The following is a 57671-nucleotide window of genomic DNA, read 5'->3' on the forward strand; positions in this document are numbered from 1 at the left end:
GGTAACACTGAATGGAGGCCCGAACCCACGCACGTTGAAAAGTGCGGGGATGAGGTGTGGGTAGCGGAGAAATTCCAATCGAACCTGGAGATAGCTGGTTCTCCCCGAAATAGCTTTAGGGCTAGCCTTAAGTGTAAGAGTCTTGGAGGTAGAGCACTGATTGGACTAGGGGTCCTCATCGGATTACCGAATTCAGTCAAACTCCGAATGCCAATGACTTATCCTTAGGAGTCAGACTGCGAGTGATAAGATCCGTAGTCAAAAGGGAAACAGCCCAGACCGCCAGCTAAGGTCCCAAAGTGTGTATTAAGTGGAAAAGGATGTGGAGTTGCTTAGACAACTAGGATGTTGGCTTAGAAGCAGCCACCATTTAAAGAGTGCGTAATAGCTCACTAGTCGAGTGACTCTGCGCCGAAAATGTACCGGGGCTAAATACACCACCGAAGCTGCGGATTGATACCGAATGGTATCAGTGGTAGGGGAGCGTTCTAAGGACAGTGAAGTCAGACCGTAAGGACTGGTGGAGTGCTTAGAAGTGAGAATGCCGGTATGAGTAGCGAAAGACGGGTGAGAATCCCGTCCACCGAATGCCTAAGGTTTCCTGAGGAAGGCTCGTCCGCTCAGGGTTAGTCAGGACCTAAGCCGAGGCCGACAGGCGTAGGCGATGGACAACAGGTTGATATTCCTGTACCACCTCTTTATCGTTTGAGCAATGGAGGGACGCAGAAGGATAGAAGAAGCGTGCGATTGGTTGTGCACGTCCAAGCAGTTAGGCTGATAAGTAGGCAAATCCGCTTATCGCGTATGCTGAGCTGTGATGGGGAAGCTCCTTATGGAGCGAAGTCTTTGATTCCCCGCTGCCAAGAAAAGCTTCTAGCGAGATAAAAGGTGCCTGTACCGCAAACCGACACAGGTAGGCGAGGAGAGAATCCTAAGGTGTGCGAGAGAACTCTGGTTAAGGAACTCGGCAAAATGACCCCGTAACTTCGGGAGAAGGGGTGCTTTCTTAACGGAAAGCCGCAGTGAATAGGCCCAAGCGACTGTTTAGCAAAAACACAGCTCTCTGCGAAGCCGTAAGGCGAAGTATAGGGGGTGACACCTGCCCGGTGCTGGAAGGTTAAGGAGAGGGGTTAGCGTAAGCGAAGCTCTGAACTGAAGCCCCAGTAAACGGCGGCCGTAACTATAACGGTCCTAAGGTAGCGAAATTCCTTGTCGGGTAAGTTCCGACCCGCACGAAAGGTGTAACGATTTGGGCACTGTCTCAACCAGAGACTCGGTGAAATTATAGTACCTGTGAAGATGCAGGTTACCCGCGACAGGACGGAAAGACCCCGTGGAGCTTTACTGTAGCCTGATATTGAATTTTGGTACAGTTTGTACAGGATAGGCGGGAGCCATTGAAACCGGAGCGCTAGCTTCGGTGGAGGCGCTGGTGGGATACCGCCCTGACTGTATTGAAATTCTAACCTACGGGTCTTATCGACCCGGGAGACAGTGTCAGGTGGGCAGTTTGACTGGGGCGGTCGCCTCCTAAAGTGTAACGGAGGCGCCCAAAGGTTCCCTCAGAATGGTTGGAAATCATTCGTAGAGTGCAAAGGCATAAGGGAGCTTGACTGCGAGACCTACAAGTCGAGCAGGGACGAAAGTCGGGCTTAGTGATCCGGTGGTTCCGCATGGAAGGGCCATCGCTCAACGGATAAAAGCTACCCCGGGGATAACAGGCTTATCTCCCCCAAGAGTCCACATCGACGGGGAGGTTTGGCACCTCGATGTCGGCTCATCGCATCCTGGGGCTGTAGTCGGTCCCAAGGGTTGGGCTGTTCGCCCATTAAAGCGGTACGCGAGCTGGGTTCAGAACGTCGTGAGACAGTTCGGTCCCTATCCGTCGTGGGCGTAGGAAATTTGAGAGGAGCTGTCCTTAGTACGAGAGGACCGGGATGGACGCACCGCTGGTGTACCAGTTGTTCTGCCAAGGGCATAGCTGGGTAGCTATGTGCGGAAGGGATAAGTGCTGAAAGCATCTAAGCATGAAGCCCCCCTCAAGATGAGATTTCCCATAGCGTAAGCTAGTAAGATCCCTGAAAGATGATCAGGTTGATAGGTTCGAGGTGGAAGCATGGTGACATGTGGAGCTGACGAATACTAATAGATCGAGGACTTAACCATATAATATGTAGCAATGTTATCTAGTTTTGAGAGAACATAAAAAACTTGTTGACTTTTAAAGTAAATAAGTTATAATAATGATTGTCTCAAAAGAATAATGTCTGGTAATGATGGCAGAGAGGTCACACCCGTTCCCATACCGAACACGGAAGTTAAGCTCTCTAGCGCCGATGGTAGTTGGGACATTGTCCCTGTGAGAGTAGGACGTTGCCAGGCAATATTATTCCGCAGTAGCTCAGCGGTAGAGCTATCGGCTGTTAACCGATCGGTCGTAGGTTCGATTCCTACCTGCGGAGCCATTGGAGAGCTGTCCGAGTTGGCCGAAGGAGCACGATTGGAAATCGTGTATACGTCACAAGCGTATCAAGGGTTCGAATCCCTTGCTCTCCGCCATAGGATTTATAATATTTGGCCCGTTGGTCAAGTGGTTAAGACACCGCCCTTTCACGGCGGTAACACGGGTTCGAATCCCGTACGGGTCACCACTTTGGAGGATTAGCTCAGCTGGGAGAGCACCTGCCTTACAAGCAGGGGGTCGGCGGTTCGATCCCGTCATCCTCCACCATATAAATTTTATATAAATAGTATTATCGCGGGGTGGAGCAGCACGGTAGCTCGTCGGGCTCATAACCCGAAGGTCGCAGGTTCAAATCCTGTCCCCGCAACCAAATGGTCCCGTGGTGTAGTGGTTAACATGCCTGCCTGTCACGCAGGAGATCGCCGGTTCGACCCCGGTCGGGACCGCCATTTTAATAAGGCTCGGTAGCTCAGTCGGTAGAGCAGAGGACTGAAAATCCTCGTGTCGGCGGTTCGATTCCGTCCCGAGCCACCATTTATTTTAATAAAATACGCCGGCTTAGCTCAATTGGTAGAGCAACTGACTTGTAATCAGTAGGTTGGGGGTTCAAGTCCTCTAGCCGGCACCATGTAAGTTTCGGAGGGGTAGCGAAGTGGCTAAACGCGGCGGACTGTAAATCCGCTCCTTCGGGTTCGGCAGTTCGAATCTGCCCCCTCCACCATTTACATAGGGGCATAGTTTAAAGGTAGAACTGAGGTCTCCAAAACCTCCAGTGTGGGTTCGATTCCTACTGCCCCTGCCAAATATATTTACACAACATGGCGGTTGTGGCGAAGTGGTTAACGCACCGGATTGTGGCTCCGGCATTCGTGGGTTCGATTCCCATCAGTCGCCCCATTTTTATTTTAAAAATTGCAAATAATCTAATGGATACTTACATATAATTAAGTAAGAATTCGATGGGCTATAGCCAAGCGGTAAGGCAACGGACTTTGACTCCGTCATGCGCTGGTTCGAATCCAGCTAGCCCAGCCATTTTTGCGGAAGTAGTTCAGTGGTAGAATACAACCTTGCCAAGGTTGGGGTCGCGGGTTCGAATCCCGTCTTCCGCTCCAATAAAATTTAATATGGCGGCATAGCCAAGTGGTAAGGCAGAGGTCTGCAAAACCTTTATCACCGGTTCAAATCCGGTTGCCGCCTTTTCTTTTGTGCCGATGTGGCGGAATTGGCAGACGCGCACGACTCAAAATCGTGTTCCTTCGGGAGTGTCGGTTCGACCCCGACCATCGGTATCATGAACGGCGTAAAAAAGCTCTATACAATTAGTATAGAGCTTTTTTGTTTTCTTTTCATTACATGACAAAATAAGCAGAAAAAATATTGTATATACAATATTTCTTTCGAGTACTCTAGAGAGAATTTCTCCACCCCGGTGACATGAAGTTAAATCCGATAACACCAGTAGATATTAGTACATTATCAACGGTTAAGTTTGTAATCTCTAAAAACTTCTTTTTGTTAAATTATACTAGGTGCTTCTAAAATTCGTAATAAACGTAGGAATTCATGTATAATATAACTTGTCGAAAGAACAAAATGATAGTGATTTATATTATGTCTGTAATATGAATCAAAAATGAACTTTTTATATTTCTTTTAAAAATGTGTTGAACACACATTATATTTCATATTAATATTTTTATGTAGATTTAAAACGGGAAAGAGAGTGGAAAGTATGGGCCGTAAATGGAACAATATTAAAGACAAAAAAGCATCAAAAGATGCAAATACAAGCCGTATATACGCAAAATTTGGGCGTGAAATTTATGTGGCAGCAAAACAAGGCGAGCCAGATCCAGAATCAAACCAAGCGCTAAGAGTTGTATTAGAGCGTGCGAAAACATACAATGTTCCAAGAACAATTATTGATCGTGCAGTTGAAAAAGCAAAAGGCGGTTCAGAAGAAAATTATGACGAGCTTCGTTATGAAGGATTCGGACCAAATGGAGCTATGGTTATTGTAGATACACTTACAAATAACGTAAACCGTACTGCAGCAGATGTACGAGCTGCATTTAGCAAAAACAGTGGTAATATGGGTGTGAACGGTTCTGTAGCTTACATGTTTGATGCGACAGCTGTTATCGGCCTTGAAGGTAAAACATCAGATGAAGTTCTTGAAATTTTAATGGAAGCAGATGTAGATGCACGTGACATTCTAGAAGAAGAAGATTCTGTTATCGTGTATGCTGAACCAGATCAATTCCATGCAGTACAATCTGCACTTAAAGGTGCTGGCGTTGAGGAGTTTACAGTTGCAGAATTAACAATGCTTGCACAAAGTGATGTAACACTTCCTGAAGATGCTCAAGCACAATTTGAGAAAATGGTTGATGCATTAGAAGATTTGGAAGATGTTCAACAAGTTTATCACAACGTAGACTTAGGAGAGTAATACGATAGATGACCCTTTTCGCTTAGCGGATAGGGTCTTTTTTTATGAAGTTAATTAAGGTGATGAAGTATTAAAGGTATTTTGTTGTAGGTAGTGAATATGATTATAGGGATATATAAAATATTCATTATCTCTAGGAGGCTTAATATGGAACATAAGACACCAAAGCATATAGTTGCTGTAGCAGGTTATTTAACAAATGAAAAAAATGAAGTGTTATTAACAAAAGTGCACTGGCGAGCTGATACGTGGGAGTTGCCAGGAGGACAGGTAGAAGAAGGCGAAGCGCTCGATCAAGCTGTCTGTAGAGAAATAAAAGAGGAAACAGGGTTAACGGTGAAGCCTATCGGAATTACAGGGGTTTATTATAATACCTCTATGCATATTCTAGCTGTTGTTTTTAAAGTAGCATATATAAGTGGTGAAATAAAAACTCAACCTGAAGAGATACAAGAGGCTAAATTTGTTGATTTAAATGAAGAGAACATAGATGAGTATATAACGCGTCCTCATATGAAATCCAGAACGCTTGATGCAATGAGAGCAACACATTTTATTCCGTATGAAACGTGGGAAGTACAGCCGTATAATTTAATAGGAAGATTGTAAAGAAAAGAGTAGCCGATTTGAGATACATTCGAATCACTACTCTTTTTTGTATACTGTTTAAGAAAAAGGTCAAAATAATAATAGCACTAGTATTGATTTTCAGAACGTTTGTTCTGTATAATAAATCTATATGTTATATACATTTAGATTACTAGATAGTCAAAAGTATATATATTTGTAGATGATATAATTAAAGTGTAAAGTGAAAATATAATAGTCTTAAGGGTTTCTCTTTTATTGGTTATTCGTGCTTTAACATAACCTATATTCAATATTTCAGATGAATAGTAGATAAAAAAATACTGTGATACAATACTTTTTTATCCCACTATTTGCTGGGCAGTAAGCCTGATTGATGAGGGCTCATTAAAGTTTCACTTTATACCTTACAATGATGTAAGGTACGTGTAAGAGAAATCGATGGGATATTTTTTTACAACAATGTATTCTTAAAGTAAGAGTTATATGCTGTGTGGAAAAGAGGTGTTCAAGATGAAAGAACGAGTATTATCTAGGGTGAACTATCATCAAAAAGTTGCATTAAATCCAATGACTAAACTTTTTTATAAAGCCATTATATTATTATTATTGTTAAGTTGTACGTTATTATTCATTGGAAATGTAATGATTGAGAAAAGTGATATTAGTAAATTACATGTACCGGCTAAGTTAGAGGTGCCAGAATCATTAACACATGCATTTATTGCGACAGAAGATAAAAGATTTTATCATCATAACGGTTTAGATTATATAGCAATTATTAGAGCCTCAGTTGAGAATATAAAGGCTGGTGGTGTCGTGCAAGGAGGAAGCACGATTACACAACAGCTATCTAAAAATGCTTTTTTAACAAATGAACGTACATTTTCTCGTAAGTGGAAAGAGATTTTTTATACGAAAAAAATTGAACGCACATTTACGAAGGATGAAATTTTAAAATTATATGTAAGTAATATTTATTATGGAGAAGGAGCGTGGGGAATTGAAAAAGCAGCAAACCTTTACTTCGGTAAAAAGGTGAACCAATTAACGTTGGCTGAAAGTGCAATGATGGCTGCTGTAGTAAAAGCACCTGCTTATTACTCACCTGCCCAAAACTATGATAAAGCAGTAGAGAGACGAAATGTCGTTTTGAGACTAATGGAGAAAGAAGGCTATATAAGCCATGATGAGTATGTTCAAGCAGTTAGTGAGAAATTAGTAATTCGTCATGATATAAAAATAGAGCAGTCGATGTTAAATAGCGCGCGCAAAAAAGCAGTAAGTTAAGAGAAGTTCCTACAGAGGAGCTTCTTTTTTTGAATAAATTGTGACAAATTGTGACACAATATCGTCACAATTATTGTGTTTTTGTAATTTATGTGAGCGTGTTCATTGCGTGACGTATATAAGTGTTGATATTATGTGTATTGTGTACAATGCTGTATACAGAATATGAATTTAAAGAGGAATGTATATGAAATCAAATAAACTCATGGCTCTTGGTATAGTTTTTTCTATCGCAGTATTGATTGTAATTGGAACAATTGCGTATAGCATCATAAATGACAAAAAAGATAAAGGGAATGAGATGTTTGCTTATTCTACGCAACAATCTTTAGGGAAAGATGATGCTCCAGTTAAGGTAGTTGAATTTGGAGACTTTAAATGTCCTGCTTGTCGTACTTGGGATGTAACAGTATTACCTCGATTAAAAGAAGAGTATATTGATAAAGGCAAAGTGCAGTTATATTTTATTAACTTCCCATTTATCGGAAAAGACTCGGATTTAGGTGCAGCAGCTGGTGAAGCAATTTATAAACAAGATAAAGATTCATTCTGGATCTTCTATGATGAGATTTATCAAAATCAAAAGAAAGATACGGAAGAATGGATTACAGAAGATTTGCTTCTTAGCATTGTGAAAGAGAAACTTCCAAAAGTTGATGTAGAGCAATTTAAGAAAGATTTACACAGTAAAGACATTAAAGAAAAAGTACGTAAAGATTCAGATCGTGCTCAAAAATTAAAAGTTCAAGGTGCTCCTTCTGTATATGTAAACGGAAATCTTGCAAACCCTGATTTCGATAGTATGAAGAAGGCAATTGATAAAGAATTGAAAAAGTGATGAGGTCTCTCATCACTTTTTCGACTTTTTTCGATAAAATTCTTGCCTCTACTTTTTTTACATGCTATACTACTTTACATAAGTTATTCTAATATCTTATATGTAATTCATATTTGCGGGTGTAGTTTAGTGGTAAAACAAGAGCCTTCCAAGCTCTGGTCGAGAGTTCGATTCTCTTCACCCGCTCCAAATTTTATTAAATGTTTTTCTATAAATTGTGATCAACGCAGTGTTTCGTTTCCGAGATAAACGAGGCATTGCGTTTTTTAATGTTTGAAAAACCTAATTACATGCGAAAATAGAAGTAAATAATAGTATTCCAAAAGTGAATTACTAACCAATAGAGTCGTTACATAAGGGATGGATTCATCTGAGGAGGCGATTAAGAGTGGATTTTGAACAATTAAAGCAAGATGTAATTGCGTATAGTAAAACAATTGGCATAGATAAAATAGGCTTTGCGAGTGCTTCTCCTTTTGAGGAATTAAAGCAGCGCTTAATCCAGCAACAACAATTAAATTATCAATCTGGATTTGAAGAGCCTGATATAGAGAAGAGAACGAATCCGCAACTGTTATTACCGGGTGCTAAATCAATTATTGCGATTGCTTTAGCATATCCTTCAAAATTAAAAAATGCACCATTAAGTAAGCGTGGAGAACGCCGTGGGATTTTTTGTCGTGCTTCTTGGGGACAAGATTATCATCTTGTTTTACGAGATCGTTTGCAAAAATTAGAAGCATATTTAATTGAAAAACTTCCGGATATAGAAGTGAAGTCCATGGTTGATACAGGTGAATTAAGTGATCGAGCTGTATCAGAGCGTGCAGGCATTGGATGGAGCGGTAAAAACTGCTCTATTATTACACCTGAATTTGGTTCGTACGTATACTTAGGGGAAATGATTACAAATGTTCCATTCCCGCCAGATAAGCCGATAGAAGATCAATGCGGGGGCTGTACGAAATGTATCGATATTTGTCCTACCGGTGCTTTAATACAGGGGGGACAGTTAGATTCGAAGAAGTGCATTGCGTTTTTAACACAGACGAAAGGATTCCTACCTGAAGAATATCGCGATAAAATAGGAAATCGTATATATGGATGTGATACGTGTCAGACTGTTTGCCCGAAAAACAAAGGAATGGATTTTCATAATCATCCTGAGATGGAGCCGGATCCTGAGCTAGTTAAACCATTATTAACGCCACTTTTAACAATTAGTAATCGTGATTTTAAAGAGAAATATGGGATTATGTCAGGGTCATGGAGAGGGAAAAAGCCACTGCAAAGAAATGCGATTTTAGCATTAGCACATTTTAAAGAAACATCGGCAATTCCTGATTTAATTGGTGTTATGAAAGATGACCCAAGACCAGTACTACGCGGAACGGCAGCATGGGCACTTGGGAAAATTGGCGGAGATGGAGTAGGCGAAGCGATTGAGAAAGCGATGGAACGTGAGAAAGATGAAGAAGTGCTTCATGAAATGAATCGCGGGCTTGAATTGTTAGCACAGAAAAAAGAGTAGATAATATTTCCCTTTTTCATATTGTAATATGGGAGGGAGACAGAATGGTTGTAAAAACGAAGATTGAAAACCAAGTACAACAATTTTTAGCATATATAACGGAGAAAAGAACGAATGTGGATGGTATTGCTGAGGATTTACTACAAATGGCACTGAGAAAGAAACAATTGTTTCAAAGACGTAGTGCACATATAGTGAAAGCAACTGCGGATGTTTCTTTCATTAGACAATTAAATAGTAATGACCATCAAGAAATTGATTATCAAATACATTTTAAATATTTAATTAAGCATAAAGAATTATTTTATATTGAAGAGGAACAATTAAAACGAAGAGTTTGTTTAAATAATAGTCGGATTATAGGCGATTATGCTATTGAAGTGTCAGAAGAAATTAGAATGGGTGAGACATTAGAAAGGGAAATTACGAAAGAGAAGTACGGTTCTTATCAGTATAATCGTTTAGAGGCAGTGAAATATGCAGAGCGTTGGTGGGATGACCGAAATCCTATGTATCGTAATTTCCCTGATAATTGTACGAATTTCATTTCTCAATGTCTTCATACTGGAGAAGTACCTATGAGCGGATATCCTAATATTCGTAAAGGATGGTGGCAAAGGGAGAATCAGTGGAGCTGGAGCTGGGCTGTTGCACATTCTTTTTATTGGTATTTGTCAGGTGCTACAACAGGACTTCGAGCAGAGGCGGTAGAGAGGCCAGAAGAACTTATTCTTGGAGATGTCATTGCTTATGATTTCGAGGATGACGGAAGATGGAATCATACGACGATTGTAGTAGCAAAAGATGCAGATGGTATGCCGCTTGTAAATGCACATTCAGCGAATAGCCGTCGACGTTATTGGAACTATGAAGACTCTAGTAAATATACACCACAAATGAAATATAAATTCTTTCATATTATTAATGGGTAGAGATTTTTCGCTCAAGTGGTATAATACGTAGTAGACAAAAAACAGAGGTGAATATCGCGTGGGAGTACATGTTGTTTTATATCAGCCAGAAATTCCAGCAAATACAGGGAATATTGCTCGTACTTGTGCAGCAACTGGAACAGAATTACATTTGATTAGACCGCTTGGATTTTCAACGGATGATAAAATGTTAAAGCGTGCAGGATTAGATTATTGGCAGCACGTAAAAATTACGTACTATGATTCAATTGAAGAATTTTATGAAAAAAATAAAGACGGTGAATTCTTCTATTTAACAAAGTATGGCGAGAAAGCTCATACAGCGTTTGACTATAGCAAGCGCGAGAAGGATTACTATTTTGTATTTGGAAGAGAAACAAACGGCTTACCAGCTAATGTAATCGAAGAAAACTTTGATCATTGTTTACGTATTCCAATGACAGATAAAGTACGTTCATTAAATTTATCTAATACAGCAGCAATTTTAATTTATGAAGCGTTCCGTCAACAAAATTACCCTGGATTAGATTTAGAAATCGTTTATTAAAAGTCGCCATATGGCGACTTTTTTTTATAAAATAAAAATAATATATAATCATACATTTAAAAGAGAGGACATAATCATATAGAATGGGATATATGATTAAAAATAGATAAGACGGGTTGAGATAAATATGAAGGAAGAATATAGTAATCAAAATACCTTTTTAAGTATGATAGATATGGATTTAATTAGACAAGGATTATTACATGCTATTCAAGATTTAGTATTCATATTGAAAGTTATTGATAATGAAACGTTTCAATATATGTATGTGAATAAAATAGGAATGGATTATGCTAGGTTAAGCGAAGAGTGCTATGGAAAAACCTTTGCAGAAGTATTACCAAAAGATATAGCGGGGATATTGCAAAGGCAATATGCAAAAGTAGTGAGAGAAGCGAAAGCACACACCTTTTGTGATATAGTCAATTTACCAAAAGGTGAGATACACTATGAATCTTCACTTAATCCTGTCTGCGACGAAGAAGGAATATGTCAATTTGTTATTTGTATTACAAGAGATATTACAGCTCAAATTGAGGAGAAGACAGAGATAGAGGAAAAACAAATGTTATTTAAGTCGTTACTGGAATATAATAATGACTCAATTATATCTATAGATTCTATAGGGAGAGTTACATATGCAAATCCGGCAACGTATGAAATATTTGGATACCGGTATGAGGAATTAAATAATAAATTTATTTTTGAATTCATTAATAAAGAATATGAAAAAGATTTTCAAATTATATTTAAGGGATCGATGCAAGGAAAAGCAAAACAAATTGTTTCAAAGAAATATGTTCATAAAGAAGGGTACGAGCTATATATTTCTTTGAGAACTATCCCGATTATTGTGAACGGTGAAATTGTTGGGATTTATATTGTTACGAGAGATGTTACAAGGCAAGTATTAAACGAAATGCGAACAGAATATTTAGCTTACTATGACCAGTTAACGGGATTAATGAATAGAATTTCATGTACAAATAAGTTAAATACTTTTTTAAATGAGAGTGTAAATTTTGCACTTGTATTTATAGATTTAGATGAGTTTCATCGTATTAATGATACATTTGGTCATAAAGAGGGAGATAAAGTATTACAAAGAGTTACAGAATGTTTAAGTAATCTAAAAATAGAAGATATGCACTTATTTAGAGAACACGATGATCAATTTGTTATGTTGATAGAAAATATAACGAAAGAATATGTAGAGGAAGTTGCAAAAAGCATATTAAAAAACATTAGTGAATATTTTGTAATCGAAGAAGAAGATGTATATTTAAGCGCGTCAATTGGAATTGTAATGGCTCCAACAGATGGAGAAGATGAAAAAATACTATTTCAGAGAGTCGATGCTGCTTTAGAAAAAGCAAAAGAAAAAGGAAAAGGACATTATCATTTTTATTGTAGTGGATTAGACTGTGAGCGTGAACAAAGGTTTATAATAGAAAATCAGTTACATCGTGCTATAGAAAAAAATGAATTTTTCTTATATTATCAGCCACAAATTAATATTGAAACGAAAAAAATAGCTAGTATGGAAGCTTTAATAAGGTGGGAGAATAAGGAATTAGGATTTGTTTCTCCAAACCAATTTATCCCGTTGGCAGAAAGAACAGGATTTATTATTAAGCTGGATGAATGGGTAGTAAATCAAGTGTGTCAGCAATTGCGCGAATGGTTAAATAAAGGGTATGATGTGGTCCCAATTGCAGTTAATATTTCAGCTAGACACTTTCGTTCTATTACATTAATAGAGATGATTACACGGGCTTTAAATAAGTACAATGTACCAACTCATTTATTAGCGATAGAGGTTACAGAAGGAGCTCTTATACATAAAGATATATCGAAGAGAGTGTTACTACAATTAAAAGAGCAAAATTTAAAGATTCATTTAGATGATTTTGGAACAGGCTATTCATCTTTAAGTTATTTAAAAACATATCCAATTGATACTTTAAAAATTGATCGTTCTTTTATGGAAGGTATATATATAGATGAACGTGATACGAATATTACAGCTGCAATTATTCATTTAGCTCATACTTTAGAATTGAATGTAATTGCAGAAGGAGTAGAAAAAAAGGAGCAAATACAGTTTTTGAAAGAAAAGAATGTGAAGCTTGTACAAGGTTATTATTATAGCCGACCACTATCCAAATATGATATGGAAAATATGTATTATAAATAAAAAAAATGATGTGCTAAAAGCACATCATTTTTTATGTGTACCTGGTTTGTCATTGTAACCGGATGTAAAAATAGCTGTAAGAAATGTGAGTGATACACCTAAAATTAATAATAATTTCATACTAATATCCTCCTTACTTTTTTCGGTTCATGAGTTTTATTTATTATCCAAAATGTATGTAAGGTTCTTAGAAGAAAAGAATTTATTTATAATGAATAGCAGTGTGAAAACGTTAATACCTATATTATACAGAATTTTCTTTGAATTTTGGAGAGAATTTTAGTGTGCTATTATATATTTCGTTTTGATTTAAAGAATGTTTAAGGACATCCTAGCATACCTTTTATAATAATCCGATTGAACAAGGAGATGGGGGAGGAGCTATAATGGATATTCTAAAAAAGATTGAACAGCATCGAGCAGCAGAAGAGCGTTTACAATGGGAAGGTACGTTTGCGGAGTATTTGGAGCTTGTGAAAGAAAGACCATGGGTGGCTCAAACAGCACACTCTCGCATTTACAATATGATAAAAGATGCTGGAATTGAAGAAGTTGATGGTAGAAGAAAGTATAACTTCTTTAGTAATCAGCTCTTTGGATTAGAGGATGCTCTAGAACGTCTTGTAGAGGAATATTTTCATCCATCTGCAAAACGATTAGATGTTAGAAAAAGAATTTTATTATTAATGGGTCCTGTTAGTGGAGGGAAATCAACGTTAGTTACAATGTTGAAACGAGGATTAGAAACATATTCAAGAACAGATCGCGGAGCAATTTTTGCAATTAAAGGATGCCCAATGCACGAGGATCCACTGCATTTAATTCCACATCATTTACGAGATGATTTCTTTGATGAGTATGGGGTTAGAATTGAAGGGAATTTATCACCACTAAATGTCATGCGTTTAGAGCAAGAATACGGATCAAGAATTGAGGATGTAGTTGTAGAGCGTATTTTCTTCTCTGAAGATCGTCGTACAGGGATTGGTACATTTAGCCCGTCTGATCCAAAATCACAAGATATTGCAGATTTAACAGGTAGTCTGGACTTTTCTACGATTGCAGAATATGGTTCAGAATCAGATCCGCGTGCGTATCGATTTGATGGAGAATTAAATAAGGCAAACCGAGGAATGATGGAGTTCCAAGAGATGTTAAAATGCGATGAGAAGTTTTTATGGCACTTATTATCGCTTACGCAAGAAGGGAATTTCAAAGCGGGAAGATTTGCGCTTATTTCAGCAGATGAATTAATTGTAGCGCATACGAATGAAACAGAGTATCGCTCATTTATAGCAAATAAGAAAAATGAAGCATTGCACTCAAGAATTATTGTAATGCCAGTTCCTTATAATTTACGAGTAAGTGAAGAAGAACATATTTATGAAAAAATGATTCGTGAAAGTGATGTATCGAATGTTCACATTGCACCACACACACTTCGCGTTGCAGCAATGTTCACCATTTTAACTCGTTTAAAAGATCCGAAGCGTCCGGATATTGATTTAATTAAAAAGATGCGTTTGTATGATGGAGAAACGGTAGAAGGTTATAATGCGATTGATGTAGAAGAATTACAACGCGAATATCAAGATGAAGGTATGAAGGGTATTGATCCTCGTTATGTCATTAACCGAATTTCGTCTACAATCATTCGAAAAGAGGTACCATCTATTAACGCGTTAGATGTACTTAGATCTTTAAAAGATGGGCTAGATCAGCATCCATCCATTAGTAATGAAGACCGTGAACGTTACATGAACTTCATCTCATTAGCGAGAAAAGAATACGATGAAATCGCGAAGAAAGAAGTACAAAAAGCGTTTGTTTATTCATATGAAGAATCAGCTAAGACGCTTATGGATAATTACTTAGATAACGTCGAGGCGTACTGCAATAAATCGAAATTACGTGATCCGTTAACAGGAGAAGAAATGAGTCCAGATGAAAAATTAATGCGCTCAATTGAAGAGCAAATTGGAATTTCAGAAAATGCTAAGAAAGCGTTCCGTGAAGAGATTTTAATTCGCATTTCTGCTTATGCCCGTAAAGGAAAACGCTTTGATTATAATTCACATGAACGTCTTCGTGAAGCGATTCAGAAAAAACTATTTGCTGATTTAAAAGATATAGTGAAAATTACAACGTCAACGAAAACGCCGGACGAAAATCAGCTTAAGAAAATCAATGATGTTGTTGCGCGTTTAATTGATGAGCATGGCTATAATTCTTCTTCAGCAAATGAATTACTACGCTATGTAGGTAGCTTGTTAAACAGATAGTTTGATAACAAAACGCTGTCTCTTGTATTTTGCGGGACAGCGTTTTATTATCCGTTCATATGTGTATAAAGTGTCATACCTTGTCCAAATGTAATAAATTAAGATGCAATTTTATGAATTTATTGTCAATTATTTTTACAATATGCATATGATAGAGTAACCAACCATTCATACGAAAAAAGCCAACACAATACAATATGTTGCAAAGTAAAAATATGTGCAACAATGCATTGTGTTTCTTTCTTATCAGTGGCTGAATATTTCTTTCTATTATGTGAGTGGCAAAATTTTGTTTAGGATGCTCGGGGTATTGTATGAAAAACGTTATAAATGTTTATGGGATGATTTTCTGTGGGCAGTTACCTTTCAAACATTCTAGCTTGCACATTACAGAACAAAATTTATAGATTGCTGTTCATACAGGAAGACAATTACAGTAAGGAGGGAAAGGAATGGGCGAAGAAAATCAACCAAATTATACGATTTCACAGGAAAACTGGTCCCTCCATCGCAAAGGATATGACGACCAACAGCGCCATCAAGAAAAAGTACAAGAGGCAATTAAGAATAATTTACCCGATCTTGTAACAGAAGAAAGTATAGTTATGTCTAATGGCAAGGATGTTGTAAAAATACCAATTCGTTCTCTAGATGAATATAAGATTAGATACAATTATGATAAAAATAAACATGTTGGGCAAGGAAACGGTGACAGCAAAGTTGGTGATGTCGTTGCGAGAGATGGATCAGGTGGTCAAAAACAAAAAGGGCCAGGAAAAGGGCAAGGAGCAGGAGATGCAGCTGGGGAAGATTACTATGAAGCTGAAGTCTCTATTTTAGAATTAGAGCAAGCGTTTTTCAGAGAGTTAGAACTGCCTAATTTAAAGAGAAAAGAAATGGATGAAAACCGGATTGAACATGTTGAATTTAATGACATTAGAAAAACAGGATTATGGGGAAATATCGATAAGAAAAGAACAATGATATCCGCATATAAACGAAATGCAATGAGTGGTAAAGCATCTTTTCATCCAATTCACCAAGAAGACTTAAAGTTCCGCACTTGGAATGAAGTATTAAAGCCAGATTCAAAAGCTGTTGTATTAGCGATGATGGATACGAGTGGATCGATGGGAATATGGGAGAAATATATGGCACGTAGCTTCTTTTTCTGGATGACAAGATTTTTACGCACAAAGTATGAAACAGTAGATATTGAATTTATTGCCCATCATACGGAGGCAAAAGTAGTTCCAGAGGAAGAGTTTTTCTCAAAAGGAGAAAGTGGCGGAACGATTTGTTCTTCTGTATACAAAAAAGCACTCGAACTTATCGATAATAAATATTCACCAGACCGCTATAATATTTATCCATTCCATTTTTCAGATGGTGATAATTTAACATCAGATAATGCTAGATGTGTAAAACTTGTTGAAGAGCTAATGAAGAAGTGTAATATGTTTGGGTATGGGGAAGTGAATCAGTACAACCGCCATAGTACACTCATGTCAGCCTATAAAAATATTAAAGATGAAAACTTTAGATACTATATTTTAAAGCAAAAAGCAGACGTATTTCATGCGATGAAAAGCTTTTTTAGAGAAGAATCAGGTGAAAAAATGGCATAACCTCTTTTAAAGAGGTTCTTTTTTTGTAAACTTTTTATTTTCCTAGTTGACAATGATAATGAAAATCATTATCATTTATTCGAGAAATGATTACATTTCGAATTATATATTTCGGAGGAGATGTAAAGTTGAAACAAAATAAAAGAAAACGTATAAATGCAATGATTATAGCGGCAGCGTTATCACTTCCGTTTGCTGTTTATTCAACACCTGCTTTAGCGGCAGTAGCAATTGAGGCGAATAAAACTGGACAAGGTTTAGAAGATGGTACATATGATGCTGTTATTAAAGCGTATAAAGATAAAACGAATGAAGAGTCTATGGCAGCTGTTTATATAAAGGATCCGAAATTAACAATTGAGAATGGAAAGAAAATTGTAACAGCAACATTAAGTGATAGTGATTTCTTTCAATACTTGAAAACAGAGGATATTCATACTCCAGGTGTGTTTCATGATGTGAAAGTAATATCAGAAGATAAAAAGAAAAATGGAACGAAAGTGATTCAGTTTGAAGTAGGGGAATTAGGAAAAAGGTATAATATGCGAATGCATATTTATATTCCAACAATGGCCTATGATAATAAGTACCAAGTACAGTTTGAAGTAAATACATTGAATTTAGAGAACAATGTTCCAGAAAAACAAAAGGAAAATAAAGAGGATAAAGTGGATCAACAAGATGGAATTGGAAATGTAATAGTAGATAAGCAACTACAAAGGCATATTAATAAATATAATTTGAATAGAGAAAATCTAGATACTCCAATAACTAAGGAAGATTTATTAAAAGTTAAATCTTTAATAGTCGTTGAAGCTAAAAATAAAGGAATACAAGACGTAAGCGGTCTAGAATATATGACGAACTTAGAAAACTTAAAGTTGGAAGAAGTTAAGTTAAAAAATATAAAATTTATCTCGGGATTGAGACAATTAAAATCATTAAGTATAACCTATGGTGAACTTGAAGATATTGGACCTTTGGCTGAGTTAGAGCATATTGAGTTTTTAACTTTGAGAAACAATAAAATCTCAGATTTAAGCCCATTAAGCCAAATGAAGAAGATTAAAATGCTAGATTTAAATAGTAATTATATAAAAGATATTAAACCATTATTTACAGTGAAATCTTTAAAGACTTTGACTGTGGCAAATAATCAAATTAGTAATGATAACCTTGCTGGAATTGAGCAATTGAAAAATGTAAAAAACTTATCTTTAAGTAACAATGGACTTACAAATATTGAACATATTACATCAATGAAAAAATTAGTAGAGTTAGATCTTGCTAAAAATGAATTAGAAAACATCGAACCTTTATCAAGATTATCTACTGTACAATCACTTAATTTAGAAGAAAACTATATTTCAGATATAACGCCACTTAGTCACTTAACAGACTTATATGATTTAAAGCTAGGTTCAAATGAAATTCGTGATGTTAGACCTGTTCAAGAGCTAGGAAAAAGAATATATATCGATATTCAAAGACAAAAAATCTTTTTAGATAATGTAGAAAAAGATAAGGAAGTTAAAATACCTATCTATAATTTACAAGGAGAGCCACTTGATACTATTCAATTGAAGAGTGAAGATGGGATAGTTAATAATGGTTCTGTTAAATGGGGGACTACTGGTGAAAAAACATATGAATTTATGTTGGATATAAAGCCAGAAGAGAATCGTATTAAGTTTAATGGAACAGTAATTCAAAATGTTGTTGAAAGATTAGACGAAATCAAGGAAACAATAAAAGAGGATAATGAACAAAAGGAAAATGTAATTCTCGATAAAACTTTACAACAACATATTAATAAAGAGAATTTAGGTAGAGAGAATTTAAACGCTCCTATTACAAAAGAAGATTTATTACAGATTAAAAAATTAGAGATACTTAAAGAAAATGGAAATGAGATAAAAAATATAACAGGTTTAGAGTACATGACGAACTTAGAAAAACTCACTTTAGAAGGAGTAGGCCTGAAAAATATTGAGTTCATCTCAAACTTGAAACAATTGAATAATGTGAATGTATCTCATAATCAAATTGAAGATATAACACCACTATCTTCATTGGAAAATTTACAGTGGTTAAATCTTACAGATAATCGTATTAAAGATGTAACGGTTCTTGGATCAATGCTAGACTTACTTAGTTTAAAATTAGCTGAAAATGAGATTCGTGATGTAAGGCCATTAATACAATTAGGTCAGTGGATAACAATTGATGTTAGAAGGCAAAAGGTCATTTTGGATGATGCAGAAATAAATAAAGAAGTGAAAATTTCTGTATATGATTTAGAGGGAGAGCCAATTGAAAAAATTACACTAAAGAGTGAAGGTGGAACGCTTACTGATGAGGGAATCATTTGGCGTACTTTAGGAGAAAAAATATATGAATTTGATTTAGATGCAGATCATTATGAGACTGGCATATTATATAGTGGCATTGTAATGCAGAATATAGTAGAAAAATTAATACCAAAAGAAGAAGTGAAAGAACCGGTAAAAGAAGTTGAAGAAACAAAAGAAGAAGTGAAAGAACCGGTAAAAGAAGTTGAAGAAACAAAAGAAGAAGTGAAAGAACCGGTAAAAGAAGTTGAAGAAATAAAAGAAGAAGTGAAGGAACCGGTAAAAGAAGTTGAAGGATCGAAAGAAGAAGTGAAAGAACCGGTAAAAGAAGTTGAAGGAACAAAAGAAGAAGTGAAAGAACCGGTAAAAGAAGTTGAAGGAACAAAAGAAGAAATGAAAGAACCGGTAAAAGAAGTTGAAGAAACAAAAGAAGAAGTGAAAGAACCAGTAAAAGAAGTTGAAGAATCGAAAGAAGAAGAAAAAGAGCCGGTAAAAGAAGTTGAAGAAACAAAAGAAGAAGTGAAAGAGCCGGTAAAAGAAGTTGAAGGAACAAAAGAAGAAGTGAAAGAGCCGGTAAAAGAAGTTGAAGGAACAAAAGAAGAAGTGAAAGAGCCGGTAAAAGAAGTTGAAGGAACAAAAGAAGAAGTGAAAGAACCGGTAAAAGAAGTTGAAGAAACAAAAGAAGAAGTGAAAGAACCAGTAAAAGAAGTTGAAGAATCGAAAGAAGAAGAAAAAGAGCCGGTAAAAGAAGTTGAAGAAACAAAAGAAGAAGTGAAAGAGCCGGTAAAAGAAGTTGAAGAAACAAAAGAAGAAGTGAAAGAGCCGGTAAAAGAAGTTGAAGGAACAAAAGAAGAAGTGAAAGAGCCGGTAAAAGAAGTTGAAGGAACAAAAGAAGAAGTGAAAGAGCCGGTAAAAGAAGTTGAAGGAACAAAAGAAGAAGAAAAAGAGCCAACAAAAGAAGTTGAAGAAGCGAAAGAACCAAAGAAAGAAGTAAAAGAATCAGCAACAGGATTGGATCAAGAGCCAAAAGGGAATAATCAAGTTGTTGAAAACGAGGGAAGAAAAGCAGACACTTTAAATAAACAACATACTAATAAGCCAGAGGAAGGTAAGAAATTTTTACCATCAACAGGCGGTGAAGCTAGCACATCGACTTTACTTTCTGGCATAACACTTGTTCTTTCCGCACTAAGTATGTTCGTATTTAGAAAGAGATTATTTAAGAAATAAATAACGTTTAATCTTATTATTATATATAATTAATTTTTGCTTTTTTGAGAAGACATTATCATGGTGGTTTTATTAGAAACATGCATATGATGATGTCTTTTTTTACTAGAGAAGGATATTACTAGTGATTGTCTAAGTGTATTAGAAAAGGAGGGGAAGTTATGCATATTAATTCTATTTCAAAGATCGAAGAAGCTGCAGAATTTATTTCGATGATGAATAAAGATATTACGCAGCATGTTGGTTATTGCGGGGAAAATCATGAAGAAATATTGGACGCTATTCTTCATGGTTTTTCTGATATAGGGCGGGAGAAGTCTTTTGTCGTTTCTTATAATGATAATAATGAAATTGTAGGTGTATTAGGATTTGATATAGATGAGATAAGCGAAAGTGCGGAGATTTGGGGGCCTTTTATTATAGCTTCGAATTGGGGAGAGATTGCTTTAAGTATGTGGAAGAAACTTATCGAGAAAATTCCACTTCATATTCAAAAGTTTCATGGATTTTATCACGTGAAAAATAGTAATGGTATCGACTTTATGAAATATTTACAAGCTAAAAAACAAGAGAAACATAGCGTTTTAATTTTAAAGAAAACTAATGTGGAGCAATGTACAATAAATCAAGTAGAGGAAGCATCTCAACAAGTATTTGAGCAGTTTATTGTTTTACATAATAATATTTTTCCTAATACATATTATGAAGGAAATGAAATCATTGAACGTTTAAGTGATACGAATAAATTATTTGTAAGTATGAAGAATGGTAAGTTAGAAGGTTATGTATATGTTGAAGTAAATCCGGAGTTTCATGAAGCTAATATTGAATTTATTGCAACCGCTGAAAATAGTAGAAGAAAAGGTGTCGGAGAGCGGATATTACAAGGGGCAATTCAGTATATTTTCTCCTTCCAAGGGATGAGAGAGATAGTACTATGTTTGAATACGAATAATGATCGTGCGATGAAATTGTACAAGAAAGTAGGTTTTGAGGAAAAAGCATGTTTACAACACTATATAATAGAGTGAAAAACCCATTCATATGAAAATGATATTTCATATGAATGGGTTTTATTACGGATTTAGAAGTGATTTGAGGCGCCAATCGTTACATAACCTTTTTTATTTTTTTCGGCACTTCTTTCGTTTGCAAATTAACATCTTCTTTTCGTAGCTCTTTAAAGAGTGAAGTAACCATAAGAACGACTACAATAGAAAATGGTAGCGCAGCAATTATAGCTGCGATTTGTAGTGCATTTAATCCTCCAGCTTGTAATAAAATAGCGGCAATTATCGCGATTGTTAATCCCCATATAAGTTTTAAACTATTTTTCGGTGATAAACTTCCGTTACTCGTTTGCATGGAAACAACAAATGTTGCTGAATCGGCAGAAGTAACGAAAAATGTGGCTACTAAAATTAACCCGATAATCGTTAAAAATGTAGAGAATGGTAGATGTGAAATAACAGCAAATAATCCAATCTCTGTACCATTTTTTGCAATTTCATCAGCTATTCCAAGCGATTGGAACATTTCCATATGGATTGCGGTACCACCAAATACTGCAAACCAAAATGTACAGATAAGAGTCGGGACTAATACAACTCCAAAAATAAATTCTCTTATTGTGCGCCCTTTAGAAATACGAGCGATGAATGTACCGACGAATGGAGACCAAGAAATCCACCATCCCCAATAGAAAATAGTCCAGTTTTCAATCCAAGAAGAAGATTTTTCATTAAATGCTCCTAAATTTAATCCCATACTAGGCAAAGCTCCAATATAAGAACCGAGTGTAGATGTGAAATATTTCATAATAAATACGGTTGGCCCTAAAAATAAAAAGGAGACGAGTAAAATACCTGCAAGAGAGAAATTTAAGTTACTCAAATATTTAATCCCACGATCTAAGCCAGTTTGTGCACTCGTTAAATATAAAACGGCGAAGATGGCGATAAGTACGAGCTGTGTAAGTAAAGTGTTATGAATAGAAGGGAATAAATAGCTTAATCCTCCAGCAATTTGTTGAGCACCAATCCCAACAGATGGCACAATGCCAAATACTGTGGCTAAAACAGCTAAAATATCAACTGTTTTTCCGATACGAGAATTTTTCGATCGATTAAATAATGGAGTAACTGTAGCCCCGATAGTGCTACCTTTTTGTTTGCGGAATGTGAAATATGCAATTGTTAAAGCAACCATTGCGTATAGTGACCACGGAAAGAGTCCCCAGTGGAAAAATGAATATTGCATAGCGAGTTTGGCACTTTCCTCTGTCCCCGCTTTTCCTGTTAATGGATCTGTAAAATGTGAAATCGGTTCAGCGATTCCATAAAAGAGGAGTCCAATTCCCATTCCTGCCCCAAACAACATGGATAGCCAAGATGGATAATTATATTTTGGCTTTTCTCCATCTTTACCAAGACGAATAGAACCGTACTTAGAAAATGCTAAATAAACAGCCAAAATAATCATTGTAGTCATAAGTAGAGAGTAAAACCACCCAAATTTATTGAGGATAAATGAGTTTAAAGAAGATGTAACACTTTGTAAATCGTAGCCTTGTATCCAACTTGCTGGGGTAATTCCCCATATAATGAATAATGTTGTTAGCAAGAAGGAGATATAAAATACACTGTTTTCTTTTTTTATCATAGAATCCCACCCTTATTTAATAAAGTTAACAATTATAATAATCATAACAATTAAGTTTTTAATTGTCAAAAAATTACCTTTTTATAATGTGAAAGGATGCAATTTGTTTTAGGGAGGTAAAGAGCAATGTGTTCACGATATGTACAAATTATAGGAAGAAATAATATGAAATATTGCATTTTATATTGTTACATCCAGATTTTATGTTAAATTCTTGAATGGAATATTAAAATAGGGGGCAAGGATATGAACAAGAAATCAAAGATCAATAAAGTGATGCTTAGCATTAGTACAATGGCTTTATCGTTAGGCGCACTTCAAACTCATGCAGCAGCGGAAGAAAAAGTACCGTATAACGTGTTGAAAACGAAACCGGTTGGAATTGAAAAGTCGGTAGATGAAGTTGGACATATTTCAAAAGTTGATGAAACTTTATCATTTCAAGAACGTTTAAAAGTAGGAGATTTTTCACAGCGACCAGCATCTATTACGAAGAAAACTGCAGTAAAGCAAGTTAAAGAAAGCTATTCAATGGCTGATTTAAACAAAATGAATGATCAAGAATTAGTTGAAACGTTAGGCAGTATTAAGTGGCACCAAATTACAGACTTATTCCAGTTTAATGAAGATGCAAAGGCTTTTTATAAAGATAAAGGAAAAATGCAAGTCATTATAGATGAATTAGCTCATAGAGGTAGTACATTTACGAAAGATGATTCAAAAGGAATTCAAACGTTTACTGAAGTGCTGCGTTCAGCTTTTTATCTTGCATTTTATAATAGTGAATTAAGCGACTTAAATGAAAGAAGCTTCCAGGATAAATGTTTACCTGCTTTAAAAGCAATCGCAAAAAATCCAAACTTTAAGCTTGGTACAGTTGAACAAGATACAGTCGTATCTGCATACGGTAAATTAATTAGTAATGCTTCAAGCGATGTTGAAACGGTTCAATATGCATCGAATATTTTAAAGCAATACAATGATAATTATACTACTTATGTAAATGATCGAATGAAGGGACAAGCAATATACGATATTATGCAAGGTATTGACTATGATATACAGTCGTACTTAACTGAGGCTCGTAAAGAAGCGAATGAAACGATGTGGTATGGAAAAGTAGATGGGTTTATTAATGAAATAAATCGTATTGCTCTTCTAAATGAAGTAACGCCAGAAAATAAATGGCTCGTTAATAATGGCATTTATTTTGCTAGCCGTTTAGGGAAGTTTCATAGCAATCCAAATAAAGGATTAGAGGTTGTTACACAAGCAATGCATATGTACCCGAGCTTAAGTGAACCGTATTTTGTTGCGGTAGAACAAATTACAACAAATTATAATGGTAAAGATTATAGCGGGAATACAGTAGATTTAGAGAAAATACGTAAAGAAGGAAAAGAGCAATACTTACCAAAAACGTATACATTCGACGATGGATCAATTGTGTTCAAAACAGGAGATAAAGTATCAGAAGAAAAAATTAAGAGACTATATTGGGCTGCGAAGGAAGTAAAGGCACAGTACCACCGTGTAATTGGAAATGACAAAGCGTTAGAGCCAGGAAATGCGGATGATGTATTAACGATCGTAATTTATAATAGTCCAGATGAATATCAATTAAATAGACAATTGTATGGATATGAAACAAACAACGGTGGAATTTATATTGAAGAGACAGGTACATTCTTTACATATGAGCGTACACCAGAGCAAAGTATTTATAGTTTAGAAGAGTTATTCCGTCATGAATTTACTCATTACCTGCAAGGGAGATATGAAGTTCCTGGTTTATTTGGAAGAGGAGATATGTATCAAAATGAAAGGCTAACTTGGTTCCAAGAAGGAAATGCAGAGTTTTTCGCAGGATCTACTCGTACGAATAACGTTGTACCAAGAAAGAGTATAATTAGCGGATTATCATCTGATCCTGCAAGCCGTTATACAGCAGAGCGTACACTATTTGCTAAATACGGTTCTTGGGACTTCTATAATTACTCGTTCGCATTGCAGTCTTACTTATATACGCATCAGTTTGAAACATTTGATAAAATTCAAGATTTGATTCGTGCGAATGACGTGAAAAATTATGATGCATATCGTGAAAATCTAAGTAAAGATCCTAAGTTAAATAAAGAGTATCAAGAGTATATGCAGCAGTTAATTGATAATCAAGATAAATATAATGTACCGGAAGTAGCAGATGATTATTTAGCTGAACATGCACCAAAATCGTTAACTGAAGTGAAAAAAGAAATTAGTGATACGTTGCCTATGAAAGATACAAAAATGACAAAACATAATTCTCAATTCTTTAATACATTTACATTAGAAGGTACGTATACAGGTAGTGTCACAAAAGGTGAATCAGAAGATTGGAAAGCAATGAGTAAAAGAGTAAATGAATCTTTAGAACAATTGGCGCAAAAAGAATGGAGTGGCTACAAAACTGTTACAGCATACTTCGTCAATTATCGTGTGAATAGCTCAAATGAATTTGAATATGATGTAGTCTTCCATGGAATCGCAAAAGATGATGGAGAAAATAAAGCTCCAACGGTTAATATAAATGGCCCTTATAGCGGTCTTGTAAAAGAGGGAATTCAATTTAAAAGTGATGGCTCAAACGATGAAGATGGAAAAATTGTTTCTTATTTATGGGAATTTGGAGATGGAAGCACAAGTACAGAAGTGAATCCAGTACATGTATATGAAAGAGAAGGTTCTTATAAAGTATCGTTAAGAGTAAAAGATGATAAAGGCAAAGAGAGCAGAAGCGAAACAACTGTTACGATTAAAGATGGAAGTTTAACAGAATCAGAACCAAATAATCGTCTAGAAGAAGCAAATCGTATCGGGCTAAATAGTACGATAAAAGGTAGTCTTATTGGCGGGGACCACACTGATGTTTATACATTTAATGTAGCATCAGCGAGAGATATCGACATTTCTGTTTTAAATGAGTATGGAATTGGAATGACATGGGTACTTCACCATGAATCAGATATGCAAAATTATGCAGCTTACGGTCAAGCCAATGGGAATCATATAGAAGCGAAATTTAATGCAAAACCAGGCAAGTATTACTTGTATGTATATAAATATGATAATGGTGATGGAACGTACAAATTATCAGTAAAATAAGTGCTTTTCCAATGTATGTTTAACTTTACTTTTTGTGGAAAATAGTATATTATATAGATATATAATATATCGGTTATTTTCTAGGAGGAGCCTGTCACAATAGGTTTCTCCTGTTCTTTTTTAGAGGCCTGTCTTACAGGCTTTTCTTTAAAAGGTAAATAACTGAAAATTAAGAACTATAATCTTTGAAAGAGGTGGGGCATACATATAACAAAAAAGGGATTGTTTAAGAAAGGGGGATAAGAAATGGTCTTGTTTGGTTATCCACTTGAAACAATTTATTTATATGGATTTATTATTGCTACTATACTCACTGTTATTTATATCTTCTTTGGAGATATATTTGAATCGATATTTAGTTTTGGGGGCGGAGCTGTATCCGTTGTTACTTTATTACTTAGTTTCTTCGCCATGTTATGTGGGCTTAGTTATATAGGAGAATATTTGTTTTCCTTTAATAGTATTACTATTTTTGGGGCTGCATTTGCTATATCTTTTATCGGTGTTTTCATCATGAAAATACTAATTTTAAAACCGATTGCAGAAGCAGAGCAAAATACCGTACAACGTATGGATGAATTTATCGGTTGCAAAGGAGAAGTCATTACGACAATTCCTACAGAAGGATTTGGTGAAGTATTAATTTCATCCCAATTTGGAAGTAATGCAATCCCAGCTAAAACAGTTGGAAAAAAAGATATTTCGCAAGGAACAGAGGTTATTATCGAGGGAGTCCAAGATGGTGTTTTACTTGTACAAAACATCGCTTATTCTTTAAAGAAACCAAAATTATAAGGGGGAATTTACATGACGATTCCATTAATTATCGGTGGAGTTTTACTGGCAATTTTAATTCTACTCATTTTAGTATTCATTACGAAGTATCGTACGGTTGGTCCAGATGAAGCGTTAATTGTTACAGGGAACTGGCTTGGTGGAGGAAAGAATGTTGTTACCACTGATGATGGAAAGAAGATTAAGATTATCCGCGGGGGCGGTACTTTCGTAGTTCCAATTATGCAAAGAGCAGAACCTTTAAGCCTATTAAACTACAAATTAGAAGTTGGTACACGTGATACGTATACGAAGCAAGGTGTTCCAGTTACAGTAAATGGTGTTTCTATTATTAAAGTAGGTTCTACAATTGAAGAAGTATCTACTGCAGCTGAGCAATATTTAGGAAAAGAAACGGAAGAGTTAAAAGTAGAAGCAAAAGAGGTTTTAGAAGGTCACTTACGTGCAATCTTATCTTCTATGACAGTAGAGGATGCGTATAGTAATAGAGAGCAATTTGCTCAAAAGGTACATGAAGTAGCTTCTACAGATTTAAAGAAGATGGGACTTCGCATTGTTTCTTTCACAATTAAAGAAATAATGGATAAAAACGGATACTTAGATGCGCTTGGTCAGCCGCAAATTGCGACCGTTAAGCGTGATGCAACAATTGCGAACGCAGAGCGTGAAAAAGAAGCACGTATTGAAAAAGCACGTGCTGAAAAAGAGGCAAAAGAAGCAGAATATCAACGTGATGCACAAATCGCTGAAGCTGAAAAACATAAAGAATTAAAAGTACAGTCCTATAAGAGGGAACAAGAGCAAGCCCGTGCAGATGCGGATCTTTCTTACGAATTACAACAAGCGAAAGCACAACAAGGTGTTACAGAAGAGCAAATGCGCGTTAAAATCATTGAGCGTGAAAAGCAAATCGAGTTAGAAGAAAAAGAGATTGCGCGTCGTGAAAAGCAATATGATGCAGAAGTTAAGAAAAAAGCAGATGCAGATCGCTATGCTGTTGAGCAATCAGCGGAAGCAGAAAAAGTAAAACAAATTAAAAAGGCAGATGCGGATCAATATAAGATTGAAGCTGAAGCGAGAGCTCGTGCGGAAGAAGTACGTGTAGAAGGTTTAGCGAAGGCGGAAATCGAAAAAGCGCAAGGTCAAGCGAAAGCGGAAGTACAAAAAGCACAAGGTACGGCGGAAGCAGATGTTATTAGATTAAAAGGTTTAGCAGAAGCAGAAGCGAAGCAAAAAATTGCAGAGGCATTTGAGTTATATGGCCAAGCGGCAATTATGGATATGGTTCTTAAAATGCTTCCAAGTTATGCGAAGGAAGTTGCAAGTCCGCTTAGTAACATTGATAAAATTACAGTTGTTGATACAGGCGGCGGTGGTAAAAATAGCGGCGCCGGAAAAGTTGCGGGTTATGCAACTGATTTAATGGCAACGATGCAAGAAACGTTAAAAGCTTCTTCTGGAATTGACTTAAAAGAGCTATTAGAAGGATTTGCTGGAAAAGGAGCGGTACAACAATTATCAAGTGATAAACCTGTTGTATCTGTAGTAGAAGATGAGAAAAAAGAAGTAGAAAAAGATAAAGAATAGTAAGGTGGAAAGAACCTCTAGTAAGTGAAATACTGGAGGTTCTTCTGTGAATTATAATATTTCGAATAATATACATTTTTATATATTGTTTTAATTATTTAATTTATATAGAATGAAAAAGGTATGTATTAACTCTTTAATAGAAAAAGAGACAAAGAGTTAATACAATTAATCGTGTAATTTATATAAATAAATTAAATGTGAGATAATTACATTTAAAACGGTATGGAGGGGTAGAAATATGTTTCAAGGGAAATTAAGGAGTAGTAGTCTAAAAACAAAGTTACTTGTGTCATTTGTTATCATTTTAATTCTTCCAAGTATTGTAATTGGTTGGACGTCTTATCAACAGGCGAAGACGAATTTTAATGAAACGATTTTAAACTCGGCGAAAGATAATATAAAAATTTTGGATAATGTAATTAATAAAGAATTGGATAGTAAAAAAGTAGATGCAACTTATTTTACGAAATTATTCACACAATCAAGTTACCAAGCAGATCAAATTCAAAACATACAAAATAAACTAGAAGAATACAATAAACTGCATCCAGAAATGGAAGCAATCTATACAGGATCTAGTAATGGACAGTTCATTCAATCACCAGCTATTCAGATGCCAGATGGATATAATCCTACAGAAAGAGATTGGTATAAAGAGGCCGTGAAGAAAAGTGGAGAGGTAATTGTAACTGCTCCATATAAGTCAAAAACGACAGGGAATATTGTTATTACACTAGCAAAACAAAACGAGGATAAAAGTGGAGTTCTTGGGATTGACTTAATCATTAATAATATTGTTACTACTTCCAAGATGGTTAATATCGGTAAGGAAGGATATGTAGCGATATTTGATCAAGATAAAAATGTAGTAGCGCACCCGAAAATGAAGCCAGGAGAGAAATTAGAAGAGAAACTTAGTAAAGAATTGTATAAACAGGAAGCTGGAGATTTTTATTATTCATTAGATGGTGAAGATCGCAATATCACTTTTAAAACGAATAAGAAAACTGGATGGAAAATAGCAGGAATTATGCCTTCAAAAGAAATTATCGAAGCAGCTAACCCTATTTTCTATAAAACAATAACTGTTATTGGTATTTCATTAGTAATTGGTGGGATTTTAATTTACTTCATAATTGCTTCTATTATTAGTCCGTTAAAACAACTTGTTATATCATCGAAAAAGATTAGTGAAGGCGATTTAACAGAGTCAATTACAGTTCATTCTAAAGATGAAATTGGGCAGCTAGGAGAAAGTTTTAACGAGATGGCTGCATCGTTACAAAGTGTCATTTCCAATATAAACACTTCAGCAAGTCATGTAGCGGCATCTTCAGAAGAATTAACAGCTAGTATGAAGCAGACAAGCGAAGCAACGGAACAAATTACACAGGCGATAGAGCAAGTATCAAGTGGTGCAGAAATACAAACGAAAGAAGTTGAAGAAGGAGCAACATTGTTAGAAGAAGTTACAGAAGGAATTCAGCGTGTTGCAGATAGTTCTTCATTAGTATCTACAGCCTCTATGTATACGAAGAAAAAAGCTGAAAATGGTGGGAAGTTAGTTGAACAAACTGTGAATCAAATGCAATTAATTCATGAGTCTGTTTCGCAGTCAGACAAAATCATTGGTTTGTTAGACGATAAGTCGAAACAAATTGGAGCAATCCTTGAAGTGATTCAACATATTGCTGAACAGACAAATTTATTAGCGTTAAATGCGGCAATTGAGGCTGCGAGAGCTGGAGAGCAAGGAAGAGGATTTGCAATTGTAGCAGATGAAGTACGAAAGCTAGCAGAACAATCAGGACAGTCTTCTACGGAAATTGGGAAACTAGTGAAAGAGATTCAATTTGATATAAAAGAAACAGTAAGCTCTATGAATCAAGTTGGAGTAGAAGTACAATCAGGACTTGTAGTTGCAAATGAAACGAAGCAAAGCTTTGCTGAAATATTGAAATCTACGGATGATACAGTTGTACAAATTGATAACATGGTAGATGTAGCAAAACAAATGACGGTAGATGCAAAACAAGTAAGTGCATCTATTAATGAAATTGCAGCTACAATTGAAGAAAATGCAGCAAGCGTTCAAAATATTGCTGGTTCCTCTGAGGAACAATTAGCTTCAGTAGATGAAATAAATGCAGCAGCAGTTCATTTATCACAAATGGCAGAAGAATTACAAGAGATGATTAGTAAGTTTAAAGTGTAATAACGAATGTTAAGAAACGAGGTAGTAATTTTACTTCGTTTCTTTTTTTATGAAGAGAAAAAGAAAGAAATATAGAGTAACCGTGTTATGATTAAGTATAATTAAAGAGACTGTATATTCTTTAAATTCTATCTTTAATCATGTTAGGGGAATGGTTTTGAAATTAAAAAAATTAAAACTCCAACCGAGAATTACATTAACTATTAGTACACTTATTTTAGTTGTACTTATGCTAACGAGTTATTTATTTTATTACATATTATCTGAAACGGTAGAAGAGCAAATTGGCAAAAGGGCTTTGCATGTTGCGAAAACAGTTGCTGCTATACCTGAAATAAAGGAAGCTTTTCAAAAAGAAAACCCAGCTTCTATTATTCAGCCGATTGCAGAAAGAATTCGAATGGATACAGAGGCTGACTTCATTGTAGTTGGAAATAAAGAGGGGATTCGATATGCACATCCTGAGCGAGATAAAATAGGAGAAGCGATGATTGGTGGAGATAACAAAGGCGTTTTATTAGAAGGAAAATCATATGTTTCGAAAGCAACTGGATCATTAGGCCCTTCATTACGCGGAAAAGTTCCAATCCGTAATCAGGAAAATGAAATCATTGGTGTGGTGTCTGTTGGATTTTCAATGGATGATATTCATGGAGCGGTAGAGGTGTATGGAAAGCGTGTATTTTGGATTACAATAATAGGGCTATTAATTGGAGTAATCGGCTCTATATATTTAGCGGCAAGTATAAAAAGAATGATGTTCGGTATGGAACCAGAAGAAATTTCATCTTTATATGAAGAGCATAGTACAGTGATTCAATCTGTACGTGAAGGGATTATTGTAATCGATAAAAATGGCATGATTAGTTTAGTCAATCAAGCAGCTTATGATATTCTTTCGCTAGATAAACAACAAAATATTATTGGGGAATTTATTTTAAATGTAATTCCTAATTCAACGATACTAGATGTACTTCAAACTGGTGAAGAACAGTTTGATCGCCAATTAAATATAAAAGGACAGGCTGTTATTGCGAACCGTCTACCTATTAAAGTAAAGAATAAAGTAACTGGCGTTGTATCGAGCTTACGTTTGAAATCTGAAATGGATCAGTTAACAGCAGAATTATCTCAGACGAAGCAATATACAGAGGCATTACGAGCGCAAGCGCACGAATATAACAATTTATTGTATACGCTTTCAGGTCTTATCCAATTAGAATCATACGAAGATGCTTTAGAGCTTATTCATAAGGAAACAGCGGTATATCAAGATTTTGTTCAATTTATTATGAAGCGGATTCAAAATCCATGGCTAGGTGGAATTTTAATTGGATTTTATAATAGAGCACGAGAGTTGAAGATTGATTTTATGCTAGATAGAGAAAGTGGTTTAGACAAATTAAGTCCACATATTGAGAGTAATTATGTCGTTTCTATTTTAGGAAATTTAATTACGAATGCATTTGAAGCAATTGAAAAAAATGAAGAGAATGATAAGAGAGTAAGGATGTTTGTAACTGATATTGGAGAAGAAATATTAATTGAAGTGGAAGATTCAGGGCAAGGGATTCATGATGAAATAATTACTAGCATATTCTATAAAGGCTTTTCGACGAAAGAAGGAGGAGAGCGAGGATATGGATTAGCAAAAGTGAAAGAGTTAGTAGAAGATTTAAATGGAAGTATTGCAATCGAAAAAGGGGATTTAGGTGGTGCGTTATTTATTATTGCACTACCGAAAGAGAGAGGCGAATAGTAATGGGTGAGGAGATTGAAGTATTAATTGTAGAAGATGATATTCGGATTGCTGACATTCATCGTCGTTTTACTGAAAAAATTGAGGGATTTAAAGTAATTGGAACGGCAACGACTGGAGAACAAGCGAAAGAATGGCTAGAGCTTGTGAAGCCACAGCTTGTGTTATTAGATGTGTACTTACCTGATATGCAAGGAACGGAACTTGTCACATATATTAGGCATCATTTGCACGATACAGATATTATTATGATTACAGCGGCATCGGAAACAGATGTAGTGAGGCACGCCCTGCAGGGCGGAGTAACAGATTATATTGTAAAGCCACTAATGTTTGATCGATTTAAGGCGAGTTTGGAAAGTTATCAAAAAAAGATTGTGCAGCTGAAGAAAAATAATCAATTATCTACAGAACAAATAGAACATTTATGGTCTCAAAGAGGCGTAAAGGGAAATGAAATGGAATATGCCCCGAAAGGGATAGACCCCTTAACTTTAGCAAAAATAAAAAAACATATGTTAACAGTTAATGAAGAAGGGATTACAGCAGAGGTACTAAGTTCAATGGTAGGCGTAAGTCGATCAACTGCAAGGCGCTATTTAGAGTATTTAATATCTGGGAAGAAAGTCCACGCAGAGCTAATATATGGGAGTGTGGGGAGACCGGAGAGACGGTATTTTCTTGTTTCTTCATAATAAAAAACAGTAGAGGACTTATTTCTTCTACTGTTTTTTGCGTCTTATATTGGAATAATCCCAATTACAATGCCAGTAATCAACATCACCATTGTCGTTCCAACTGCCCACAATAAAGTAAAACGTTGATGTTCACCAAAATCAACTTTTGCCATCCCAACTAATAAATAAGTGGATGCAACAAGAGGACTTAATAAGTGAACGGGTTGCCCAAGTAAGGAAGCACGTCCCATTTCAGCTGCACTAATTCCGTAAGTAGCAGCAGCCTTAGTTAAAATAGGTAATACCCCAAAGTAAAATGCATCATTGGACATGAAAAATGTGAATGGCATACTAAGAAGAGCTGTAATAATTGGCAATTGTGGTCCAAGTGCATCTGGTATAAGAGTTACTACACTGTTAGCCATGGCATCTACCATTTTTGTTCCAGATAAAATACCAGTGAAAATACCGGCAGCAAATACGAGAGAAACAACTGCTAATACATTCCCTGCATGAGAAGCAATACGTTCTTTCTGTTGCTCTAAGTTTGGATAGTTAATCATAACAGCGATAGCAAAAGCGACTGTAAATAAAACAGGTAACGGCATAACTTCTAGTATGAGACAGACAAGTAATGTAGCGGTTAATAAAAAGTTAATCCATAGAAGTTTAGGACGTTTATGCACTGCGGCTTCGACAGTTGCAGCTTGCTCATCCATTGTTTGCATTTGTTTTAAATACTGTACATCCATAATTCCTAAACGTTTTCTTTCTTTTTTTCCAAGATAGTAAGCAACGAAAACAACCCAAATTGCACCAGCAATCATTCCTGGAATAAGAGGTGTAAATAATTCGGAAGCCTCAAGTCCAAGTGCGCTCATAACACGAGCTGTGGGTCCACCCCAAGGTGTAAGATTTGTTACCCCCGCCCCTAACATAACAACTCCAGCTAATATGAGGGGGTTCATTCCAAGGCGCTTATATAGTGGATACATTGCGGAAACTGTAATCATGTATGTTGTTGTACCGTCACCATCTAGAGAAACGATAATAGTCAATATAGCCGTTCCGATAACGATTTTTAAAGGATCTCCTTTTACAAATTTTAAAATCTTACTAATGACAGGATCGAATAAACCGCTATCAATCATAATCCCAAAATATAAAATAGCGAACATAAGCATAATACCAGTAGGTGCTAATTTTTGAATTCCCTCTAACATCATAGGCCCCATATTGGCATAGAATCCGCCAATTAATGCAAAAACACTCGGAATTAATATTAATGCTACTAGCGCTGACATACGTTTCGTCATAATTAAAAACATAAAGACAAATACCATCGCAAATCCAAGTAGTGCTAACATGTGATTTCCCCCTCAAAAGAATGATTGCGCTTTCAAAATAGAATAAAAATTCAGAAAAAGGTTTTTATTTATAATAAAAGCATCTATTCAAATGGTAAATAATTTGAAAAATAACATCATTAGAAGCATAATTTTTATTTTGTTCATTTTGTTCACGGTAGTTAATTTGAATTTTTAAAAAGTAAGCTGCTCCTCGTAAGAATGGTAGAATAAGATGAAAATAGTGAAGTGTGAAATAGGGAGTAGATGTTATATGAAAACGAGAATTGAAGAGATTTATAGCTCTTATGAAGGAAAAGTAGAGGAGATTTTTATTAATGAATCTTCTTACGTATATGAATGGGAGAAATTACTGATGATCCGAAAAAATGACGGTGAGCTTAAAAAAATTGCAGTCGGGATTAGTGGAAATATAAGATTGGTAAATGTAGAAGTTGGACAGGAAATTAGTGAGGATACATTATTAGTTAAGTTAGAAGATGATTTGTTAATTACAGGTTGCGAGTGATGAGAGATGTGTAGAAATAACTACACATCTTTGTTTGTTTCCTATATTACAAAAAGCACATTGTTTTTTCACAAATTTCACACAACCTTTTGGTATTCTTTTCGTGGAGTATACGGTTTCTAGGGAGGAATATTGATGAAAGTAAAATATGTCGTACTTGCTATATGTTTATGTTTCGTATTTACGGTAGTCGGGTGTGGGAAAAAGGAAACAGCAGCTGTTGCCATTGATGAGAAACATGATAAATGTGATATTTGCCAAATTGGGGTAACAGATAATCAATTTGCAACAGAAATTATTTTAGAAAATGGAAAAGCGTTAAAGTTTGATGATATCGGTTGTATGTATAAATGGATGGAGATCAATTCAGGTGAAAAGACGAAAGAGAAATTTGTCCGAGATTATGATTCGAAAGATTGGATTTCGTTAGAAGAAGCTACTTACGTATATGATAAAACAATAACGACACCGATGGCTTATAATGTCATTTCATTTAAAAATAAAAAAGATGCAGAGAGCTTTGTATCTAACTATAAGGGTAAAGTTCTTTCGTATAAAGAGCTAGCAGAGCATAAATGGGAAATGAATAAAGAGATGATGGGGAAACCGAAAGCAGGAAATCATGGTGGACATCATTAATAATAGAAAAAGACAACTATATAGTTGTCTTTTTCTATTATTACTCAGGTGCAAATATAGAAAAGGTGTAAAATTTTTAGAAGAACGGTTACAATGGAATATAGTAACCTAAAGCAATCATTTATCCCGCATTAACGGGCAGTAAGATCCCCACCTCAAAATTTAGTGAAAGCAAAGAAGTTAGGTGGAGTCGGGCTGCCCGTAAAAGCCCGATTGGTGTGGGCTAATAATTAGTGGTGGATGAACAAAACCCCCACTAATTAAATTTTCACTTTATGTACTTTTTAGAAATGTATACAAATGCGGTAAAAACGTGCTAAACTAATTGCTTCATAATGTTAATGATGGGGCCATCAGGCGTATCATTTCAATAGGTTGAGAAACATAGTATAAGCTTAAGATAATCCGATTAAAGAAGGAATATAAAGGGCTTATGGATAAATGTACTCAAGAAGAGTTATTGTATGTGATGGAGGAATGGTTAAGAAAACATTATCTTTCATAGGAGCTGTAGTTGTGAGAAAACAAAAAATTTTATTATGTATTTTATTAGGACTTTTAATGACGGTAGTGGCTTGCGATAAGCAAGAAGAACCAGAATCGAAACCGGTTCATGTGAAAAATGAAAAGAAAAAAGAGAAGCATAAAGAACAGGAAGAATCTAAAGAAGAGAAAAGTATAAATTTAATGGACAAACAGTTGTTACTTTCAGCTACCCTTGGAGACACAGAGACAGCTATGAAGTTGATTCAGGATGGAGCGAATATAAACGTAGAAGGTGACAACGGAGAAACGCCTGTCCTTGCAGCGACGTACCAAAATCATGTAGAGACAGTTAAAGCATTAATTGGTGCAGGTGCTAATATTGAAATTAAAGATGAGAAAAAAAGTAATCCACTTCTTTATGCAAGTAGAGAAGGATATACGGATATTGTAAAAGTATTAATTAATGCAGGAGTTAATACGAAAGAAACGACTAGGTCAGGTGGGACAGCACTTATTTCTGCATCTGAGCGTGGCCATGTAGAGGTTGTTAAAGAATTATTAGAGCATACAGATATTGATGTGAATTATAAAAATGAACGTGGTGGAACAGCGTTATTAGAAGCAATTGTATTAGGAAATGGTAGTGAAAACCATAAGAAAGTAATTCAATTGCTTATTGATCACGGTGCAGATGTAAATATGGCTAACAAGGAACATCTGACGCCACTGCAATACGCTGAAAAAAGAGGTTTTAAAGATATTGTAAATATGTTGAGGGTAGCTGGAGCGAATGAAGTAGTACAGCCACAACAGCCAGTAGAGTAAAAAACGAAAAATAATCCCATTTAGATAGACAGAATGAAGAAATCAGTTAGTATGATGGATTCAGTAATGTGTATTTGAATGGGATTTTTATTTTGAACATGAAAAATAGATTATGAATGGATGGTAAATGGAGTAAATAAGGAGGCAACCTTATTTGGCAATTGTAAAAAATGAAAAGGTAGTTTCTGTTTGTTGCAGTGCCACAAGTACGCCCGTAGCTGCTGAGGCAAGTGTGGAAACTTTAGCGGAGTTTCAAGGGAACGGATATGGCACTGATGGTGTTACAGCCTGGGCGATATCAATACAAGAAGAAAAAAGCATTCCACTTTATAGTACTTCTTGGAATAATTATGCTTCACAAGCCGTTGCGAGAAAACTAAAACTAATTAACTATGGAATGAATTTGCATATCACTTAAATTTTAAAGATAGTTGTTTGCCGTGGGGATTTATTTGTATATCTAGATTAATATTAAGAAAATATGGTGAATATTAACATTCGATTAACACCTAATTAACAATCTATCAAAACTGACTTAATAAATGCGTAATATAGTAAAGGTAACAAAATAACTAGGGTAGAGAACATTTGAGAACACCCACTTACATATAATGTGCCACTTTCTTAGGTGTGCTCTATTCCCTAGAGTTCAAATAAGGAGAAAGGCGTTCTATGTAAGTAGGTGTTTTTAGTTTGGATAAAAATAGAACAGTTAGGTGGAAAAAATGTTTAAAGAACCTTATATTGCGATGATAAAGGATTGGAAAGGATACAAAGCATACAAAAAATTGCCGAAAACAGTTTTTCTTATGACTGGTTCAATGCTGGAATTACCAGAGCGTGTATATGAATTGCAGAAACATGGACATGATGTATTTCTTCATTGTGATTTTATACAAGGCTTAAATACGAATACAGAGGAAGCGCTTTTGTATATTCAAGATGTTATCGGGGCACAAGGTATTATTTCAACAAAGGGTTCAACAATTCGAAATGCTAATAAAATTGGATTGAAAACAATTCAACGTATTTTTATTGTAGATACTTTATCCCTTACTAAATCAATTGAAAATTGTAAAACGACTAAACCAAATGCAGTAGAGATTATGCCGGGGATTATGCCTTCTATAATTAAACAGCTAGTAGAGGAAATAGAGTTTCCTATTATTGCAGGTGGGCTGATTCAAACGCGAGAAGATGCGGAAATTGCAATTCATGCAGGAGCAAGTGCGATTTCAACAAGTCATTATGAAGTATGGATACAAGAAGAAAAAAGGAGTGCAACCTTGTGATTGAATTGAAAAATGTTTCAAAGGTATATAAAAATGCAGAAGAGACAGCGGTTAAAGGCGTATCGGTTCATATTAAGAAGGGTGAATTTTTTGTTTTAGTTGGACCTTCGGGATGCGGGAAAAGCACATTATTACGAATGATCGCTGGCTTAGAAGAGATTTCTTCAGGAGATTTAATTATTAATGAACGTGTTGCAAATGATCTAGAGCCGAAAGACCGTAATCTATCAATGGTATTTCAAAATTATGCATTATATCCACACTTATCTGTAGAAGAAAATATTTTATTTGGACTTAAGGTAAGAAAAGTACAAAAAGAAGAGCGACAAAAGCGATTAATGGAAGCTATTGAAATGGTAGGACTGAAAGAGTATGTGAAAATGAAACCAGGCCAATTATCAGGCGGACAAAGACAGCGTGTTGCACTTGCCAGGGCAATTGTGAGTCAAGCACCAATCTGTTTAATGGATGAACCACTTTCGAATTTGGATGCGAAATTACGTGCGCAAATGAGAATTGAAATTAGAGAAATTCAGCAGCGATTAGGAATTACGATGATTTACGTTACCCACGATCAAATAGAAGCGATGACTATGGGAGATCGTATCATGGTTTTAAATAAAGGAAGTATACAGCAAGTTGGAACACCACTTGACATATATAACGAACCAGCAAACGAATTTGTTGCAAGCTTTATAGGTTCTCCTTCTATGAATATAAATGATGGGGAAGTAAATAAAGAAAAAGGTGTATTACATATAGGGCAATTGCAAATTCCATTATCTATTAGACAGTTAAAGCAATTACCAGAAGGAACAATTCGCATAGGCATGCGCCCTGAGCATATTGCACTGTCTGAGGAGGGACAAGAAGTGACGTTGCAATCTGTAGAAGTATTAGGGAATGAATCTATATTGAACTTTGCGGTAAATGGAACAACTTGGAGTACGAAAGTCATCGGACAGTTACTCTTGAACAAAGGTGACAAAGTAAAATTATTATTCTCGCAAGAAAAGTTATGCTTCTTTAATGAAAACACGAATGAACGCTTAAAAGTGGTAGCTGAAGAAGAGTTGAAAGTGGTGGCGAAATAATGATCGAAGTAAGTAAGTTACCAGTTCAAACAAAGGTGTCAAAAAAGAAAAAATTATGGGGGAGAACGAAAGATTTAAGAATAGGATTATTGTTTTTGGCGCCATCTATTTTGTTATTTTCGATTTTTTTGTTCTATCCATTGTTTAGGACAATTTACTATAGCTTTTATTTAACCGATATACATGGGGAAGCTAATCTTTTCGTTGGCTTAGAAAATTATCAATACTTATTCTCTGATCCAGCCTTCTACAAAAGTATAAAATCAACTTTATTATTTGTTTTATATACAGTGCCTACGAGTATTATATTTGCTTTGTTTCTTGCATTGATTGCAAATGGAAAAGTAAGAGGTATTGGGTTATTCCGAGTTCTGTTTTCTTCGACGATGGGAATATCAGTAGCTGCTAGTGCAGTGATTTGGCTATTTTTATTTCATCCAAGTGTAGGATTATTTAATAATATATTAGCTTCTATGAACCTTCCTGCAATCGCATGGTTAACGAGTCCGGACTGGGCACTATTCTCTGTATCAGTTACAACAGTTTGGGTGAATACAGGTTTTGCATTTTTAGTTATATTAGGTGGTTTACAAAATATCGATACGCCGTTATATGAGAGTGCATCTATAGATGGTGCTAGTTATTTATATAAACTTCGCCGTGTTACATTACCGATGCTATCACCAACTTTATTCTTTATTGTAACAGTAACATTAATTAGTGCGTTCCAAAGCTTTGGACAAATTGATATTTTAACGCACGGTGGACCAAATGATGCAACGAATTTGATTGTGTACTCGATTTACAAAGAGGCGTTTGTGAATCATCAATTTGGAACAGCAAGTGCACAAGCAATGGTATTATTTGTTTTCATTTTCCTTGCTACATTACTTCAATTTAAGTTTGCTGAGAGAAAGGTGCATTATAAATGATTGTTAAACAGTGGAAACAAAATTTCCTATTATACATGCTGCTCATTATTAGTGCAGTAATGGTATTTTTTCCTGTACTGTATGCATTTTTAATAAGTTTTATGACACCAGACGATATTCAAATGAGAAGGTTATTTCCGACCCAGTTTACTTTTGATAATTTCATTAATATTTTTCAAAAAGTACCACTTTTTACATACTTATATAACAGTTTAATTGTATCGACAGTCGTTATGATTGGACAACTTATCGTATCAAGTTTAGCAGCTTATGCTTTTGTTTTTCTTCAGTTTAAAGGGAGAAACTTAATTTTCTTCCTGTTTATTTCAACGATGCTTATTCCGTGGGAAGCAACGATGGTGCCTAACTTTTTAACGATTCAAAACTTTGGTTGGATCAATAGTTTCGCCGGGATGACAGTGCCGTTTTTTGCAACAGCTTTCGGTATTTTCTTGTTACGTCAACATTTTATGACACTTCCGAATGAACTGAAAGAAGCTGCGTTTATTGAAGGGATTGGAAATATAAGATTTTTATTCAGCGTTGTAATTCCGTATTGTAAAACGAGTTTTATTACGCTTGGAGTATATAGCTTTTTAACAACATGGAATATGTATTTATGGCCACTTTTAGTGACCACTGATGAAAAAGTAAGAACAGTGCAAATCGGTGTGAAGCAGCTTCAGTCTCAAGAAGTTGCAACTGATTGGGGAAGCGTAATGGCCGGTGTTACGGTTATCGTTATTCCAACATTGATTTTACTATTTTTAGGGCAAAAGCAATTACAACAAGGATTAACAAAAGGTGCAATTAAATAATTAAGAGAAGGTGAGATTTAAATGAATCTAGTAAAAAAAGGTGCTGCTCTATTAATGGTAGCAACAATGGCATTATCTAGTGTCGCTTGTTCAAATAGTAAAACAGAGGGAAAACCTGAAGCACAGGCAAAAGTAGCACCAGTTGAAAAAAATGGTGATAAAACAGTAATTCGCTTCTGGCATGCGATGGGTGGAAAAACACAAGGAGTACTAGATGGTCTTGTTGCAGACTATAATAAGTCGCAAAATAAATATGAGATAAAGGCAGAGTTCCAAGGAACATATGAAGAGTCTTTAACGAAATTTAGAACGATGTCTGCAACGAAAGAAGCGCCAGCTCTTGTTCAATCGAGTGAAATTACAACGAAATATATGGTTGATAGTAAAAAAATCACACCAATTGATAGCTGGATAAAAAAAGATAAGTACGATACGTCAAAATTAGAAAAAGCAATTACAAATTATTATTCAGTTGATGGAAAAATGTATTCTATGCCATTTAATTCATCTACACCAGTATTAATTTATAATAAAGATGCTTTCGCAAAGGCGGGCTTAGATCCAGAGAAAGCTCCGAAAACATATGCGGAATTACAAGAAGCAGCGAAAAAGTTAACGATTAAAGAAGGCGGAAATGTAAAACAATATGGATTCTCCATGCTTAACTACGGTTGGTTCTTTGAAGAATTGTTAGCGACACAAGGTGCTTTATATGTAGATAACGAAAACGGTCGTAAGGATGCTGCAAAGAAGGCGGTATTTAACGGTAAAGAAGGACAGAAAGTATTTGGAATGTTAGATGATTTAAATAAAGCTGGCGCACTTGGAAAGTATGGAGCAAGTTGGGATGATATTCGTGCCGCGTTCCAGTCTGGACAAGTTGCTATGTATTTAGATTCTTCAGCAGGTGTTCGTGATTTAATTGATGCATCTAAGTTTAATGTAGGTGTTTCATATATTCCGTATCCAGAGGATTCGAAACAAAATGGTGTTGTTATTGGTGGAGCATCATTATGGATGACGAATATGGTTTCAGAAGAAACGCAACAAGGTGCTTGGGACTTTATGAAATATTTAACGAAGCCAGACGTACAAGCAAAATGGCATACTGCAACAGGTTATTTCTCAATTAATCCAGATGCATATAATGAGCCATTAGTAAAAAAGCAATATGAAAAATATCCACAGTTGAAAGTAACAGTAGATCAACTGCAAGCGACGAAGCAATCTCCAGCAACACAAGGGGCTTTAATTAGTGTATTCCCAGAATCACGAGATGCAGTTGTAAAAGCATTAGAAGCGATGTATGACGGGAAGAATAGTAAAGAAGCGTTAGATGAAGCTGCCAAAGCAACAGATAGAGCAATTAGCATTTCAGCTCGTACGAGTCAAAAATAAGAGAAAGCCGTATCCTTAAAAGGGATACGGCTTTCTTTAGAGGGAGATAAGGGATCAAAGAAATGATGAAGTCTTATCTCTTTTATATGAGTAAAGGGTCTAGAGTGAATGTTGTCCTTTTCATTATTTATTTAACGCCATTGCGACTTGTTTACCATTTACGAAAACCTCTACTACCGCTACTACAACTTCCATTACTTTTTTCATCTCTCATCTCTCCTTGTTTTTTGTTTCATTTCTTACTTTCAGTATAAGGAAATACAGTAATTACAACTATCGAATTGGATGACAAGAGACTTACATTGTTGTAAGGATAATAGTTTAGTTTGTAATAAAGTGAAACTGTAATCAGTTGGGGGGGGCGTACTGCCCGTTAATGCGGGATAAATTTGATTTAAGATTAAGATTCGGAAGTTTCTGTTGTTTTGAACTATAATTAGAAAGAGGGGGGATAATATGAAAAGAATTCTTGTTATTAGTGATATTCATGGAGAGATAGAAAAGTTCGAACAGTTATTGGAAGAAGCACAATATGATGCGAAACAGGATCAATTAATCTTACTGGGAGATTATGTAGATCGTGGTCCAAATGCGCGTGCTGTAATTGAAAAGGTAAGAGAATTGAAAGAAGAGGGAGCACTCATTTTAAAGGGAAATCATGAAGATATGATGATTAAGGCGTTAACGACAAATGAGGAACGTTCATGGAACCATTGGGTAAAAAGAAATGGTGGAGATAAGACATTATATAGCTATGGATTTGTAGAAGAGGATATTGCGGTTAATGAGAAAGACTTCCAAAAACCGATTTTACACTCTCGTGTATTAGAGGAACATATAAAGTTTATTCAAGAATTAGATCATTACATTGAAACAGAAGAGTATATATTTGTACATGCTGGGGTTGAACCGATGAAACGAGTTTCTGAATCTGAACCATATACGTTAATGTGGATCCGTAATGAATTTCATAATGGATATAGCGGTGAAAAGGTTGTTGTATTTGGGCATACGGAAACAAAAACGCTTCATGGTAGTGAGGAGTGCGGAGTGTATTTTGGTAGTAATCGTATTATTGGAATTGATGGCGGGGCTGTGTACGGTGGTCAGCTAAATTGTTTGGAATTGCCGAGTAAAAAGGTATATGTAATAAAAAATTGAAAGAGATAAGAGGAATCTTATTTCTTTCAATTTTTTATTAAGCTAAATTTAAGACAAAGTTTTTATAATAAAACTTCAAAATTTTAGAAGGAAATAGTTAAAAATGAAAATACGTAATGTAACTACATTCTTTTGCTATGAAGAGAAGAAATGTAATAATAAATAGAATTGAACTATTTGATGGAAGGTGAGAGCATGCGCTTACTTGTAGTAGAAGATAATGCCTCGTTATTAGAGTCTATCGTACAAATTTTGCGTGATGAATTTGAAGTAGATACGGCAATAAATGGAGAAGATGGATTGTTTTTAGCGCTTCAAAATATATATGATGCAATTTTGCTGGATGTGATGATGCCAGGGATGGATGGATTTGAAGTAATTCAAAGAATACGTGATGAAAAGATTGAAACACCAGTCCTGTTTTTGACAGCGAGAGATTCTTTAGAAGATCGGGTGAAGGGATTGGATTTTGGTGGAGATGACTATATCGTTAAGCCATTCCAGGCCCCTGAATTAAAAGCGAGAATTCGCGCTTTACTACGCAGAAGTGGTAGTTTAACAACGCAGCAAACGATTCGTTATAAAGGGATTGAATTGTTCGGAAAAGATAAAGACGTTCAAGTAGATGGACAAAGTATTAAGTTGACATTGAAACAATATGAGCTACTAGAGTATCTCATTCAAAATAGCGGGAAGATTTTAATGCGTGAACAAATTTTTGATCGTGTTTGGGGATTTGATTCAGATACGACAGTAGCCATTGTGGAAGTGTATGTGCATCATTTGCGTAAAAAATTAGAACCATTCGGTTATCAGAAAGATATTCAAACTGTTCGAGGTATTGGATATATATTAAAAGAACAATGAAAAAGGGAAGTATGTTTCAAAAGACACGCATTCGTTTGACTATATTGAATTCATTAGTATTTATCCTATTAATAGGTATATTAGGTAGTATTATTTATTCATACACATATAAGCGTATTTATAATGAAGTGGATCAATCTATAAAAATGATGGCTCAGTATAGAGAAAAATTAGATGTTAAAATACCACCAAGAAAACGTATGGAGAATATCCAAATTGGAGATCCGCGAGTAACTAGAATAACTTGGAATGGGAAAATAGTGAAAATAGAGGGCGATAACCGTAAATTCCGTTCTATTTTTGAAGAGAATTTGGAAAAGTTTTCTCCGGAAAAAATAGAGGAGTTACAAGATATCAAAGTACAAGGACGATATTTTAGAGCATTTTCGCTTCAAAAAGATGGAGAAATAGTTCAAATCGTGCGAGATATAACAGCGGAAGAAGGAATGTTAAATACTTTATTTTTAATCCTCGTTATAGGTTGTAGCATAGGAAGTTTATGTGCGATAGGTATCGGCTTTTTCCTAGCTGGCAGAGCACTCGTACCTATTCAAAATTCATGGGAGAAACAGCAGCAATTCGTTTCTGATGCATCACATGAACTAAGGACACCGCTTGCAGTTATTCAATCAAAAACGGATGTGTTATTTCAGTCACCATCCGCTACGATAGAAGAAAAAGCGATGGATATTTCTACAATTTCAAAAGAATGTAGGCGGTTATCAAAACTCGTTAGTAATTTATTATTACTAGCACGTTCTGATTCTAATCAAATTGAGATGGATAAAAAAACATTTGAACTTGATAAATTGTTAGAAGAAATAGTAGCTCCATATAAAGAGATTGCTTCTTATCAAGAAAAAGAAATGATACTAAAAGTAGAACGTGACGTATCTTTTATGGCTGATAGAGAGCGGATTCATCAAATGATGGTCATACTGTTAGATAATGCGATGAAGTATACAAACAAAGGCGGGCATATTCAAATTGATTGCACGCAAACGAGTAGTTCGATTCGCATACAGGTGAAAGATGACGGGATAGGAGTGAAAGAAGAAGATATTCCGAAATTATTTGATCGTTTTTATCAAGGGGATAGAGCAAGAAGTACGTCAGAAGGAGCTGGATTAGGTCTTTCAATCGCAAATTGGATTGTAGAAAAGCATTACGGAAAAATATCAGTAGAGAGCAAATGGGGAGATGGCACTTGTTTTGAAGTGATTTTCCCTAAAAACCAAAAAATATAAGTAAGAAGTCGATCTTGTTTTTACAAGGTCGTCTTTTTTTAAGACAAAGTTAAGAAACTATTTATATTATATATGGCATGAAGAAAGTTCGTTACATGAAGAAGAGACTAGGTGTATGTGAGTGGGGTTTATCAATCATAATGTTATCTCAAGCAGCGATGAGATGTATGTATAGTATTAAAAAAACTAGGGGAATGATGGGAAAGAAAGTATAAGAGGGAGGAATTAATTTTGAAAAAGAAAATGATGACGGTATTCACTATTGGAGTAATGAGCTTAAGTATATTAGGGGGTGCCTCTCCTTCTGAAACATCAAAAGGAAAGACAGATTACACACAACGTAGTAAAGAACAATTAAATAATGGAAAGATACATGCTGTGCATACAGAAGAAAAGGCAGAGAATCTAGGTATTGAAACGGAAGGGAAAGAACAAATTACGTTAGAAAAAGAAATTCATGAGACAGAAGTAGGAAGAGAAGCGAAGCAGCTAGGAATTTCGATTGAAGGAAAAGATGTTGGGACGCTGTCAGAAGAAATCTATGAAACAAAAGTAAAGCAAGAAGCGTTAAAACTAGGCATATCTATAGAAAATACATCAATTGTAAATTTAATTAATCAAATTAATACGATTAAAATTAATGATGAAGCGGATAAATTAGGTATTTCGACAAATGGAAAAGAAATAGAGGACATTGCAGAAGAAATCTATGGAACGAAAGTAAGAGAGGAAGCAGGGAAGTTAGGTATTTCACCAAAAGGAAAAGAGATAGAAGTGTTAGCACAAGAGGTGTACGAACAAAAAGTGCAGGAAGAAGCAAAAAAATATCATATTGATTTATATGGGAAAGATATATATCAAGTATTAAGAGAAATTAATGAACAAAAGGTGCTACAATTGGCAGATGAGCTTAATATGGACAAAGCGAACATGAATATTCAAGAGCTAACAGAAAAAATAAAAAAAGATCAACCTGAGAGAGAAAAAGAACTAAATTTTGTACCAGTGATTCGAACGGATGCTGACGCATTTTATTCTTATTTAACGAACTAAAAAGGGCGTGAGAGTGATACGGAGGTTTAAGTGGTATATATGTATAGCATTACTAGCTATAGCGGTATGGAGTGTATATACAAATGGAATTACAAAGTATGGGGAGAAGTGGACATTCTTCAATATACAAAACGGGAAAGAACCGGAATTTAGTAATAATGATGAAAAGGTCATTTTATCAAGTGTACCATTAATTCAGCAACTACCAGAGCTAGATAGAGGCTGTGAAGTGACAAGCTTAGCGATGATGTTACAATACGCTGGTGTTTCAGTGGATAAGATGACATTAGCAAATGAAATAAAAAAAGTTGATTTTATAGACGATGGTGTGCGCGGGAATCCAAATGAAGGATTTGTAGGTAATATTTATACATTTTCTGAATCGGGATATGGTGTATATCATGGGCCACTTTTTCAGTTAGCGGAAAAATATTTACCTAATAAAGCTGTAGACTTAACAGGGAAGAATATAGAAGAAATTTATAAGAGGATAAAAGCAGGGCAACCTGTAGTCATGATCACAAATGCAACATTTGCACCATTAGATGCAGCTGAATTTACTACATGGGAAACAAATAGTGGAGATGTTTCTATTACGTATAATGAACATTGTGTTGTACTTATTGGATATGATCAGGAATTTGTATATATTCGAGATCCACTTGAGGATAGCTTAGATGTAAAAGTACCGAGAGAAACCTTTGAACAGGCATGGGTACAAATGGGAAGTCAGGCAATTAGTTATGTAAAGAGCGTCAAATAAATTAGGACGAAGAGTTTTAGTAATATGACTATAAGGCGAAGGGTAAAGATTTAAGGATTATAAGAGAAGTTTTATAGAGTAGAAGCTGTTAAGAAATAAGAGAACTTAAGCATATATAATGCTAAAGTTCTCTTATTTTTATGATTAAAATACGTATAAGGAGTGGATATGCAAAAATGCATAATTGACGAAAAATTTACATGTTATCATTATATATTGTTTTATGCATGTTAATTGTATAAAATGACACAAGTATCCACATTACATAAAGGAGGCTTATTATGCAAAAAATATTTAACTGGGTTAAATGTATGAGTATCAATAAAAAATTAATCATTTCATTCTTTATTATTTTAACTATACCAGGAATTATTATTGGTGGTGTTTCATATCAAACTGCCAAAACAAATTTTGAACATCAAATGACAGCTAAAGCAAAGGAGAATATTTCGATTTTAAATACTGTTATTTCTCAAAATATAGAAGAGAAATTTGTTGATGCGACGTACTTTGCAGACATCTTAACAGAAGATACATATCTAAATGGACAGGAAGAAATAGTAAGAACGAAGCTAGCGCAATATATAAAACTTCATCCAGAAGTAGAAGGTATTTATATTGGAACAGAGACGGGAAAGTTTATAAGAGAACCATTTATCCAAATGGCTGATGGATACAATCCAAGAGATAGATCTTGGTATAAAGAAGCACATGAAAATAAAGGGAAAGTAATTGTTACTTCACCATATCAATCAGCATCTACCAAAAATATGGTAGTGACAATTGCTAAAGAAGTAAAAGATGGTAAAGGTGTTATAGGAATTAACTTAAATTTAGATAACATCTTAAAAATTTCCAAAATGATTAATATTGGTGAAAAAGGTTATGCAGTTATTTTAGATCAAAATAAGCAAATTGTTAGTCATCCATCTAGAAAACCAGGTGCAAAAGTTACTGATCCTTGGATTAAACCAATTTATGAAGAAAAACAAGGAAATGTGTCTTATACAGAACAAGATGATAAAAAGAATTTAATCTTTGCAACAAATGAGAAAACAGGCTGGAAAGTAGTTGGTGTTATGTTCGATGAAGAAATTAACCAAGCTGCCAGTCCAGTGTTTTATAAGACTTTGATTGTCATTGCTATTGCTATTGCATTTGGTAGTATATTAATTTATTTCATTACAAAGTCTATTACAGGGCCATTACGAAAAATAGCTGAATCGGCATATAAAATTAGTAAGGGAGATTTAACAGAGAAAATTACAATCCATTCCAAGGATGACATAGGGAAATTAGGGAATTCATTTAATGAAATGTCTATGTCTTTACAGGATGTTATTACCCAAATTAGCTTTTCAGCAGAACATGTTGCAGCATCGGCTGAAGAGTTAACAGCGAGCGTACAGCAAGCAAATGATGCGACAGATCAAATTACAATTGCGATGGAACAAGTATCAGGTGGGGCTGAGTCACAAAGTCAAGGTGTTGAAGAAGGTGCGGCTACATTACAACAAGTAAATACAGCAATTCAAGATGTAACTGGAAGCGCAGAGTCAATTTCTATTTCCTCATTACATGCCCGTGAAAGAGCTGAAGAGGGAGAAGATTTAGTTGAACAAACCGCAAAACAAATGCAGTCTATTTCTAGGTCGGTATCCGAGTCAGATGCTATTATTAAACTTCTTGATGAGAAATCAAAGCAAGTAGGAGCTATTTCTGAAGCAATTCAAAACATTGCAACTCAAACAAACTTATTAGCTTTAAATGCGGCTATTGAAGCAGCAAGAGCAGGTGAACAGGGACGAGGATTTGCTATTGTAGCAGATGAGGTTAGAAAATTAGCAGAGCAATCAGGAGAGTCATCTGGAGAGATTGCAAATTTAATTGCAGAAATTAAGGCGGATATTGAACATACTGTTAAGGCGATGGATAATGTGAATGGAGAAGTTCAACAAGGCCTTGATGTTGTAACAAAAACGAAAGTAAGTTTTACGGAAATTTTAAGTTCTACTACACATATTGTTTCTCAAGTTAATCAAATGGTAGAAACAACGAAGAGAATTGCTGGAGATGCAAATGAAGTGACAAATGCTATTGATGAAATTGCAGCTGCTGCAGAAGAAAATACAGCTAGTATGCAAAGTGTTGCAGCTTCAACAGAAGAACAGGTTAATTCCATGGAGGAAATTAGTTCAGCTTCGCAAAACTTAGCTGAGATGGCAGAAGAACTACAAGCGATGACTAGTAAATTTAAAGTATAATAACAGCAGATAAGTAAGGTGAAAATAATATCACCTTACTTATTTTTCTATTCAGCAATTAGGGGAGTCATTAACAGGATGAAAAAAAGAAAAAGACTATGGAATTTATGGAAAACGATTACATTGTTAGTTTGTACAGTTGTAATTTTTTCTTTACTTGTGACAGATATATTAATTAGTCATAATGTAGAACGGACGACGGAGGATAGCCAAGCAGAGAAAGCAAAAACAATTGCACACATTGTGGCGAATGATTCGATTGTAATCGATGGTTTGGTTGGGAAAGCAGATACCTCTGCAATCCAAACGTATACAAATAGAATATTACAAAACACAGGTGTTCAATTTATTGTAGTTATGGACATGAATGGAATAAGAAAGTCACATCCAAATCCTCAAAAAATAGGGCATCATTTTATTGGGGGAGATGAAGGGCCTGCATTGAAAGGAAAAGAACATGTATCGTTAGCAGAAGGAACTTTAGGTATTTCCATGCGAGTGTTTGTACCAATATTTTCTGAAACAGGTGAACAACTTGGAGCAGTGGCTGTTGGTATTTCAGCAGATAATGTAAAAGAGAGAGTTAAGGAAAGTAGACATATTATTTATATTGGTGTCGGAGTGGGTGTATTAGTCGGAATTATAGGAGCAATATTGCTAGCTAGACATATAAAGAAAAGTTTATTCGGTCTTGAGCCGCACAGGATAGCAAAAATTCTTGAAGAAAGAAATACGATGCTACAATCTGTAAAGGAAGGTATTATTGCTGTAGATAAAGAGGCTAGAGTAACGTTAATTAATAATGAAGCGAAACGTCTATTTAAAAAAAGCGGACTTGAAGAAGATTTTATCGGTAAAGATGTTGAGTTGTATATGCCAAATTCACGTATAAAAGAAGTATTGCAAACGGGAGAAGTACAATTAAACGAAGAACAAAATATTTATGGAATTACGATTGTGACGAATCGAGTTCCTTTATATGTAAAAGGAGAAATAGTTGGTGCAATTGCAACATTTCGTGATAAAACAGAGATTAGAAAACTAGCAGAGGAACTAACTGGTATTAGACTATATGCAGAAGCATTACGGGCACAATCTCATGAGTTTATGAATAAGATGCATGTCGTATTAGGGCTTACACATATGAAACAGTATGAAGAATTACAGAAGTATATAAGCGGCATGGTATCAGAGCATCAATATGAAATTGGTGGAGTTATGAAAAGAATAAAAAGTCCAGTATTTGCTGGTTTTTTACTAGGTAAGCTCAGCTATGCTAGAGAGAAAAATATAAAATTAATTATAAGTGAAGATTCTTACATGCCGGAAATAGATGTTGAAAGTATTACTCATGAACTTATTACGATTGTCGGAAATTTAATTGATAATGCATTAGAGGCAGTTACGAATTGTGAAAAGAAGCGAGTTGAAGTTAAGATACAACATGGGGATATACTAACTATTACAGTGCAAGATACGGGAAAAGGTATAAAAGAAAAAGAAATAGAGGAATTATTTACGAAAGGTTATTCCACAAAGGGAGATAACCGCGGTTATGGTTTGTATCTTGTAAAAGAAAGTATACAGCGAATAAATGGGGAAATTCATATGCATTCATTAGTAGGAAAGGGAACAACGATAACGATTGAAATACCTAAAGGTAGGGATGAGAGGCAAATATGATTAAAGTTTTAATTGTAGAAGATGACCCGATGGTAGCAATGTTAAATACGCATTATTTAGAGCAAGTAGGAGGATTTGAACTTGTTCAAGCAGTTAACTCAGTAAAGTCAGCGATAGAAATATTAGAGAAATCACGAGTAGATTTAGTATTACTTGATATTTTTATGCCTGAAGAGACTGGTTTTGAGCTTTTAATGTATATCCGGAACCAAGAAAAAGAAAGCGATATTATAATGATTTCAGCTGTACATGATATGGGAAGTATAAAAAAAGCATTACAATATGGCGTAGTAGATTATTTAATTAAACCATTTACATTTGAACGATTTAAAGAGGCATTAACTATATATCGAGAAAAACTTACTTTCATGAAAGAACAACAAAAAATTAGTCAATCGGAATTAGATTCATTAATTTTACAAAAAGAAAAAAGAGAGCCTACTGTGACGAAAGAGCTTCCAAAAGGGTTAACGAAGCAAACGTTGCAATTAATTTGGCAGAAGATCGAGTCTCTGAATGGAAGAGTATTTACAACAGATGAAATGGCACAATTAGTTGGAATTTCAAGAGTTTCTATTCGAAAATATGTAATGTTTCTGACTGACATTGGGGTGTTAGAAAACGAAATGATGTACCAACATGTGGGAAGACCTGTAAGTAAATTAAGATGTGTTGATCAAAAGAAAATAGAGTTTTACGTATAAGCGACTTAACATAAGTCGCTTATACTTTTTTTAATTACAAAATCAATTACAAAACTTACAAAAACTATTTTTACTATTGAAAGCGTTTTAATATTGTTATTAAGAAAACGAGGGGGTGCCATATGGGAATTCAAAAGAATGTGGAAGCGGTATCATTTTCTGAAGGAAATGAAGTACAAAGAGAATCTTTCGCTTCTAAAATTATGAATGTAAAAATCGGTGTTATACCTTTACCGTTATATGTAGTATTGGCTGCTATTATTTATGGGGCATCTGTATATAATAAATTGCCAGCAGATATGATTGGTGGATTTGCAGTTATTATGATCATGGGGATTTTCTTAGGCGATATTGGGATGAGAATTCCAATTTTAAAAAATATCGGTGGTCCAGCAATACTTTCGTTATTTATTCCATCATTACTTGTATTTTTTAACTGGATGAATCCAGCTTCAATGGAAGCTGCGACTATGTTAATGAAAAAATCGAACTTTTTATATTTATATATTTCTTGTTTAGTAGTCGGAAGTATTTTAGGAATGAACCGTAAAGTGTTAGTACAAGGTTTCGTTCGTATGTTTATTCCTTTAGTAGTAGGGACGTTAGCTTCTGTAGCGGTAGGATTATTGGTCGGTTCATTATTTGGATTTGAAATGAAGCACACATTCTTCTTTATCATCGTACCAATTGTGAGTGGTGGTATCGGGGAAGGGATTTTACCATTGTCGCTAGCTTATAGTGATATTTTAAATGAATCATCAGCAACGTTTGTATCACAGCTTATTCCAGCAGCTATTATTGGAAATATGTTCGCAATTGTAAGTGCAGGGTATATGAAGCGTTTAGGTGAGAAGAAACCGGAGCTTAGTGGTAACGGTGTATTAGTGAAAACAGACAATCAAGCAGAATTATTAAAAGAACAAAATACAGAGAAGCCAATTGACTTCTCATTAATGGGAGCAGGTTTATTAATTGCGTGTACGTTCTTCATCTTCGGAGGATTTGCTTCTAAGTTCATTGGTATTCCTGGGGCAATCATTATGATTTTCTCAGCAGCGCTTGTGAAATACTTTAAATTAATGCCAGCAAAAATGGAGCAAGGAGCATTCCATTTATATAAATTTATTTCGAAGAACTTAACTTGGCCTTTAATGGTTGGATTAGGATTGCTATATATTCCGTTAAAAGACGTAGCAGCAGTTCTTTCAGTAGGATATGTTGTTGTGTGCGCATCGGTTGTTCTTACAATGGTAGCATCAGGTTTTCTTGTAGGGAAAGTGATGAAAATGTATCCAGTTGAATCAGCGATTGTAACTGGATGTCATAGCGGTTTAGGTGGAACTGGAGATGTTGCTATTTTATCAGCTTCAAATCGTATGGAATTAATGCCGTTCGCGCAAATTTCGACTCGTTTAGGCGGAGCGGCAATGGTTGTAACAGCGACAATATTATTAAAGATGTTTTCATGATTAAACAAGCTAGCTATATTCATATAGCTAGCTTGTCAAATTAAGGGGAGATTATAAGTATGTTAGCAAATCAAATTAATGAAAGATCATTGTTATTGCATAAAGAATTAGTAGGGAAAATTGAAATTACAAGTAAAGTAGAAGTAAATTCAGCGGATGATTTAAGCCTGACGTATACACCAGGTGTAGCGGAGTCTTGTAAAGCAATTGCGGCAGATGAAGAAACGGTGTATGACTATACAGCACGTGGTAATATGGTGGCAGTTGTCTCAGATGGAACAGCGGTACTCGGTTTAGGAAACATTGGACCGAAAGCGGCTATGCCTGTTATGGAAGGAAAAAGTATTTTGTTTAAGAAGTTTGCGAATGTAGATGCTTTCCCATTATGTTTAGGCACAACGGATGTAGATGAAATCGTTACCCTTGTGAAAAATTTAGAGCCTACATTTGCAGGGATTAATTTAGAAGATATTGCAGCACCGCGTTGTTTTGAAATTGAAAAACGATTAAAAGAAGAAACGAATATTCCTGTATTCCATGATGATCAACATGGAACAGCTATTGTCGTTTTAGCAGCTGTTATTAATGCATTAAAAGTTGTTAGCAAACAAATGGATAATGTGAAAATCGTTATTAACGGTGCGGGTTCGGCAGGAATTGCAATTGGAAAATTATTATTAAAGGCTGGTGCAAAGCACATTACGCTAGTTAGCCTAGAAGGTATTGTTTGTGAAGGTGAAACATGGATGAACGAAGCGCAAATTGAAGTTTCAAAAAAGACAAATCGTGAACATGTGCGTGGAACGTTAAAAGAAGCGATTAACCAAGCTGATATTTTTATTGGCGTATCTGCTCCTAACGTATTAACGAAAGAACTTGTACAGACGATGAATGAGAAAGCAATTGTGTTTGCAATGGCGAATCCAATTCCAGAAATCTTCCCTGAGGATGCATTAGAGGCTGGGGCAGCTGTAGTAGGAACTGGGCGCTCGGATTATGCGAATCAAGTAAATAATGTATTGGCGTTTCCCGGAATATTCCGCGGTGCGTTAGATGTGCGCGCAACTGATATTACAGAAGAGATGAAATTAGCGGCAGCATATGGGATCGCTAACATCATTACTGATGAAGAACGTAATGCGAATTATGTAATCCCGAATCCATTAGATAAAAGAGTTGTTCCAAGTGTTGCGGAAGCAGTAGCGAAAGCAGCTATTGATTCAGGCGTGGCACAAATTACGAAAATACCACGTTATTAATAGCTAAAAGCAGTGCCTAAAAGGCACTGCTTTTTTGAGATAAGAAATCAAAATAATGAAGAAGTGTAGAATTATTTATGTTTCTTCACTATTTATTTAATTCCATTGCAACTTGTTTACCATTCACTAAAACCTCAGTTACTGCTACGATTACTTCTATCATTTTTTTCATCTCTCATCTCTCCTCGCTTCATTTCTTACTTTAAGTATAAGAGAAGAGAGATAATTCAACTATCGAAGTACATGACGTAGAAATTACATTGTTGTAAGAAAGTGGTTTATTTTTGTCACTTTACTTAGCGGTGATTACAAACTGATCATAATATTTTTCATTCACATAGATATTTAATAACCATAATCCAGATGAAGGTAGTGACATGGCGAGAGGGAGTTCGCTTGTAGTAGAATTGATTGTATTTGAAGTAGTCCAAGTTTGTTTGGAAATTTCTTTTTGAAAGAGTACTGGTGTTGGAGTTACAGATCCTTGTTTTAGCGCAATAATAGACAATTTTCCAGTAGGTATTTCAGAATCTAGAAAGTACCACATTATTTCATTTTGTTCATTTGCGATAATAGGACTATCAGCCATTGCGATTTTTCCTTCGATGCCTTTTAAAGGTATTTTTCCGTCTATGAATGAGGGGGCTTCTTCCCAATTTACATCTTTTAAAACACTAAGGTGAAAGAAGGAAGGTGCGTTCACTTGAGTGGATGAAGTTGCTATTACGTCTTTTTTTTGTTCTTTTGAATCCGGTTGAGTTTGTGTGCATCCAGTGATGAGGAGGGAGAGAAGTAGCATAGTTCCGATTTTTTTCATGGTGCCACACTCCTAGTTTTTATTGTTAGTGTAATTGTATTTGCTAGAAGGCGGGACAATTCCTTTAAAGTATAAAAAGAGGTCGTAAGTTTTGTACGACCTCTTTTGACATTTTTTATCCCGTAAAGCCCGATTGGTGTAGGTTAATAATCAGTGGGAGATAGCCCCACTAATTAAAGTTTCATTTTATATTTGTTCCGTTGTATAGGTTGGTTCGGTTTCTTTTTGAGGCATCGTCAAAAAAATAACGGACAGAACGATACATACGCCGCCTAATAATTGGTATGCTCCAAAAGCTTCATTTAGCCAAGTGATTGAAACGATGGCAGCTACAAGGGGTTCAATGCTAGATAAAATGCTTGTTTCTGTTGCTGCTAAATATTTAAGACTACCGATATATAGAAGGAAAGAAAGGGTACCACTAACAATGATAAGAATAAGCATAGAAAAAGTTTTCAGTGTAAGGGTTTGTGAAAATTGATTCCACCCGAATGAACGATTATAAATAAGTAGTGCAATTCCTCCGATTAACATCCCCCAACCAATTACTACAGTTGTCCCGCATTCTTTAATGAGAGAAGCCGGATGAAGGGTATAAAATGCAAATCCGATTGCTGTTAATAGTCCAAAAATAATAGCTTCTTTAGATAAAACAATATTTTCAATTGAGCCATTTGTAATAATAAAGTATGTTCCTATTAGCGCGGCTATAATTGCGAATAGTTGCATGGAAGCAGGGAATTTTCTTTGTTCAAATGCAACATACACGGTAATAAGAACAGGACCTAGAAATTGAAATAGCGTTGCAGTGACCGCGTTACTAATATGAACCGTTTCGATAAAGGCGTATTGTGCACCGAGCATGCCGAGAATAGAGAAAATAATAAGTTGTATAGAATATCTAGGATGTTTCCAAATTTGAAATATGTTTTGTTTCTTTATAAGTAAGAAAGACAAAATAAATATTCCTGCAAGTAACAATCGAATTGTTAAAAAATCAATTGAGGATACATTAGTATGCTGAAATAGCCACTGAATCATTGGACCAGATAATCCCCATAATGTAGCCCCTGTAATAATCATAATGAGTCCGATACGTCTACCATTGTTCATTATCATGTTTCTCCTCTCCGGTATTTGATTTTTGATGTGTGACATGATAAAAGGAATTATATATAAAATCTGGTACTGTAAAAAGTATCAGATTTTAATTTTATTAAGGGGTCAGATATTATGTTAGAATTAACGCCTAATTTAAATGTGAATAGTAAAAAGGCATTGTATGTGCAATTGTATGAGTATATAAAAAAAGAGATTAAAGATGGATCGATTGTCCCTTTTACGAAATTACCGGCTAAGCGAAAGTTAGCGATACATTTACAAGTAAGTAAAAATACAGTAGAGGCAGCCTACGAACAATTACTTGCAGAAGGTTATATTGAATCGATATCGAGAAAAGGTTATTTTGTATGCAAGATTGAGCAAATGGTTCATGTAGAGGATAGCGAAGAGAGGATAGAAGAAGTCCCGTTTCAGGAGAAGTGTTATAAATTTGACTTTACACAAACAGGAATTGATACAAATGCTTTTCCATTTAATATGTATCGGAAAATTGTAAATGAAGTATGGCAGCCGCATAATAACGAACTTCTCTTTCTAGGACACCCTCAAGGGGAAGCAAGCTTAAGAGAAGAGATTACGAATTATTTGTATGAATCTAGAGGTGTGCGTTGTTCAGCTAGTCAAATTGTATTAGGAGCGGGAACACAAATATTAGTGAAACTATTGTTTCAATTGTTAAAGGGAAGCAATTATGCAGTTGAAAACCCAGGGTATCATAGGAAGATGGTT

Annotated in this window: 41 protein-coding genes, 16 tRNA genes, 2 rRNA genes and 3 pseudogenes (2 of these 62 running past the window's edge); 57 read left to right on the forward strand and 5 right to left on the reverse strand. The window is 35.2% G+C overall.

The genetic code is table 11. The features are described from left to right. The 17 genes from N2V80_RS02685 to N2V80_RS02765 all read left to right on the forward strand — a co-directional run. A 23S ribosomal RNA gene (locus N2V80_RS02685) occupies positions 1–2166 on the forward strand; it begins 757 nt to the left of the window's first position. A gap of 100 nt (positions 2167–2266) precedes the next feature. Next, positions 2267–2382: ribosomal RNA gene (rrf, locus tag N2V80_RS02690) — 5S ribosomal RNA — on the forward strand. Positions 2383–2390: 8 nt separating this feature from the next. Further along, positions 2391–2465, forward strand: a tRNA-Asn gene (locus tag N2V80_RS02695). A 2-nt stretch (positions 2466–2467) separates the two neighbouring features. Further along, positions 2468–2559: transfer RNA gene (locus N2V80_RS02700), tRNA-Ser, on the forward strand. A 17-nt stretch (positions 2560–2576) separates the two neighbouring features. Further along, positions 2577–2651, forward strand: a tRNA-Glu gene (locus N2V80_RS02705). A 4-nt stretch (positions 2652–2655) separates the two neighbouring features. Then, positions 2656–2731, forward strand: a tRNA-Val gene (locus tag N2V80_RS02710). 26 nt (positions 2732–2757) lie between these two features. After that, positions 2758–2834 (forward strand) — tRNA-Met (locus tag N2V80_RS02715). Positions 2835–2837: 3 nt separating this feature from the next. Continuing rightward, a tRNA-Asp gene (locus N2V80_RS02720) sits at positions 2838–2913 on the forward strand. Positions 2914–2922: 9 nt separating this feature from the next. Next, positions 2923–2998 (forward strand) — tRNA-Phe (locus N2V80_RS02725). Between the two features lie 18 nt (positions 2999–3016). Continuing rightward, positions 3017–3092 (forward strand) — tRNA-Thr (locus N2V80_RS02730). A gap of 10 nt (positions 3093–3102) precedes the next feature. Further along, positions 3103–3185: transfer RNA gene (locus N2V80_RS02735), tRNA-Tyr, on the forward strand. A 7-nt stretch (positions 3186–3192) separates the two neighbouring features. Beyond that, positions 3193–3266: transfer RNA gene (locus N2V80_RS02740), tRNA-Trp, on the forward strand. Between the two features lie 19 nt (positions 3267–3285). After that, a tRNA-His gene (locus tag N2V80_RS02745) sits at positions 3286–3361 on the forward strand. A 63-nt stretch (positions 3362–3424) separates the two neighbouring features. Further along, a tRNA-Gln gene (locus tag N2V80_RS02750) sits at positions 3425–3499 on the forward strand. A 5-nt stretch (positions 3500–3504) separates the two neighbouring features. Beyond that, positions 3505–3579 (forward strand) — tRNA-Gly (locus tag N2V80_RS02755). A gap of 14 nt (positions 3580–3593) precedes the next feature. Next, a tRNA-Cys gene (locus N2V80_RS02760) sits at positions 3594–3664 on the forward strand. Between the two features lie 10 nt (positions 3665–3674). Beyond that, positions 3675–3756 (forward strand) — tRNA-Leu (locus tag N2V80_RS02765). A 117-nt stretch (positions 3757–3873) separates the two neighbouring features. Here N2V80_RS02765 and N2V80_RS02770 read toward each other — a convergent pair. After that, positions 3874–3981 (reverse strand): annotated as a pseudogene (locus tag N2V80_RS02770) (DUF3884 family protein); the annotation flags it as partial. A gap of 218 nt (positions 3982–4199) precedes the next feature. Here N2V80_RS02770 and N2V80_RS02775 point away from each other — a divergent pair. From N2V80_RS02775 to N2V80_RS02835, 13 genes are all read left to right on the forward strand, one after another. Then, a complete protein-coding gene (locus N2V80_RS02775; RefSeq protein ID WP_000532952.1) occupies positions 4200–4919 on the forward strand; it encodes a YebC/PmpR family DNA-binding transcriptional regulator in 720 nt (239 codons plus the stop codon). 147 nt (positions 4920–5066) lie between these two features. After that, positions 5067–5528 carry an NUDIX hydrolase gene (locus N2V80_RS02780; protein ID WP_000400456.1) on the forward strand — a complete coding sequence of 154 codons (462 nt, stop codon included), beginning with the start codon at positions 5067–5069 and terminating at the stop codon, positions 5526–5528. Positions 5529–6020: 492 nt separating this feature from the next. Next, on the forward strand, positions 6021–6797 hold the full coding sequence (locus N2V80_RS02785; RefSeq protein WP_000664715.1) for a transglycosylase domain-containing protein: 777 nt from the start codon (positions 6021–6023) through the stop codon (positions 6795–6797). A 187-nt stretch (positions 6798–6984) separates the two neighbouring features. Continuing rightward, positions 6985–7635, forward strand: a complete 651-nt coding sequence (locus N2V80_RS02790; RefSeq protein ID WP_000841306.1) for a DsbA family protein — start codon at positions 6985–6987, stop codon at positions 7633–7635. A gap of 115 nt (positions 7636–7750) precedes the next feature. Continuing rightward, a tRNA-Gly gene (locus N2V80_RS02795) sits at positions 7751–7824 on the forward strand. 199 nt (positions 7825–8023) lie between these two features. After that, entirely contained in the window at positions 8024–9166 is a 1143-nt protein-coding gene (gene queG / locus N2V80_RS02800; protein WP_000345216.1) for a tRNA epoxyqueuosine(34) reductase QueG, read from the forward strand. 44 nt (positions 9167–9210) lie between these two features. Beyond that, on the forward strand, positions 9211–10098 hold the full coding sequence (locus tag N2V80_RS02805; protein ID WP_000260592.1) for an amidase domain-containing protein: 888 nt from the start codon (positions 9211–9213) through the stop codon (positions 10096–10098). Between the two features lie 58 nt (positions 10099–10156). Beyond that, the gene (gene trmL / locus N2V80_RS02810) at positions 10157–10645 is read left to right on the forward strand and encodes a tRNA (uridine(34)/cytosine(34)/5-carboxymethylaminomethyluridine(34)-2'-O)-methyltransferase TrmL (protein ID WP_000538147.1); all 489 of its coding nucleotides are present in this window, start codon (positions 10157–10159) and stop codon (positions 10643–10645) included. A gap of 127 nt (positions 10646–10772) precedes the next feature. Then, on the forward strand, positions 10773–12842 hold the full coding sequence (locus N2V80_RS02815; protein ID WP_061655861.1) for a sensor domain-containing protein: 2070 nt from the start codon (positions 10773–10775) through the stop codon (positions 12840–12842). 386 nt (positions 12843–13228) lie between these two features. Beyond that, positions 13229–15124 (forward strand): PrkA family serine protein kinase, encoded by a 1896-nt coding sequence (locus N2V80_RS02820; protein WP_000353273.1) that lies wholly within the window; start codon positions 13229–13231, stop codon positions 15122–15124. 452 nt (positions 15125–15576) lie between these two features. Further along, the gene (gene yhbH, locus N2V80_RS02825; RefSeq protein ID WP_000503518.1) at positions 15577–16752 is read left to right on the forward strand and encodes a sporulation protein YhbH; all 1176 of its coding nucleotides are present in this window, start codon (positions 15577–15579) and stop codon (positions 16750–16752) included. Positions 16753–16880: 128 nt separating this feature from the next. Further along, entirely contained in the window at positions 16881–20333 is a 3453-nt protein-coding gene (locus tag N2V80_RS02830) for an NEAT domain-containing protein (RefSeq protein WP_340979392.1), read from the forward strand. A gap of 161 nt (positions 20334–20494) precedes the next feature. Next, positions 20495–21364, forward strand: coding sequence for a GNAT family N-acetyltransferase (locus N2V80_RS02835; protein WP_061655575.1), 870 nt, complete (start codon positions 20495–20497; stop codon positions 21362–21364). A gap of 79 nt (positions 21365–21443) precedes the next feature. Here the strand turns inward: N2V80_RS02835 and opuD are convergent, their stop codons facing one another. Continuing rightward, complete coding sequence (opuD, locus tag N2V80_RS02840; RefSeq protein WP_000591580.1) at positions 21444–22994, reverse strand: glycine betaine transporter OpuD; 1551 nt, start codon at positions 22992–22994, stop codon at positions 21444–21446. A 246-nt stretch (positions 22995–23240) separates the two neighbouring features. Between opuD and colA the strand changes: the two genes are divergently transcribed. From colA to N2V80_RS02870, 7 genes and pseudogenes are all read left to right on the forward strand, one after another. Next, on the forward strand, positions 23241–26138 hold the full coding sequence (colA, locus tag N2V80_RS02845) for a collagenase ColA (RefSeq protein WP_061655576.1): 2898 nt from the start codon (positions 23241–23243) through the stop codon (positions 26136–26138). Positions 26139–26384: 246 nt separating this feature from the next. Further along, positions 26385–26933, forward strand: coding sequence for an NfeD family protein (locus N2V80_RS02850; RefSeq protein ID WP_000242433.1), 549 nt, complete (start codon positions 26385–26387; stop codon positions 26931–26933). A gap of 12 nt (positions 26934–26945) precedes the next feature. Then, on the forward strand, positions 26946–28520 hold the full coding sequence (locus N2V80_RS02855; RefSeq protein ID WP_000155019.1) for a flotillin family protein: 1575 nt from the start codon (positions 26946–26948) through the stop codon (positions 28518–28520). Positions 28521–28761: 241 nt separating this feature from the next. Further along, positions 28762–29796 (forward strand): annotated as a pseudogene (locus N2V80_RS30460) (HAMP domain-containing protein); the annotation flags it as partial. A gap of 81 nt (positions 29797–29877) precedes the next feature. Continuing rightward, positions 29878–30738, forward strand: a complete 861-nt coding sequence (locus N2V80_RS30465) for a methyl-accepting chemotaxis protein (RefSeq protein ID WP_370941341.1) — start codon at positions 29878–29880, stop codon at positions 30736–30738. Between the two features lie 151 nt (positions 30739–30889). Further along, positions 30890–32497: an ATP-binding protein gene (locus N2V80_RS02865; protein ID WP_002060713.1), complete on the forward strand. Its 1608-nt coding sequence runs from the start codon at positions 30890–30892 to the stop codon at positions 32495–32497. 2 nt (positions 32498–32499) lie between these two features. After that, entirely contained in the window at positions 32500–33192 is a 693-nt protein-coding gene (locus N2V80_RS02870; protein ID WP_061655577.1) for a response regulator, read from the forward strand. A 44-nt stretch (positions 33193–33236) separates the two neighbouring features. On the opposite strand, the gene N2V80_RS02875 is transcribed toward N2V80_RS02870, so the two are convergent. Beyond that, positions 33237–34541, reverse strand: coding sequence for a CitMHS family transporter (locus N2V80_RS02875; RefSeq protein WP_000880467.1), 1305 nt, complete (start codon positions 34539–34541; stop codon positions 33237–33239). Between the two features lie 253 nt (positions 34542–34794). Here N2V80_RS02875 and N2V80_RS02880 point away from each other — a divergent pair, with 253 nt between their 5' ends. The 19 genes and pseudogenes from N2V80_RS02880 to N2V80_RS02970 all read left to right on the forward strand — a co-directional run bounded on the left by N2V80_RS02880 (position 34795) and on the right by N2V80_RS02970 (position 55003). Further along, positions 34795–35049 carry a hypothetical protein gene (locus N2V80_RS02880; protein WP_000857377.1) on the forward strand — a complete coding sequence of 85 codons (255 nt, stop codon included), beginning with the start codon at positions 34795–34797 and terminating at the stop codon, positions 35047–35049. Between the two features lie 135 nt (positions 35050–35184). Further along, positions 35185–35688, forward strand: coding sequence for a nitrous oxide reductase accessory protein NosL (locus N2V80_RS02885; protein WP_000865667.1), 504 nt, complete (start codon positions 35185–35187; stop codon positions 35686–35688). 441 nt (positions 35689–36129) lie between these two features. Then, the gene (locus tag N2V80_RS02890) at positions 36130–36999 is read left to right on the forward strand and encodes an ankyrin repeat domain-containing protein (RefSeq protein ID WP_000287336.1); all 870 of its coding nucleotides are present in this window, start codon (positions 36130–36132) and stop codon (positions 36997–36999) included. A gap of 142 nt (positions 37000–37141) precedes the next feature. Further along, positions 37142–37417, forward strand: a pseudogene (locus N2V80_RS02895) (GNAT family N-acetyltransferase); the annotation flags it as partial. A gap of 307 nt (positions 37418–37724) precedes the next feature. Continuing rightward, positions 37725–38291: a glycerol-3-phosphate responsive antiterminator gene (locus N2V80_RS02900; RefSeq protein WP_000472001.1), complete on the forward strand. Its 567-nt coding sequence runs from the start codon at positions 37725–37727 to the stop codon at positions 38289–38291. Beyond that, positions 38288–39385 carry an ABC transporter ATP-binding protein gene (locus N2V80_RS02905; protein WP_061655579.1) on the forward strand — a complete coding sequence of 366 codons (1098 nt, stop codon included), beginning with the start codon at positions 38288–38290 and terminating at the stop codon, positions 39383–39385. Before N2V80_RS02900 ends, N2V80_RS02905 begins: the two co-directional genes overlap by 4 nt. Further along, positions 39385–40317: a carbohydrate ABC transporter permease gene (locus tag N2V80_RS02910; protein ID WP_061655580.1), complete on the forward strand. Its 933-nt coding sequence runs from the start codon at positions 39385–39387 to the stop codon at positions 40315–40317. Before N2V80_RS02905 ends, N2V80_RS02910 begins: the two co-directional genes overlap by 1 nt. Continuing rightward, positions 40314–41135, forward strand: coding sequence for a carbohydrate ABC transporter permease (locus tag N2V80_RS02915; protein ID WP_000635946.1), 822 nt, complete (start codon positions 40314–40316; stop codon positions 41133–41135). Before N2V80_RS02910 ends, N2V80_RS02915 begins: the two co-directional genes overlap by 4 nt. Before the next feature lie 21 nt (positions 41136–41156). Then, the gene (locus tag N2V80_RS02920) at positions 41157–42533 is read left to right on the forward strand and encodes an ABC transporter substrate-binding protein (RefSeq protein ID WP_061655581.1); all 1377 of its coding nucleotides are present in this window, start codon (positions 41157–41159) and stop codon (positions 42531–42533) included. Between the two features lie 456 nt (positions 42534–42989). Beyond that, positions 42990–43694, forward strand: coding sequence for a metallophosphoesterase family protein (locus tag N2V80_RS02925; protein WP_048568054.1), 705 nt, complete (start codon positions 42990–42992; stop codon positions 43692–43694). Positions 43695–43889: 195 nt separating this feature from the next. Further along, on the forward strand, positions 43890–44561 hold the full coding sequence (locus N2V80_RS02930; protein ID WP_002102717.1) for a response regulator transcription factor: 672 nt from the start codon (positions 43890–43892) through the stop codon (positions 44559–44561). Continuing rightward, complete coding sequence (locus tag N2V80_RS02935) at positions 44558–45808, forward strand: ATP-binding protein (protein WP_080450956.1); 1251 nt, start codon at positions 44558–44560, stop codon at positions 45806–45808. Before N2V80_RS02930 ends, N2V80_RS02935 begins: the two co-directional genes overlap by 4 nt. 231 nt (positions 45809–46039) lie before the next feature. Next, positions 46040–46861 (forward strand): hypothetical protein, encoded by an 822-nt coding sequence (locus N2V80_RS02940; RefSeq protein ID WP_000728596.1) that lies wholly within the window; start codon positions 46040–46042, stop codon positions 46859–46861. Between the two features lie 13 nt (positions 46862–46874). Further along, the gene (locus tag N2V80_RS02945; protein ID WP_000621163.1) at positions 46875–47624 is read left to right on the forward strand and encodes a C39 family peptidase; all 750 of its coding nucleotides are present in this window, start codon (positions 46875–46877) and stop codon (positions 47622–47624) included. Positions 47625–47905: 281 nt separating this feature from the next. Then, entirely contained in the window at positions 47906–49888 is a 1983-nt protein-coding gene (locus tag N2V80_RS02950) for a methyl-accepting chemotaxis protein (protein WP_001169206.1), read from the forward strand. A gap of 78 nt (positions 49889–49966) precedes the next feature. Further along, the gene (locus N2V80_RS02955; RefSeq protein ID WP_000746422.1) at positions 49967–51571 is read left to right on the forward strand and encodes a sensor histidine kinase; all 1605 of its coding nucleotides are present in this window, start codon (positions 49967–49969) and stop codon (positions 51569–51571) included. Then, positions 51568–52275 (forward strand): response regulator, encoded by a 708-nt coding sequence (locus N2V80_RS02960; RefSeq protein ID WP_000598668.1) that lies wholly within the window; start codon positions 51568–51570, stop codon positions 52273–52275. Before N2V80_RS02955 ends, N2V80_RS02960 begins: the two co-directional genes overlap by 4 nt. A 122-nt stretch (positions 52276–52397) precedes the next feature. Continuing rightward, on the forward strand, positions 52398–53744 hold the full coding sequence (locus N2V80_RS02965) for a 2-hydroxycarboxylate transporter family protein (RefSeq protein WP_000512722.1): 1347 nt from the start codon (positions 52398–52400) through the stop codon (positions 53742–53744). Between the two features lie 59 nt (positions 53745–53803). Then, positions 53804–55003, forward strand: a complete 1200-nt coding sequence (locus N2V80_RS02970; protein WP_000880782.1) for an NAD(P)-dependent malic enzyme — start codon at positions 53804–53806, stop codon at positions 55001–55003. 292 nt (positions 55004–55295) lie between these two features. Here N2V80_RS02970 and N2V80_RS02975 read toward each other — a convergent pair whose 3' ends face one another. Further along, on the reverse strand, positions 55296–55820 hold the full coding sequence (locus N2V80_RS02975) for a DUF4871 domain-containing protein (RefSeq protein ID WP_000719695.1): 525 nt from the start codon (positions 55818–55820) through the stop codon (positions 55296–55298). Positions 55821–56006: 186 nt separating this feature from the next. Next, entirely contained in the window at positions 56007–56933 is a 927-nt protein-coding gene (locus tag N2V80_RS02980; RefSeq protein WP_001059059.1) for a DMT family transporter, read from the reverse strand. A gap of 120 nt (positions 56934–57053) precedes the next feature. Here N2V80_RS02980 and pdxR point away from each other — a divergent pair, with 120 nt between their 5' ends. Then, a protein-coding gene (pdxR, locus tag N2V80_RS02985) for a MocR-like pyridoxine biosynthesis transcription factor PdxR (RefSeq protein WP_000891925.1) crosses the window boundary here: on the forward strand, positions 57054–57671 show its start. 783 nt of this gene lie beyond the right edge of the window; the window shows 618 of its 1401 coding nt (coding positions 1–618); it begins with the start codon at positions 57054–57056; its stop codon lies beyond the right edge, outside the window.

Source organism: Bacillus sp. FSL W8-0640 (genome assembly GCF_038007725.1).
GTDB classification, from domain to species: domain Bacteria; phylum Bacillota; class Bacilli; order Bacillales; family Bacillaceae_G; genus Bacillus_A; species Bacillus_A cereus.

Bases quoted from the DNA above. Each gene is read 5' to 3' on its own strand.
- N2V80_RS02775 (WP_000532952.1), top strand. From the start codon at position 4,200: ATGGGCCGTAAATGGAACAATATTAAAGACAAAAAAGCATCAAAAGAT.
- N2V80_RS02780 (WP_000400456.1), top strand. From the start codon at position 5,067: ATGGAACATAAGACACCAAAGCATATAGTTGCTGTAGCAGGTTATTTA.
- N2V80_RS02785 (WP_000664715.1), top strand. From the start codon at position 6,021: ATGAAAGAACGAGTATTATCTAGGGTGAACTATCATCAAAAAGTTGCA.
- N2V80_RS02790 (WP_000841306.1), top strand. From the start codon at position 6,985: ATGAAATCAAATAAACTCATGGCTCTTGGTATAGTTTTTTCTATCGCA.
- N2V80_RS02805 (WP_000260592.1), top strand. From the start codon at position 9,211: ATGGTTGTAAAAACGAAGATTGAAAACCAAGTACAACAATTTTTAGCA.
- N2V80_RS02815 (WP_061655861.1), top strand. From the start codon at position 10,773: ATGAAGGAAGAATATAGTAATCAAAATACCTTTTTAAGTATGATAGAT.
- N2V80_RS02820 (WP_000353273.1), top strand. From the start codon at position 13,229: ATGGATATTCTAAAAAAGATTGAACAGCATCGAGCAGCAGAAGAGCGT.
- yhbH (WP_000503518.1), top strand. From the start codon at position 15,577: ATGGGCGAAGAAAATCAACCAAATTATACGATTTCACAGGAAAACTGG.
- N2V80_RS02835 (WP_061655575.1), top strand. From the start codon at position 20,495: ATGCATATTAATTCTATTTCAAAGATCGAAGAAGCTGCAGAATTTATT.
- opuD (WP_000591580.1), bottom strand. From the start codon at position 22,994: ATGATAAAAAAAGAAAACAGTGTATTTTATATCTCCTTCTTGCTAACA.
- colA (WP_061655576.1), top strand. From the start codon at position 23,241: ATGAACAAGAAATCAAAGATCAATAAAGTGATGCTTAGCATTAGTACA.
- N2V80_RS02850 (WP_000242433.1), top strand. From the start codon at position 26,385: ATGGTCTTGTTTGGTTATCCACTTGAAACAATTTATTTATATGGATTT.
- N2V80_RS02855 (WP_000155019.1), top strand. From the start codon at position 26,946: ATGACGATTCCATTAATTATCGGTGGAGTTTTACTGGCAATTTTAATT.
- N2V80_RS30465 (WP_370941341.1), top strand. From the start codon at position 29,878: ATGAAGCAGACAAGCGAAGCAACGGAACAAATTACACAGGCGATAGAG.
- N2V80_RS02865 (WP_002060713.1), top strand. From the start codon at position 30,890: ATGGTTTTGAAATTAAAAAAATTAAAACTCCAACCGAGAATTACATTA.
- N2V80_RS02870 (WP_061655577.1), top strand. From the start codon at position 32,500: ATGGGTGAGGAGATTGAAGTATTAATTGTAGAAGATGATATTCGGATT.
- N2V80_RS02875 (WP_000880467.1), bottom strand. From the start codon at position 34,541: ATGTTAGCACTACTTGGATTTGCGATGGTATTTGTCTTTATGTTTTTA.
- N2V80_RS02880 (WP_000857377.1), top strand. From the start codon at position 34,795: ATGAAAACGAGAATTGAAGAGATTTATAGCTCTTATGAAGGAAAAGTA.
- N2V80_RS02885 (WP_000865667.1), top strand. From the start codon at position 35,185: ATGAAAGTAAAATATGTCGTACTTGCTATATGTTTATGTTTCGTATTT.
- N2V80_RS02890 (WP_000287336.1), top strand. From the start codon at position 36,130: ATGTACTCAAGAAGAGTTATTGTATGTGATGGAGGAATGGTTAAGAAA.
- N2V80_RS02900 (WP_000472001.1), top strand. From the start codon at position 37,725: ATGTTTAAAGAACCTTATATTGCGATGATAAAGGATTGGAAAGGATAC.
- N2V80_RS02910 (WP_061655580.1), top strand. From the start codon at position 39,385: ATGATCGAAGTAAGTAAGTTACCAGTTCAAACAAAGGTGTCAAAAAAG.
- N2V80_RS02915 (WP_000635946.1), top strand. From the start codon at position 40,314: ATGATTGTTAAACAGTGGAAACAAAATTTCCTATTATACATGCTGCTC.
- N2V80_RS02920 (WP_061655581.1), top strand. From the start codon at position 41,157: ATGAATCTAGTAAAAAAAGGTGCTGCTCTATTAATGGTAGCAACAATG.
- N2V80_RS02925 (WP_048568054.1), top strand. From the start codon at position 42,990: ATGAAAAGAATTCTTGTTATTAGTGATATTCATGGAGAGATAGAAAAG.
- N2V80_RS02930 (WP_002102717.1), top strand. From the start codon at position 43,890: ATGCGCTTACTTGTAGTAGAAGATAATGCCTCGTTATTAGAGTCTATC.
- N2V80_RS02935 (WP_080450956.1), top strand. From the start codon at position 44,558: ATGAAAAAGGGAAGTATGTTTCAAAAGACACGCATTCGTTTGACTATA.
- N2V80_RS02950 (WP_001169206.1), top strand. From the start codon at position 47,906: ATGCAAAAAATATTTAACTGGGTTAAATGTATGAGTATCAATAAAAAA.
- N2V80_RS02955 (WP_000746422.1), top strand. From the start codon at position 49,967: ATGAAAAAAAGAAAAAGACTATGGAATTTATGGAAAACGATTACATTG.
- N2V80_RS02960 (WP_000598668.1), top strand. From the start codon at position 51,568: ATGATTAAAGTTTTAATTGTAGAAGATGACCCGATGGTAGCAATGTTA.
- N2V80_RS02965 (WP_000512722.1), top strand. From the start codon at position 52,398: ATGGGAATTCAAAAGAATGTGGAAGCGGTATCATTTTCTGAAGGAAAT.
- N2V80_RS02970 (WP_000880782.1), top strand. From the start codon at position 53,804: ATGTTAGCAAATCAAATTAATGAAAGATCATTGTTATTGCATAAAGAA.
- N2V80_RS02975 (WP_000719695.1), bottom strand. From the start codon at position 55,820: ATGAAAAAAATCGGAACTATGCTACTTCTCTCCCTCCTCATCACTGGA.
- N2V80_RS02980 (WP_001059059.1), bottom strand. From the start codon at position 56,933: ATGAACAATGGTAGACGTATCGGACTCATTATGATTATTACAGGGGCT.